Raw genomic sequence first — 57,671 nt, 5'->3', positions numbered from 1 at the left:
AAGCATTTGTATTAATGCGCCTAAAAGGCTGACTCAAGCCGGTGTTGGTGATTTATTATCCAATTACTCTGCATTACTTGATATGCAGTACAGTGAAGCTCAGCAACCTTTTGATGGGTTTTCATTTTTACTTGCTAAGTCAGCAGCGAACGAAGTGTTAGCGATGAATGATGCTTCGTTAGAGAATGTTACCTTTATTGGACACCTTGCCGAAGGGCTGATTTTATCTGGATTAGCAATGGGCTTTTCTGGCGACTCAAGACCTTGTTCAGGGGCAGAACACCTCATCAGCCACGCTTTGGATTATTTAAAGCTGGGAACAGGACTACACGGTGAACAAGTGGCTATGGCAACGCGCTATTGCTTCTTCTTACGACAAGCATTGGACCTACCGACATTTGAACCACAAGTGCTAACTCTGATGGATAACATTGGCATTCACAGCACACCGCAGCAACTTAACATCAGCCAAACTGAGTTTTTTGAAGCGCTAAAAATTGCACCGACTATGCGTAAAGGCAGAATCACTTTCTTAGAAACACTCGATTCAATACCCGTTGAGACGTTAAAACAAGCCTATCAAGACGCCTTTAATTAAACAGCAGTTGCCGTTAATCTGATTAGTAAAAACGATTTAGCTTTGTATTGGCGTGCAAAAAAGTCGACTCTATATACTTTGATGAAATAGAGGAAATCCCAATGGTTCACTGGGCAAAGTATGCTTATGTTCTTATGTTCTTATGTTAAATGTTGAATGTTTCAACCAGCCCACGCAGATATTAGCTATTCAGCTAATAAATAATCCACAATTCGACGGCTGCATTGCCCATCAACGATCCCCGCTAACTCTTCAGTATATTTTTGTCGTTGCGCAGCAAAAGAATCAGGCTCTGCCAATTGATGCTCAATGACAGCTTTGAGCGCTTTGGGCTTCTCGGCATGAGCTGCCACATCAGCATAGCGATATAGATCTGTATCCATTCGCTTTTTAAAGCGAAACTTAAAGATACCGCGATAGCTCCAGCGTAAATGATAAAAATCACACCACACAACCGGTTTATCTAAAGCTGCAAACTCGAACAAAGCAGAAGACGCATCACTCACTAACACATCCGCCGTCGCCATAAATGGCAGTAAATTGATATGTTCAGTTGGCGCAAGGTATACATTGTCAAATGTTGACCAGTATTCCAGTAGTTGCTTTTGCTTACGATAACTTGGCTTGGTTAACGAAAAGTAGTGCGGCTTTAAAATGATATTGTAATCACTAAAATCATTTGGCCATTGCTTATCCATGCTTTCAATACTGCTAGGATAAAATGTTGGGGCATAAAGAATGGTTTTTTTATCCGCAGATAACCCAAGCGCGGGTAAATCAAGACCTTGCTCAGTACCCTGAACGATAGGGTCGAGTTTAGCGTACCCCGTATCAACAAACTCTTTCTGTGGGTACATCTGTTGCAATCGATTCAGACGATACTGGCCTTCCACAAAGCGCACTTCAATATCAGACTTTGAAACGGTGTAATAAATCGCTTTCGGGCCAATACCGTGTTCCATCAATGCGGTACGGCTAACACCAACTAGCTTTTTAGCTTCATGAAATGCGTTGCCAAAGATCACCCACTTGGCTTTGAGTTCAAGATAAATAGATAAGGCTTGAGTTTCATCATCAACCCAAGTTACTTCTAAACAGTTTTGTTCAACAATGAAATCGAGTGCAGCTTGCTGTGCGCTATTGCGATAAATGACAAAATGGACTTTTTCACCACGAGACTGCAACTCAACCATGACGGGTAAGTATTGAGGTAAATAGTATGGGTGCAAGACATCAAAACAAATCACAGTTGCTTAGCCTCTAATTGTTGATGGACCATTGAGTAACAGTTTGTAATCGCGAGATGATAACATACCTTTAAAGCCAAGAAATCCCAAGCAAAGTGATCATCAAGGCATTTATTCGATTTGGTTAATTTAAATAGTACCCATTAACATGTATTATTCAATGCAAAATATCCAGCGCAAAGCCCAATAATATGTCAATAATCTCTCACTCGCAGCTGCAACAATGCAAACGCATGCTATTTGTTTCACCTGTCGCTTTAGGTGACTTCTTATACCTAAAAACATTCTTAGCTGCGGTAAAAGCGAGATATCCACATATTGAATTGGATCTGTGGCTAGATGATAACCGTTGTAATCAAGATAGCTGGCGGTTATCACGCAGCAAAATTTTACAACAATGGATGCAAGCTGAAGATACTTTTACACAGACCTTTGGTTGTACTGATTCAACACAAGCAATGTCCAAGCAAGTTGACCAAGCAAAGACGCGCCAATACGACATGGTTGTTTGTCATTCGGTCAGTAAAAGCAAACAGTTTTCAAAAATGGCAAGACAGATATGCCCTAATGGCTTAGTCGTCTCAAGTATTCCGAAGTCAGCATCTGCTGGTATCTTCAATGCACTTTTGTTTCGTCACTCTAATCATACTTATGTATTGAATGAGGCTGACTTAGATAAAAATCATCATATTACTGATAGGTACAACCTCATTTTCAATCGAATTTTTGGTATTGAGCTCAATAAAGACCAGCTCATGCCAAATATGGTGATACCCAATGAGATAACACCTATCACAGCACAATGGTTAGATAGTGCTTTTACCGATTCAAAAGAAGGGAAGTTGATATTTTTAAACCATTTATCAACCAATACCAAAAAAGATTGGCATATTGACCAGCTGTTTGAATTGATCAGTAACATTGCTGAGCAGCAACCAAATAACCGCTTTATCATCAATGTCACCAAAGAGAACTACCAAACTGTGCTAGAGCAGACCAACCAATTTGCACAAGCGAGCTCAATCCGTGTAGCCGTATTTACAGTCAATGAACATTTCTTTGAACTCCCCTCATTGATAGCCAAAGCTGATTTTGTCATTACTGTAGATACTGCGATTTTACATTTTGCTTTTGCCGCACATCGTCCACTACTTGCGATGATGCGAACCAAGAAACCTTACTGGGCACCACCAAGCACACCACAATCGAAGGTGTTATATGCTACTGAAGGCAAAGGTTATGTCTCTGACATTTCAGTTGATTTGGTATACCAGCAGTATCTAGAAATGAATAATTAATTATTTGTATAACTTCCCTCAAAAGGGAGTTATAACTAATTTGAGCATGAATTAAGATGAAAAGAATTTTATACATCAGAACAGATAAAATTGGTGATTTTGTCACTAAATGGCCCGCTATTGCGATGTTAAAATTAGCACTTCCAGATGCGAGTATTGAAGTCTTTGTGAGCCCTGTAGTCGCTTCATTGGCAAGAGCTTGTCCATACATAGACTACGTTATTGAAGATAAAGGCACTGAATTAGAAATCTCACAATTTATCCAACAAAGAAATTACGATGCGATTATCGTTTCAAGCTCTCATTACCGTACATACAAATTATCTAAGCAATCAAGAGCTAACTACGTTATTGCCCCAGCGGTTGATTGGGTTCAATACTTGTTTAAAAATCGCGTCAACCTTTCTGCAGATAAGAACTTACCAGGCTTCAAAAGAGCATGTTTATTGGTGGAACATTTTTTAGCTGACAACCATATTTCAATTCCTGAGCTACCTCAACCAATTTGGGATATTAGCAATGAGCGTGCACGTTGGCGTCTATTTTATGGCGCTGAGTCATCAGAACAAAAACTTGTCTTCGTGCACGTAGCTTCTGGCGGCTCTTCACATACACTATCTTCATCCCAGTTTGCAGAGCTAATTACAAGCATTAATAAAAATACAAATAATAATGTACGTTTTATGCTTACATTCGGTCGTGGGGAAGAGGTCATTGCGGAAGAGGTACAAGCTATGGTTACCGACAACAATGTGAAAGTTAGTCTTGCTCCCTCTATTTCAGATCTAGCAGATTTTTCCAAATCGATAGTGGCAGCTGACTTGTTTATAGCAGGTTCTACTGGATCACTACATATTGCTGGTCTGCACAATATTCCAACGGTAGGGTTTTACCATGGAAGACGTTCAGGTTCAGAAGTAAAGTGGCAAACAATGTCTGATGCCGATAAACGGCTACATTTTACTCCTCCAGTAGGAAAGTTAACGGGAAAGAATATGTCGCTCATCGACATTCCCCAAGCTGGAGCTAAAATCGCTAAGCTATTAACATCAAAACAAACAGCTTAGAAAATCTTAACTTGGTTAGACCCATATAGATACTCAATTTATAAGTGAAACATAAAAATTAAACCACAAAAGGTTATAAGATGAAAAAAGCCATCTTCACTCTAGCCATTGGTGATAACCCAATGTATAAAGCGGCATTAAAAACATTTCAACAATATGCTGATAAGGTTGGAGCAGACCTAATTATTTCAGAAGAGCTTCACTACAAAATCAACATTGAAAACCCTAAATACTCTGCCAGTCCTGCTTGGCCTGAAAAGCTTTATACTGCTGAGTTATTAAAGCTTTACGATAGAGTGCTTTACCTTGATGCTGACATACTTGTAACACCTTGGGCAAAAGATATATTTGAAGAATATCAAGATTTAGAAACCGTCTATATGTTTGATGAAGGCCGACACCTAGATAGAACATTGGCAATTAGTCAAATAAATGAAGCACTTGGGCCTATAACAAACTGGAATGAAATCAACGGCAAACAAAGCTATTATAATTTCGGTATGTTCTTAGTATCAAAAAATTGCAAACTATTTGAAAAAGCATCTCTAGAAGGAATGCAACTGGTATGCAATAACGTTAAGTTTTATGACCAAACTTATATTAATTACACTATTCAGAAACATGACATTCCTAATGTCTGTGTAGATAAAGAATTCAACCGCATGGAATTTTTAGGCTTCGAAGGTTACAAAGAAGCGAGCTTTATTCATTATGCAGGTCGAGGTTATCGTATTAAATGTCCAAGTCGTGAAATTCGTTACATCCACGATTATATTGAAATGTATGGGCAAAGTTTTTCAGCGCAGCAGCAAAAACAATTAAAGCTTGATGCATGGAATTTATTTATCAAAAACTTAAAACGTAAGAGCAATGTCCCTGAATTTTTGCTTCATCTGTTAGGAAAACCAACAATCGGTCGAAAGTGGTTGTAGCTCAACTTCCTCGTCTAGAATGGTTGCTTACTACCATTCTAGACGAGCCTCTTCACCCTCTAAATATCAATCAACGACTCAACTTCTGTGATTAAACGATCTAGAGCACAATACTGTTTTATGCTTTGAAGATTCTTCTTCAAAAGTTCACATTCCCTAGATTCAACCAACTCCAAAATTTGTTTAACAATACTATCGCTATCAGTTTGGCAACTTTTTATAAGCTTCTGCTTGAAACAAATATCTATGCGAGTAGGCTGATCTTTTGAAACGGGTGTTGCAATAATAGGTTTTTTCAAGGCAATAGCTTGTAACATGGTATCACCTCCACTAATGACAGCAAACTGGCTTGCATCAAGTAGATTAATAAAACCACTATTCGGTAAATTATTAAGTACCATTACCTTATCATTTTCGGGTAATGGTTTAGGGTAATTAACACCAAACACCACTACACAAGGGAGGTTAATCAACTCGGTACACTTCTGTGCTGCTTGATAATACGTGTCTGCTGCTAATTTCCCATCAACATAATGCCCACCAGAGCCAGCATTAAATAGAATATACTTCTGTGATGCTAACCCAAGCTCAGCTAACAGCATTTTCTGTGCTTGAGTTTGCGGTTGACTGAAAATCGGGCCTAAATTCACCGGCTTTGGCAAATGCAACATATTCAGTTTGAACTTATCAAAAGCGGAAATATCCCCAATCACAAAATCAGGTTGTACTACACCATGAAAATCCGTGTGTCGGGCCCGATTCAATTTCATACCGCGGCTGCGTTTACGTTTATGTTGACTTAAGAATATGACCTTAGCACCGGTCTTTTTAGCGTGGGCAAGTTGAGATGCGCGGCCAGAAGCATCAAACACCATGATATGGGGCTTAAAATCAGTCACAAACTGATTGACGGCTTTAGTACACTTAGTGGGCGTTTCATCTAATAAATGGGTTTGATAAGCGCAAGTTTGCGCAAATGGTGCAGCCTTATTGAGCAAAAAACGAATATCGGCATCTGGCCAACAGGCTTGAATAGCATCGGCAATAATTGCAGAACGCATGCACTCACCTATACCCTCAGCAGAAGATACCGGTGCAAATAGCACTCTCATTGGGGCCGAGGCCATATTCACTAACTCCTTTTAGTTTGCGCTTGTACTCAAGTTTTTACCTGCAACGATACTCACAACTTCATCAAATTGCTGTATGACAACATCGGTCTGAATATATGACATTAAATGGGCACCTTTGGCACGCTTCCCCCAGGGCACTTCACCCTGCACTTGTTCAGCAATAGCCTGATGATACACGCTTACTACATACTGCTGACTACAATAAGGCCCAGTTCGACCTGGGTTTGAGTGAGCATAAAGACCGATGACTGGAGTACTTTGTGTCACGGCCATGTGAGCAGGTCCAGTATCAGGAGCCAATACAATTGTCGCCTGTTTTAAAACGCTAAGCAATTGGGTTAAAGAGGTTTTTCCTACCCAATTTTCTATTTTCGCTTCACAGAACTGTTGAATATTGGCCGCAAGCTGTATCTCAGCATCACTTGGGCCACCACATAACAGCACTCTAAACCCTTGATTACAGGCATGCTGGGCGACGTCTGCGTAGCGCTCTGGTAGCCAGTTACGTTCTTGTTTGCTCGCAGCTGGGCAAATGACGAACACCTTTTCACCCGCCGATAATATACTAGAAACAAATTCTGCATCAGCCTCCGGCACTGGGATTGTCCATCTCGGCGTTATATCTTTTACGCCCAATGCTGTAGCAAAGCCCATGAACCCATCTAAAACGTGAGGCTCGTGCTGTGGCTGTATTTGCCTATTGGTCACCAACCACTGGCCTTCTTTCGCTCTAGCTTTATCAAATCCTATACGTTCTTTGGCTTTAATCATTAATGAAGCAATTGTCGCCCTTAAGGCAACTTGCATATGCAGTAAGACATCAAACTGCTGTTTACCAAGGTTACGTTTCAAATCTACATAACTTTGCCAACCACGAGACTTATCGAAAATGACGAAGTTCACGCCTGCGATATGCTGCACCAATTGATACTCAACCTTACCTATTACCCAAGTAATGGCTAATTGTGGATATTGCCGCTGTATGGCTTGCACCATCGCTACGGCATGGCATACGTCACCAATCGCAGATAAGCGTAATAGGCATAACGATTTGATGTTGCTAAATTCTGTTGCCATGAGCTTCCAAGTAATGAAGTGACAGCGCTAAGGCTGATGATAAACGCAAGATGCAAATCTTAAGGTATAATACCATTTCGATCCATCAATCACTGCAGCTTGCTGGCTAATTAGATGCAAATTAAACAATCACATAAATACGCGTTTGCTTGGTGTACAGACTCAGCAGAGCACTTGCAAGCTGCTGACTTTTCCGCAGCACCTTGGCAACAAAATAATGCTATTACTGGCCAGTCTAAAGGGCGCTACACCACTTGGTTTGTTCAACCCGAACAAGTTGAACAACAATGGGTGCTTCGCCATTATTGGCGAGGTGGTTTGGCCGAAAAACTGTCCAAAGACGCTTATTTATACACGGGTTTACACAATACCCGTGCCATTGCAGAGTTAGGGCTACTAGAGCAATTATACAATGAAGGTTTTGCTGTACCTAAGCCGATTGCCGCACAAATACAGCGTTTTGGTATTTGGTATCGAGCAGATATCATTATTGAGCGAATTGCGGGCGCTCAAGATTTAGTTGCCATATTAAGCGCACACCCAATGAATGATGCATTATGGTTTTCTCTTGGAGTAACCATTGCAAAGTTCCACCAGCGTGGGGTTTACCATGCCGATCTCAATGCCAAAAATATCCTGTTAACAGGTGAGCAATTTTATTTGATTGATTTTGACCGAGGTGAACTTCGCAAAGCCAATAGCCATTGGCAACAAGCTAATATTTCAAGGCTTAAACGCTCTTTTGATAAAGAAAAAACCAAACTGCCAAAGCTGGCTTTTACAGAGAATAATTGGCAGCAATTACTCAAGGGATATCAACAACAACTCGCTGCGGCTTAAACTGGTCACGGCTTAAAGCCATCAGCTATGAATAGTTTTAAGTAACTGATTGAGTGCCGACAAGTGTTTTTTCAACGCACCTTTATTGGCATCAACAACACTCATTGCCGAACCAGCCGCTTTTTGTCGCTCGGCTGGGTTAGCAATATTGTTTAAAAGGCAGTGTGCTAGCGACATTGAATCGTCAATCACTTGCAGTCCTCCAGCCTGTTCAAGTAAGTGGGTGATTTCAGCAAAATCCCAATGGTGCGGTCCAACAAATACAGGAAGCCCCATCGCCGCGGGCTCTAATGGGTTATGACCGCCATTTTCAATCAATGTCCCACCTACAAAAGCTTGCTCTGCCGCACCATAAATCATCAGCAGCTCTCCCATGGTATCCCCTAACACCACTTGCGTTTCAAGGGTCACATCTTGGTTCAAACTGCGCCTAGCTAATGTCAAATCTTGTTGTAAAATTCGCTGAGCGGCCGCATCAAACTGCTCGGGGTGACGAGGGACAACAACCAATAGCGCATCAGGATATTGTGCTAGTACTTGCTGATGTGCCTCCAGCATAATATCAAATTCCCCTGGATGAACGCTGCCAGCCACCCAAATAGGTGCATCTGGCCGCTGCCATTGCAAACGAAGCTGCTTAGCTCGTTCGCTAAGTTCTGGCGCAATTTTTAAATCAAATTTCAAACTACCGCTAACGAGAAGTTTGTCTTGAGCCACGCCTAATGCCGCAAAGCGCTCAAATTCTTGTTGTGTTTGCACAATGATAAGATCGATACTCTGCAGCATCGGAATGCTGAGTTTGGGTTTAGCCTGATATTTAGCGGCCGATTTAGCCGACAAACGTGCATTAGCCAACACAATGCTGACCTGAGATTGTTTTGCAAAATGAATAAGGTTAGGCCACAACTCAGTTTCCATAATCACTAATGTGCTGGGGTTTACCTTACGAATAAACCTTTTTGCCGCATATGAAAAGTCAAAGGGCAAGTAGCAATGTTGAACACTGTCACCAAACGCATTGATAACCTGCTCTGAGCCTGTTGGACTGGTCGTGGTCACGGTAAAGGATAAATGTGGATATTGCTGCATAAGCTGTTTAATCAGCTCTACCGCCGCAAGCGTTTCGCCCATCGATACACAATGAAACATCACATCGGTCGATTTTAGATTCATCAAACCAAAGCGCTCACCCCAACGTTTACGATATTCAGCACTCTTAACACTGCGCAAGCACAGGTACAAAATCACCAATGGAAACAATAGATAGAGTAAAAGTGAATAGATTGGACGGGTCATGGGTAGGCAGCTTACATTGTTTTGCGTGACAGTTAATGACAATGCTACCATAATCAAACTTGATATTGATATGTCGCTAAATTCAGCAGGACTTAGCAATCATTGCTTAGATTATTTTGGAAATTACATGAAAACCCGCGATAAAATTGTTAATGCCAGTTTAGAGTTATTCAATGAGCATGGTGAACGCAGTATCACTACCAATCACATAGCCTCACATTTGGGCATTAGCCCGGGTAATCTTTACTACCATTTTCGCAACAAAGAAGACATCATCAACTCAATTTTTTCCTTATATGAAGAACATTTAGAGTCAGGTTCTAAGCCATATACCGATGTCGCGATTGATATTGAACTCCTGCTGAGCTATTTCGACGCCATGTTTAATTTGATGTGGCAATTCCGTTTCATGTACGCCAATTTAGCCGATATTTTGAGTCGTGATGACAGCTTAAAAAAGCGCTATTTGGTCGCTCAAAAAAATGTACTTATTCGCTCAAGCACCGTACTTAAACAACTCAAAGATGACGGCTTTTTAGCTGTAGATGATGAAAACATTGTAGAGCTCGCTGATACCATGAAAATGATCGTCAGTTTCTGGATAAGCTACCAACTCACTCAATCAAGCGACTCAACCATTACCAAAGCCACTTTATATAAAGGTTTGTTGCGTGTGCTAATGATGTTTAAAGCGTATGCTACTGAAGAGTCAGCAGCAACATTTAACCGTATGGAATTGCACTATAAACAAATGGCACAACAAGAGTCTGTCGCTTAAACGAACTGCGCTTTACCATACATCTCACCATGCAATGCCGTATTATCTGACTACAATTATGGGTCTGATAAGCGGCATTTTTATGGATAAATGATAACTAGCTCATTGGCGGAGATCATGACAATATTTCGATTTTGGATTAGCTTTACTAATCCAAAATGCCAGCTAGGCCTAATCCATTTTATCCAACATCTATGCTTAAAAAAAACACTGTGGACTCTGGAAAATACAGGGTAGAATGCCCAACAGCTCCCGATCTGAATCGGCAAAGAGCCTAGCAAATTTTTGCTAACCTAACTCAGATCCACATAATAACCATTATTAGGAGAAATCAGGTGGCCACTACCTCATTTTACGACCGCATTAATCAGCAGATCGCCGAAGTTAAAGCCGATGGCTTATACAAAAGCGAACGTATCATCGCTTCAGCTCAACAAACTGCCATTGATGTAAACAATGACAAAGTGATTAACTTCTGTGCCAACAATTACCTTGGATTGGCCAATCACCCTGAACTAATTAAAGCTGCCCAAGCAGGTCTAGACAGCCATGGTTTTGGTATGGCATCAGTAAGATTTATTTGTGGTACGCAAGATATACATAAGCAGCTTGAAGCGAGCTTAAGCGAATTCCTAGGGATGGAAGATACTATCCTTTACTCGTCTTGTTTTGATGCAAATGCCGGTTTATTTGAAACTCTGCTTGATGCCAATGATGCCATTGTCTCTGACGCGTTAAACCACGCATCGATCATTGACGGTGTTCGCCTGTGTAAAGCGAAACGTTTTCGTTATGCAAATAACGATATGGCTGATCTAGAGCAACAATTGATTGCTGCGACCCAAGCGGGTGCGCGTAATATCTTAATCGCCACAGATGGTGTGTTTTCAATGGATGGCGTCATTGCCAACTTAAAAGGCGTGTGTGATTTAGCCGATAAATATAACGCATTGGTTATGGTTGATGATTCACATGCTGTGGGTTTTGTTGGTCAACAAGGCCGAGGCACTCACGAGTACTGTGACGTTATGGACCGTGTCGATATTATTACCGGCACCTTAGGTAAAGCACTTGGCGGCGCGTCGGGTGGTTTTACTTCAGCGAAAAAAGAAGTTGTTGAGTGGTTACGCCAACGCTCTCGTCCATACTTATTCTCAAACTCTTTAGCTCCTTCCATTGTTAGCGCATCAATTCATGTGCTTGAAATGCTGAAAAATGGCCAAGCGTTACGTGAAGCCGTCTGGGAAAATAGTCGTTACTTCCGCGAAAAAATGTCAGCTGAAGGGTTTACCTTAGGTGGTGCAGATCATGCCATCATCCCAGTGATGATTGGTGATGCTAAGCTCGCCAGCGATTTTGCTAACCGTCTATTACAAGAAAACATTTATGTTATTGGTTTCTCTTTCCCAGTTGTACCAAAAGGCCAAGCACGTATTCGTACTCAAATGTCAGCCGCCCATACCCGTGAACAACTGGACCATGCTATTGATGCCTTTACCCGTATTGGTAAAGACATGGGCATTATTTAATAGGTAACCACCATGAAAGCACTCAGTAAATTAAAGCCTGAAGAAGGCATTTGGATGGTTGATGCGCCTAAACCTGAAATAGGCCATAACGATCTATTAATTAAAATCAAAAAGACCGCTATTTGCGGCACTGATGTCCACATTTATAACTGGGATGAATGGTCACAAAACACCATTCCTGTGCCTATGGTTGTTGGCCACGAATATGTTGGCGAAGTGGTTGAAATTGGTCAAGAAGTCCGTGGGTTCAGCATTGGCGATAGAGTCTCTGGCGAAGGTCACATCACTTGTGGTCACTGCCGTAACTGTCGTGGTGGTCGAACTCACCTTTGCCGCAACACCATCGGCGTTGGTGTAAACCGTGAAGGTGCTTTTGCTGAATATCTTGTTATTCCTGCTTTTAATGCTTTCAAGATCCCAGAAGGTATTTCTGACGACCTTGCTTCAATTTTCGACCCATTTGGTAACGCGGTTCACACTGCATTGTCATTTGACTTAGTCGGCGAAGACGTACTCATTACCGGTGCTGGCCCGATTGGTATTATGGCTGCTGCGGTAGCAAAACACGTTGGGGCACGCCACGTTGTGATCACCGACGTAAACGAATACCGCCTTGACCTCGCACGCCAAATGGGTGTCACTCGCGCCGTCAACGTCGCTAATGAAAACCTCAATGATGTGATGGCCGAATTGGGCATGACAGAAGGCTTCGATGTTGGCTTGGAGATGTCAGGGGTGCAAGCCGCGTTTAGCACCATGTTAGAAACCATGAATCACGGCGGTCGTATTGCATTGCTCGGTATTCCACCATCAGATATGGGTATCGACTGGAATCAAGTGATCTTCAAAGGGTTAGTGATCAAAGGTATTTATGGCCGTGAGATGTTTGAAACTTGGTACAAAATGGCCTCATTGATCCAATCAGGCTTAGACCTTTCGCCAATCATCACCCATCACTACAAGGTTGATGACTTCCAGCAAGGCTTTGATGTCATGCGCAGTGGTCAATCAGGTAAAGTTATCCTCGACTGGGAATAACCTAAACGCCAATTTCGTTTAAAGGGGTTGCTGTTAAGCAGCCCCTTATTCCATAATCAGATTATATTTCTCTACAAGGATGCAGAATGACCGCATTCAAGCACTTATCTATCAACCAACTGATCCACATGACAGAGGATGAACCACAACCACAGATTGTGGACATTCGTGATGCAGCTAGCTTTCAAGCGGGTCATATATTGGGTTCGGTTAATTTGACCAATGAAAATCTTGCTCACTTTATTGCAGATGCTGACATGGATGCGCCATTAGTCGTGGTGTGCTATCACGGAGTGAGTAGTCAAGGCGCAGCTAGCTATTTGATTGAGCAAGGCTTTGATGATGTTTACAGTTTAGATGGTGGCTATACAGCTTGGAGCACTGCTCACGCATGATTGAAATTGGCATACTTCCTGACCCGAGAATCGCGCAAGCTTTTATTGATTACCTCAAAGGTAAGGGAGTCACGTGCCAACAGCAATCCGAGTTGCATGGGGTAAAGCTTTTTATCACTCAGCCAGCAGATGAACAGTTTGTTAGGGAAGAGTTCCAACACTTTATTCAAAATCCGTATGCCGAAAAATATCGTCAGGCTTCATGGGATAATGGCTCAAGCCAAATCAAATTTGATTACGGCTCTGGTGGATTAGGACTATTACAACAATTTATAACCGGGGCAGGACCACTCACCTTAGTGATATTTTTTGTGTGCACTATAGTATATGCCGCTATGAACTTGGGCTTTCATGACACAGTATTTAACTATTTGTCTTTCTTTAGTGCATCCCCCGGCAGCCAATTAAGTCACATTTGGCGCTTGTTTACCCCTAGCTTGATGCATTTTTCCATTTTACATGTCACCTTCAATCTACTTTGGTGGTGGTACTTAGGCGGTAAAATAGAAAATCAAATCGGTACTAAACCATTATTAATGCTGTTATTGGTTGGTGGCACCTTACCCAGTGTAGTGCAATTTATGATGACCGGGCCTTATTTTGGTGGTCTTTCAGGGGTTGTATACGCCGTTGTTGGTTACACTTGGCTTATGGGCCGTAGACAGCCCCAATCGGGTATTATGCTGCCTGATTCTTATATGGCGTTCATGATGATATGGCTAGTACTTGGTTTTACCGATCTGCTTGGTATGCCTATCGCTAATGGGGCACACATGGGGGGACTGGTAGTTGGCTTAACTCAAGCATTATTTGATAGCCGCCACGCCCACAAGCAAAACTAAAACTAAAACTAAAACTAAAACTAAAACTAAAACCACCTACATTACAGCGTTTTCCTCTTCGCAATAGCAACCTTGAATTTTAGGGGAAAACAATTGAGAGTTTTTAGATAGGTATTAATTTTTATGGAACGAGTTCTTGTTGTTAGGGTCGATAAACTAGGCGACTTTTGTCATTCACTTCCGGCAATTTCATTGTTGAAGCGCTCTATGCCAGACGCACAAATCGATGTGATTGTTTCCCCTATAATTGAACCGCTAGCCAAACAATTTGATTTTATTGATAACCTACTGATTTATCGTAAAGATGATCCCGATTTAGTCGAGACTATCAAAGCTAAAAAGTACCAAGCAGTAATAGTCATGCATACTCATAAGCATATGGCTCAAGTTGTAAAACAAGCTAACATTCCTTACCGCCTTGGCCAACGCCGTAAGTGGTTCCAATATTTATACACCCATAGAGCTCCACTTAATCGTAGTGCTTGCTTAAAGCCTGAGTGGCGTTATTGCACCGACCATATTGAGTATTTTTTATGCCAGCACCACATTCCTCCAGCTGACATCAAGCAAAGACTATGGGATATCAGCCAACAAAAAGCAGATTGGCAAAAATTCTACGGTAAAGCTGACGGCGAGCTACTCATATTTATTCATCCAGGTAGTGGCGGTTCAGAAGGTTCGTTATCTCCAGAGCAATTTGCAGATATTGCAGATAACCTTGCGATAAATAGCCAACGCAAGATTAAGTTTGTGGTAACTTTTGGGCCAGCTGAAGAAGCTTTAGCACAGCACGTTACAACATTGATCACAGACAAAAATCATAACGCTGTGGTGGCTAAACCAATTAAAGATATTGCAGAATTCTCTTGCTCTTTAGTCGCTGCAGATATGATGATCGCCGGCTCTACAGGTCCATTGCACGTTGCCAGTCTGCACAACACAATCACCGTCGGTTTTTACCCTCACGAATCTCGTGATGATAAGATCCGCTGGCAAACATTAAGTGATGATTACAATCGCTTATCGTTCTCCCCTCCAATGGGTAGTGCTAATCTGGCTTTGATTGACACACAGCTTGCTGGCAGAAAAGCCGCAGAGAAAATTAACGCATTACCTCATAGTTAGTACATCACTAACTTTTGAACTCATCATTTGTAACTAAAACGGCGCTCAAAAAATTTAGCGCCGTTTTGTTGCCTACCATTGAAGCTCACAAGTGGGCTACACCATCAACAGTATTTGCTTTACTAACTTTTCAATCCCTGAATTAGCCTCTGCAATGCTTGTAGCCAACATATACGCTGGTGTCGTTACCACTTTATTAGTTTGATCAACCACAATTTGATCTACTGTTGCTTCCTGATGATGACCACCCATTTCATTAAATGCCATCGCGGTATCAATATCATTGCCAATTGTACCCAAGGCGGATTTACCATAAATAATTGGCATCATCACAGGTGCAATACACATCATGCCAACAGGCTTGTTAGCAATGGCAAACTCACGAATAAAAGCTTCAACACTGGGTTGAATATTGCAATCTTTACCATTGATAGCAAAGTTACATAAATTCTTAGCCGCGCCAAACCCGCCAGGTACAATTAGTGCGTCAAATGTATTAATATCCATTTTGCTCATGTCCTGCACTTCGCCACGCGCGATACGGGCTGATTCAACCAACACATTTCGAGACTCATTTTCCTGCACTTCACCAGTAAGGTGGTTAACAACATGCAACTGGTCAACGTTCGGTGCAAAACATTGATAGCTTGCCCCTGCTTTTGACAGCGCTAATAAAGTTAATACAGACTCGTGAATTTCACTGCCATCAAAAACACCACTACCACTCAGTAAAACTGCAATATTTTTCATATGTAATTGTCCCTGATTTAGATCTCACAAAAATTAATTAACAAATTTGACACAAAACAGTTGATCTGATTAAAAAACATGCTAACTTAATGCCTCGGTACTATTTAACTGTATAAATATCGGTCAATAATCACCGTTCTGAGTAGTTACTTATCGTATTACTTTTAAAAAGTCCACAAATTTAGAAAGATTTGCCAGAATACAATTTAGCTCACATAATTTTATAATAACCTATAAAATCAGACACTTACACATTTTGACTTCTTTTGTTGTGAAAACGAATTCAAAACAAACATAATTTAACTAACAGACTTATCCACAGGCTGTTGGTTTTTGCTGCTGTCTCTTATTCAGTGACCATACAATGGTTGCCTTTCCCCCAAAATCCCAATAAAACCGCTAACAAACTGATAATTCAGCCCACGCTAAAGTAACATTTTATTAACCGCAAAAAGTCATTTCCCTTACTGCTAAATCTTCAATCTTGCTTGAGGATGGTTGTGGATAATGTCATCCTATATCAACTTAGAGTACTCACTATGAACAGCTAATATGTCAACTATTCCAAATAACCCTCTTGTGCTTGTCGATGGCTCATCTTACCTTTACCGTGCTTACTATGCTCCACCACATTTAACCAATTCAAAAGGTGAAGCTACTGGCGCTGTTTATGGTGTAGTGAACATGCTGCGCAGCCTGCTATCTCGCTATCAACCAAGTCATATTGCGGTGGTCTTTGACGCCAAAGGCAAAACATTCCGTAATGATATGTACAGTGAGTACAAAGCCCAGCGCCCACCTATGCCGGATGATCTCCGTAGCCAAATTGCACCTTTATATCGCATCATTAATGCGCTTGGTTTACCGTTGATCTCAATAGAAGGTGTTGAAGCCGATGATGTGATTGGTACCCTTGCCCACCAAGCGAGCTTGGAAGGCAGAGCAACCTTGATCAGTACGGGCGATAAAGATATGGCTCAGCTTGTCGATGAAAATGTCACACTGATCAATACCATGACAGATACCATCATGGGGCCTGAACAAGTTAAAACTAAATTTGGCATTGGGCCTGAGCTGATTATCGACTATTTAGCCCTAATGGGAGACAAAGTCGATAATATTCCTGGGTTACCTGGTGTCGGTGAAAAAACCGCGTTAGCCATGTTAACGCATACAGGTAGTGTTGAGCAGATCCTGGCTAATCCAGATAGTGTTGTCGATGGTGGTTTTAGAGGCGCGAAATCCATGCCGAAGAAAATTGTCGATAATGCAGACATGCTAAAGCTGTCCTATGAGTTAGCTACGATTAAAAGAGACGTTGAATTAGAATCACCATGGCAATCTCTTAATATAAAAGAGCAAGATAAAGATGAGCTTATCAAATGTTACGGTGAAATGGAGTTTAAACGTTGGTTGGCAGAAGTATTGGATGGAAAGCAGACCGCTAACGCCGATACATCAGACAATGAACAAGCAACCAAACAAGATATCAAAGCTGAATATGACACAATTCTAACTGAAGCACAGCTGGATGAATGGATTGAAAAGCTGCAAAAAGCTGAATTAATAGCCCTTGATACCGAAACCACAAGCTTGAACTACATGGAAGCTGAATTGGTCGGTTTATCATTTGCCATTGAGCCAGGAAAAGCTGCTTATGTTCCTGTTATGCATGACTACTTAGATGCCCCAGCACAATTAGATAAGCAATTCGTGCTTGATAAATTGCGCCCCATTTTAGAATCCGAAACACCAGCAAAAGTCGGGCAGAACCTTAAATACGATATCAGTATCCTTGCCAATCAGGGTGTCACACTTAATGGCGTCAAGTTTGACACTATGCTGGAGTCTTACGTATTTAACTCTGTTGCATCACGCCACGATATGGATGGGTTAGCGCTCAAATACCTAGGCCATAAAAATATAAGCTTTGAAGAGATTGCTGGAAAAGGTGCAAAACAACTCACCTTCAATCAAATCACCTTAGATGTGGCAGCACCTTATGCAGCAGAAGATGCAGATATCACCCTACGATTACACCAACACCTATGGCCAAGATTAGAAAAACAACCTGAACTAGCCAAAGTGTTTACTGAGCTTGAGTTACCTTTAATTCAAATATTGTCCAATATCGAACGCACTGGTGTTTATATTGACACTATGTTGCTAAGTCAGCAAAGCCAAGAGCTAGCACAAAAGTTAGATACGCTTGAACAAAAAGCTTATGAAATTGCAGGTGAGAAATTCAACCTTGCCTCGCCTAAGCAGTTGCAAGTGCTGTTTTTCGAGAAACTGGGCTATCCAATAATTAAGAAAACCCCCAAAGGTGCACCTTCAACATCAGAAGAAGTGTTGGTCGAGTTAGCACTAGACTACCCATTGCCTAAAATAATCCTAGAGCACAGAAGTTTAGCCAAATTAAAAAGCACCTATACCGATAAACTGCCATTAATGGTTAACCCAAATACTGGACGAGTACACACCAGTTACCATCAGGCTAACGCCGCAACTGGCCGCTTATCTTCAAGTGATCCAAACCTACAAAATATCCCAATTAGAACTGAAGAAGGTCGTCGTATTCGTCAAGCCTTCGTCGCCCCTGAAGGGAAGAAGATTCTGGCTGCGGATTACTCTCAAATTGAATTACGTATTATGGCTCACCTTTCTCAAGATAAGGGGCTACTCACTGCATTTGCAGAAGGCAAAGATATTCACCGCGCCACAGCATCTGAGGTCTTTGGCGTACACTTTGAAGAAGTGACTAGTGAGCAACGTCGCCGCGCGAAAGCAGTCAATTTTGGTCTCATCTATGGTATGTCAGCATTTGGCTTAGCTAAGCAGTTAGACATCCCACGTGCAGAAGCACAGTCTTACATTGATACCTATTTTGCTCGCTATCCTGGCGTACTAAAGTATATGGAAGAAACCCGTGCTGATGCAGCAGAACAAGGTTATGTTTCCACCCTACAAGGTAGACGCCTATATTTACCAGATATCAAAGATAGAAACGCCATGCGTAGACAGGCCGCTGAACGTGCAGCCATTAATGCACCAATGCAAGGCACCGCTGCAGACATTATTAAGCAAGCCATGATCGACATTTCACAATGGATTGCCAACGATACCCAAGGCGAAATAACCTTATTGATGCAAGTACACGATGAACTGGTATTTGAAGTTGAGCAAAGCCAAGCAGAAATATTGCAAGCTAAAGTATGCGAGATTATGGGTCAAGCTGCTGAACTTGCAGTACCTTTATTGGCTGAAGCTGGGATTGGTGATAATTGGCAGCAGGCTCACTAGCCCTAAACCATTAACCGCCTAACAAAACAGTGCATATCAAAAAGCACGCCATTACAGGCGTGCTTTTTACTTTCACACTTTTTTAGCTTAATAAACCAACAATAATGTGGCATAAATCACAATATTCACTCCATTTTGAAAATACTGTTTTCTATTTACAAACAAATGAGGTAATATTTTTCTCGTAGGGTACAGAGGTTAAGATGTTCAATCTTTCAAACCTTTTTTTTCACTAGAAATAGTGCGCCAAATATAGGCAACCTCAGCAATGTAAATTGTTGAGGTTTTTTTATACCCAAAATATTTTTAGAGTAAATACTTTAAATAATAGTTAAAACCAAGTATTCTAGTGATGTTGAGGGTCATTAATGATTGATGACACTTGAGTCTTGTTGAATTTTAGCCTCTCCCCAAAAGAGCTAATTTATTTCACCGACAATATTTTATATTGTCGGTTTTTTTTGGCCTAAAAAAAGCCAACCTGTTGGTCAGCCTTATCTTGCAATGGAAAAATGGCAATCTTATTCAGCGTCTTGCTCATCAGACTGTCCGTCTAATAACCATTGAGGATGGCACCACTGATTCAAAATTTTCAACACTTGCGGCTTACCTGTTCCCTTTAATGCTGAAAAAGGCTCTACCTTCACCCAGTCACCAAAGTCGGCAAGTTCTTTACGAATCTTATTTACTGTCTTCATTTTAGCGCTTTGAGCTAATTTATCTGACTTAGTTAATAACGCTAAAACTGGAATTTCACTCGTAACGGCCCACTCTATCATCTGCAAATCTAAGTCTTTGAGTGGATGACGAATATCCATTAATACAACCACACCACTTAAGCAGGCACGTTTTTGCAAATATTCGCCTAGCGCCTGTTGCCACTTTATTTTCATCGCAAGTGGTACTTTTGCAAAACCATAACCCGGTAAGTCAACTAACCGACGATCGTCGTCTAGCGCAAAAACATTGATTAATTGAGTGCGACCAGGCGTTTTACTCGTCCGAGCAAGACTTTTCTGTTCAGTTAACGCATTCAATGCACTCGATTTACCTGCATTTGATCGTCCAGCGAAGGCTATTTCTACGCCAACATCGCCAGGAAGATATTCATCTAGATGTGCGATATCTGGCGCACTAATTAAAAACTTGGCTTGGCGGAAGTCAATTCGAGATTCTGACACTGTTTGCTCCAGATAAGTTAAAAAAATAGCCACATTTGTATTAATGATTAACAAATGCTGTCTTTTCCACGTTTTCGTGTAAAATATTAGCCTGATCACATTATAACCCCAAGCCAGAGTAATGTGTGTGCTGCAAAATGGCATTTTGGCCACCTAAAACGGCATTGATAAGTGTAAATGAGCTTGGGACAACTATTTTACCACGCTTGCGGGTTTTCCTAGTAAGCTCAGGACAATAAATTAACAAGAAGTTGGAACGCCATGAAAAAGTTAGCTCTTGCGCTGTCTGTTGTAGCCACAATGTCATCACCAGTTATGGCAGAAGGTAATATTGAAGCAGGCAAAACCAAATCAATGATGTGTGCAGCCTGTCACGGTGCTGATGGTAACAGCATGATCGACATGTACCCTAAGCTTGCAGGTCAACATAGCAACTACCTAGAGAAACAGCTTAAAGATTTCCGCGCTGCAGCTAAAACCGGTGGCAGCGAAGGCCGTATGGATCCAGTTATGGGCGGAATGTCTATGACATTAAGTGATCAAGACATTGCTGACATTTCAGCTTTTTACGCATCTCAGCAAAAAGCCCCTATTGCAGTTAGCGATGTACCAGAACTTGGTGAGTCACTGTACAAGGGTGGTGATGTCGCCCGTGGTATAACAGCATGTATCGCTTGTCACGGACCTGACGGTAACGGAATGGAGGCTGCAGGCTTCCCTGAGGTTGGTGGCCAACATGCTAATTATATTAAAATCCAACTTAACAAATTTCGCGATACAAATCGTAACAACGACTTAAATGGAATGATGCAAGATGTTAGTAAAAAGCTAACTGATGCGGATATCGAAGCATTATCTAAATATATTTCAAGCATTAACTAACTTATCTTAGTTAACATTTGAGATAAGGAAGTGGGCATTTACGCCCACTTTTTTTTACTTAAAGTTTACGTTTACGTTAACTTTCAAATATTCTTTCTTGACATCAATCATGATTTTGCGGTTAAATAGCCCCGTACCGAGATGAACCCAACTGTTTAAGCAATAAAAATAACGTATTTAAACAGATTTCGGACATTTAACATTTAAGATACAAGAATAAAGTCAATCAATAACAATAATATACTAAGGCCACTCTTCAAATAATAATAAAGAGCAGCGATTTCAGTTTGAAATACAGGTCAATTAATTTTGTAAGGTATAGACCCAATTTGGTCGTCCAGCTTATATAGCACTTCCTTACGCACAGAGGTAAAAGTAACAGGGAAACAATTTGAAGGATTCAAATTGTAGCAAAGGAAGCTAACTGCTTTGGATGCACTCGCTGGAAGCTTGTTATCACTGGAAGGTACTTACTACACGGATGGTTTAGTTAAGTCATAGAAGACGTTATAGAGATTGATGAGTCAATTGAGACCATCTACGGAAACTGTGGTCAGGACGGCAACAGATAGAAATAAAGTGTCAGTGATGACCAATAACGATTAGACTGCATGGAAAGCTGTAAAAAAAAGAAGGATCCGACCGGGATAGTCGCATAGCAAGTAAGGAAACTTGGAATCAGAATAAGGTGTGTCTTGCACCGATCGTGAGGTGGCTGTTTACAGCCACCTTTTTTTATGGATTTTTTTCGAAATAGCGTCACAAGTTGCAATGCCTAGATGTAATAAGCAGTGTTTATTTATATACTCAGGTTATTGATATTATTAACGGACTCAGATGTAGTTGACGCTTCCTTGCCCATTATGTAACCACACTGCCCCGTTTTTTATACAAGATAAAAAGCGAGCCTTCTATTGCTGCAATCATTGCCAGCTCGTTTTTGCAGCCCCCAGCGGTCATGTCATGCAAAATGTTGAAAAGCAGCGTTATGGCCGTGCACAGAAAGCTTCAAAGCAAAGACAGTTATCACAATTCGTTCTACCACTCCTTGAGCAAGTTAGCCAACAGCAGCAACATCAAGCGCTAATTGGGCTCAACTTTGGCCGCTTGTTATCACCAAGTAGTTTGCAAAACATTGCTCAGTCAGGCCATACACTAAAACAATATGACCCCTTTTTTGCCGCAGATAACCAACTCTTAAGTTCGCAATATGACTTTGTGTGCTGCTATCGTGTATTTGAACATTTTCGCTCTCCCAATAAAGAGTGGCGTTTGTTATCAAATTTAGTTAAACCCGAAGGTTGGCTAGCAATCAATACGCCTTTATTGGCCGATCTAGCCCAGTTTTCGAAGTGGCATTATAAAAATAACCCGACTCATGTGAGCTTCTACCAACAGGCAACTTTCGAGTTTTTAGCCTCAATCTCTGATTTTGAGCTAATATTTGCCTCAAAAGATCTCATTTTGATGCAAAAAGCATCAGAATCTGATATAAAGCGCTCCCTTATTTGATCTTGTCGGCCATGCCGGTAAGAAAGTGTTATTCCAACTAAACGAGAACACCATGGCTCGCAGTAAAAAAACTCGCAAGGGCGGAGAAAACGGCCCAAAGCATGCTCCTAGAGTAAAAAAGGCCGACCGCAATCAGGTTGAAGGCAAGAAAAAAGGCAATGGTCGTCAATCAGGCAGTCGCCACAATGAGGCCTTGTTAAAAACTCAAAGCCCTAAATCTGGTGGCGCAGAACGCAATGATCCACGCCATGGCAGCAAAAAGCCTGTCGCTTTAACGTTGCCTAGCAATATTGCGGAACCTTTAAAGCCAAAGGCGAAACAGCCAAAGCTAACTGATGAGCAAAAATTACTGAAACTGGAAGAAGATCCAAGACTAAATAAGCTATTGGATATGCTTGAGCTAGGCAGCACACTCAATGACAACGATCAGAAATGGCTTGATCAACAGCTAGATAAGATTGAAGTGTTAATGCAAAAGCTGGGACTAACTGAAGGTTCAGCTCAATCAGAGAGCGAACAACAATCACCTGTCTCAGATGATGAGTTATTTAACCGCTTTGAAAGTGGCGCTGACTTGCTCAACATGTATAAAAACAAAGATTAGCCTTCATTTAGCTAGTCTGTTTATTAAGAATGGCATGCTATCGCATGCCATTTTTGTATAACTATGCCGCTTTCAAGCTATTTAGCGTAAAATAGTCTCACGAAATAACACATCAGTTTTATGAGGAAGTACCGTGTCTCCTGCAGTCATTGCCATTGCCGTCATCATCGTTATTGTGCTCGCCACCTATGCCGCTCACTTACTGATTAAGTTAAAAAAGCAAAACTTAACTCAGCAACTCGCTGCCGTTGAGCGTGAACGCCTAGCACAAGAGAAACGTGAAGCTGTTTTAACTGATATCCGCTATATTGCCAATGCGATGCTAGAAGAGCGTTGTGAACTATCTGAAGGCGTGATGCGCATCGGCAAATTGTTTGCTGCTTTATCATTAACTGAACAAGTCCAGCCGCAATACCCAAATCTATTTGAGCATTACGAGTTGATTGCTGACCATCCAATTAAGGAAGCACGCAAAGCCCTAGCTAAACAACAGAGAATGAAACTCGACCTTCAAAGAATGAAGTCAGAGACAAAGCTAGAACAAGGGATTATGGACGAAATAAAGCTTATTTCTGAGTTTAGCTGGCCAGTCACACATTAAGCTTTTATCAGGCTTCACTACAGGCGGCATTGATAAAACGACTAACCAGATGAATGGTCGTGTGTAATCACCCATTCATCGTCAATACGCTCAAACAACAACGTAAATACCCCACTGGGCGTATCCTTGTCTCGCGTGAGTGTCCAACGCCCGACCACCAGCGCAGCATAATTGCTAAGAAACTTAATATCCTTAATATTAAAGCTCAATTGCCCCATAGCTGTAGAGTTGGGGTAACTGCGTTTATATCTTTGGTTAATGTCATTCCAGCCATATCGCAATTGCCCACCACTCACAAACCTGAGCTTATCTGAATGGTAATAGCCCTGCATATAGCCATCAATATCACCTTGATTCCAAGCCTGTTCTTGCGCTGTTAATACTTTAATAATCTCATCAGAAGGCACAGCATTAGCTTGTAACCCGAAAAAACATAACATTAGTCCAAGTAGATATCGCATAACTTGCCTCTCTATAGCAGTATTGCTAGATTAACCTATGATGCTAAAGCAAATTTGTTGCTTTACCACATCCAATAACAATAACTAAAAAAATGAGTAAATGCAGTTACATACTGTATCTACATCATGGAAATATCGATGCTATCACTTTTTTTTAAAAGCCTGATGAAGTTATTAGGTTGGCGCTTTGAAGGTCAAATTAACCCAGATACCGCTTTCATTATGGCAGTGGGGCCTCACACCAGTAACTGGGACTTTGTGATGGGGATCATTGGTCGCGGAGCGCTAGACACAAAGATCCACTTTTTGGGTAAACATCAATTATTTATTCCTCCTTGGGGTTGGCTATTTAAAGCCATGGGCGGTTCGCCAGTTGATAGACGTAAGCACAATAACTTAGTTGATGCTGCAGTGCAGTTATATCAGCAGCATCCAAACTATAAGCTTGCGCTTGCCCCAGAAGGCACACGCAGCGCGGTAAAACGCTGGAAAACGGGCTTTTACCACATAGCTAAGAAAGCCGATGTTGATATCATTCCTGTTGGTCTCGACTTTGGTAAAAAGTGCATTGTCTTAGGTGAGCCAGTGAGGCCCAGTGACGACATGCAAGCTGATATGGACCAACTACTTCAGTTCTTCAGGCAAATAAAAGGTCGTCACCCCAAGGTGATTCCTGACTATCGAGTGAACGAGTGATAGGCAACTTTAATAACTCAGTGACCACACCTAACATCGGTTACATTGACCTTTATTAAAGCCATTAAACTGAATGTGGATGCTTTAAAAAGGCCTGAATAATTTCAGGCCTTATGAGGTTAACACTCATAACCGCTCTATGTGCGAGTACTCACCGGCTGGGTCAATGCCGATAGGTCATTACCAGTCGGCTTTTGATAAGCCCTTAAACCAAATTCAGGCAATATGGCAAAGATATGATCAAAGATATCAGCTTGAATCGCTTCGTAGTTCGCCCAAACGATATCATTGGTAAAAATGTACAACTCAAGAGGCACACCTTCACCACTAGGGGCTAACTGACGTACCATCAATGTCATGTCTTTATGTAATTTAGGATGCTGATCTAAATAAGCCTGTAAATAAGCTCTAAACGTGCCTAAGTTAGTCAAATGACGACCATTTACCAGGTTGTCATTATCTGAAGTATTGGCATTTTCAGCATTTATTTCGGATACAATCTGCGATAAATAACCTTTCAAGTGGTTAACTTTTTGAAGATGAGACAGCTCTTGCTCAGTTAAAAAGTGCACACTCGAAATATCAATATTAATCGCTCGCTTAATTCGTCGCCCACCAGATTCCGACATACCTTGCCAGTTTTTAAAGGCATCTGAGACCAATGCATAAGCGGGGATCATGGTGATGGTTTTATCCCAGTTTTGCACTTTCACAGTGTTTAAGGTGACATCAATCACCGCACCATCTGCACCATACTTGTCCATTTGAATCCAGTCACCTTTACTCACCATACGGTTAGCGGCTAGCTGAATACCCGCAACAAAGCCTAGAATGGTGTCTCTGAACACCAACATCACCAAACCGGTTGCTACACCTAAACCACTTAGGAAGTACACTGGAGACTGGTCCGATAAAATCGACACCACCACAATTAAGCCAACAATAAACATAAACAGCTTAATTAATTGCACAAAGCTTTTGACTGGAATGCGGCGATTAACTTTATTGACATCAGATATTTCATCAACCGCATTTAACGCAGAATACGCCGCGCGGATAGTAATTATCACCAACAATACACTGAATGTTCGATCGGCAATCGTGCTCAATAATGGGTGCTCAGTCAGGACGACTGGCACCAACAGATCTAGCAAGAGTACTGGCACAAACTTAGCGAGTCTCTCGAACACACCAAAACTAACAAATACATCATCCCACTGCACCATCGAGCGCTTAATAATATGATTAACACCTTTAACTAAAAACTTCTGTGTCAGGTAATAACTCAATCCAGCCAGTAATAAACATACGCACAAAATAATGGCTGTGGTTGACAAATCAGTAGGTTGAGCGTTGACGCCTAACTCTGAAAGCCACTGTGATAATTCTATTCTTGTATCTGTATTCACTGTCAGTTCCTAATCAGTGGGAATAAAGTTGCTTCAAATGATTTAGTCATCAATCTCAGCAATATCTCAACAAACATTTGTATGTAGAGCAAACAATTACGTAACAAGCGCGGGTTAATTCGACGTTTTTGCCATCTTTAATTGACCGTCATGTTGAATCTAACAACAATACGGCCAAGTTTGAACCGGAGTCAACGATGAAATACGCAGCTTTGCTTGTGGCAACCTTCACTATTGGTAGCTTGTTTAGCGCAGATAGTCAGGCAAACACCCGCTTAAATAGTGGCACCCAGAATTATGCGCCTTCACTGGGCTTAATGATTGATTATGTTAATACTGACAGTGGAATGTATGGCTTAACCTTGGCGCCAAAACACTATGACCCAGACTTTGCTGACTGGGGCTACTATATTGGTTATGCCCGTGGCGATAAAACCGATTTAGAATTTAGTGAGCCTGCTGAAGGACATATTCAAGAATATATGTGGCGCTTTGGTGTGAGTTACAGCCTGAGCCAAGATTTTAGCGTATACACAGGGGCAACTGTGTACATCTATGAAACCAACACAACCGATGGCATCATGCCATTAATCGTCGGCGGTGAACCTGAGTGGGAACAAGACAAAGATAAAAATTGGGGTGCTGAGTTTGGCATGCGCTACCAGTTAACGAAAGACTTTATCATCAGCGCAGGTTATGACACCCGTACCGAAGCGGCCATTATTAGCTTTGGCTTCAGCAGTTAATCAAAGTGCAGCCTGTTAAAAGTAGGCGCATTCAATAAAAAAGGACCTTGCGGTCCTTTTTTCGTTGTTACAGCCCTTAATCAACCACTATTTATACCAATTGGGATAAATAAGTGATCAGAGATTACGTAGGAAAAATCGCTTAGTACAAGGCAGAAATTGCAGTGAGCTAATTATGCTAACTTCAAAATTTCTAACAAGGTTATAAGCCATTTTTACCAATAAGAGTTAACCAGTAAGAATGATCACATACTTGTGCTAATTGGTACTATAAGCTTGGCAACATGCCTGCTGGCAAATACTGATTAAAACTCGCTGTGTGCAGTAAATCAGTGGCATTTTCAATATCAGGCGCAAAGTAACGGTCCTTGTCATAGAAATCGACAACTTCACGTAACTCCGCTTTGGCTTTAGCCACTGCATCACTCGGTTGTAAAGGCGCTCTAAAGTCTAGTCCTTGTGCAGCAGCCAGAATTTCAACCGCAAGTACACCTCGGGTGTTTTCACTCATATCTCGTAACCGGCGAGCAGCAAAGGTTGCCATCGACACGTGATCTTCCTGATTTGCTGAGGTAGGTAAACTATCTACTGAGGCCGGATGTGCATAGGTTTTATTCTCCGATGCCAATGCAGCAGCAGTTACTTGCGCAATCATAAAGCCAGAGTTAACACCGCCATTATCAACCAAAAATGGAGGCAGTTTTGACAAGCTAGAATCAATTAACAATGCGATTCTTCGCTCGGCAATCGAGCCTAACTCAGCAATCGCTATTGCTAAGTTATCAGCAGCCATCGCGACAGGCTCAGCATGGAAGTTACCACCAGAGATAATATCGCCCGTGTCTTGGAACACTAACGGATTATCAGTTACTCCGTTCGCTTCAACGGCTAACACTTCAGCCGCTTGACGAATTTGAGTTAAACACGCCCCTAACACTTGAGGTTGGCAACGCAATGAATACGGATCTTGTACTTTTTCGCAGTCCACATGGCTTAAGCTAATTTGCGATTCATCAGCTAACAGGTGGCGGAAAATTGCAGCAGAATCCATTTGACCTTGTTGGCCACGTGCAGCATGAATACGTGCATCAAATGGGCTACGGCTACCCATTGCCGCTTCAACACTCATTGCACCAACTACGGAGCTAGAAGCAAACAAATCTTCAGCATTAAACAAGCCTTCTAATGCTAATGCTGTTGAGGCTTGTGTGCCGTTAAGCAAGGCTAAACCTTCTTTTGCAGCTAGCTGAATAGGTTGTAAACCAGCGATTTCTAACCCTTCTTTGGCACTGATGAATTGCCCTTTATAACTCATCTCCCCCTCACCCAATAAAGGCAAGCACATATGAGATAACGGTGCTAAGTCACCAGATGCACCCACAGAACCTTTCTCAGGCACACATGGGTAAACTCCTGCATTGACAAGGGCAATGAGAAATTCAATAACTTGTAAACGAATACCAGAGAAACCTCGGCTTAACGAGTTAATCTTTAACACCATCATTAGACGTACGGTTTCATCTTGCATGTACTGGCCAGTACCAGCAGCATGAGATAACACGATAGAGCGTTGCAACAGCTGTAAATCATCAGGTGCAATCTTGGTATTAGCTAACAAACCAAAGCCAGTGTTAATACCATATACTGTACGACCTTCAGTGATCACATCTTGTACTAATGCTGCACTGGTATTGATATCAGCTATTGCTTCGCTAGCCAGTGATAATGCCACACCACTGCGGCTCACTTGACGAAGCTTCTCTAACGTTAGCGTGCCTGGTACAAGAGTTAAATTTAACTTAGTCATTATTTATCCCCTTGCATTGGTAAGTCTAAGCCTTGCTCTTTGGCACATTGTTTTGCAATGTCGTAACCTGCATCTGCATGACGCATTACACCTGTAGCTGGGTCATTCCATAGTACGCGCTCAACACGCTTCGCTGCGGCATCAGTACCATCACATACAATTACCACACCCGAGTGTTGACTAAAGCCCATGCCGACACCACCACCATGGTGTAATGACACCCATGTTGCACCACTAGCAGTGTTAAGTAACGCGTTGAGTAGCGGCCAATCTGATACTGCATCAGAGCCATCCATCATAGACTCGGTTTCACGGTTTGGACTGGCAACTGAGCCTGAATCTAAATGATCACGGCCAATGACCACTGGCGCTGACAACTCCCCATTTTTAACCATTTCATTGAATGCAGCGGCTAAACGCGCACGATCTTTTAAGCCCACCCAACAAATTCGTGCAGGTAAACCTTGGAACGCAATGCGTTCACGCGCCATATCTAACCAGTTATGTAAGTGCTTATCATCTGGGATCAGCTCTTTCACTTTTGCGTCGGTTTTATAAATATCTTCAGGGTCGCCAGATAATGCAGCCCAGCGGAATGGACCAATACCTTCACAGAACAATGGGCGAATATAAGCTGGAACAAAACCTGGGAAATCAAACGCGTTTTCAACACCCACTTCAAATGCCATTTGGCGAATGTTATTGCCGTAATCCAGTGTTGCCGCACCCATGTCTTGCAGCGCTAGCATCGCTTTAACCTGTACAGCCATCGACTCTTTTGCCGCTTTCACAACACCAGCTTCATCTTTTGTGCGCATATCAGCAGCTTGCTCAAGCGTCCAACCTTGCGGTAGGTAACCGTTTAAAGGGTCATGAGCCGATGTTTGGTCTGTTACCACATCTGGCTTAATGCCACGTTCAACCAGTTCAGTAAATACATCTGCGGCATTAGCGAGAAGACCCACAGATACTGGTTTGCCAGCCTTGTTCGCTTCATCCATCATTGCCAATGCTTCATCCAACGTTTTCGCCTTTTTATCCACATAACGGGTACGCAGACGGAAATCGATACGGGTTTCATCCACTTCACAAGCTAAAACAGAGAAGCCAGCCATGGTGCCAGCAAGCGGTTGCGCGCCACCCATGCCACCTAGGCCACCAGTAAGAATCCATTTGCCAGCAGCAACACCATCAAAGTGTTGTTTCGCAACGGCAACAAAGGTTTCATAAGTACCCTGCACAATACCTTGAGTACCGATATAAATCCAAGAGCCCGCTGTCATTTGACCGTACATGGCCAGGCCTTGCTTATCTAGCTCATTGAAGTGTTCCCAGTTAGCCCAGTGCGGAACTAAATTGGAGTTTGCGATAAGCACACGAGGCGCATCCGCATGTGTACGAAATACACCAACAGGCTTACCAGATTGCACTAACAGTGTTTCGTCATCTTCTAAGCGCTGTAACACCTCGATGATTTTGTCATAGCTTTGCCAATCTCTAGCAGCACGGCCAATGCCGCCATATACCACGAGATCTTCAGGGCGCTCTGCTACATCGGGGTGCAAGTTATTCATCAACATACGCATTGGCGCTTCTGTTAACCAACTCTTACAACTGAGCTTGCTACCGTGCGGTGCAAGGATCTTTCTGCTAGGGTCATGTCTGGTTGTCATAATGCTTTACTACCTTTGTGTTTATCGTTATTTGGCAAAAAATTGCGCTTTAGGGTTTAAAGGTTAAATGGCCACCTAATCTAAACTTACTGCCGGGGTGGACTAACCTTGCAAAACTGACCACACCTTTGCGTGACCAGGTTCGTCTTAAAATTTGTAAGCAGGGCTCATTGGCCGAGATTGCCAACCACTGCTGTAATTGTGGGTGCGCTAAAATAGCTTCGATGGTATGACTGGCTTCAGTCAGTGGTGCCACTTGTGACAAATACTCATGTGGGGTTTGCTCAGTAAAATCTTGTACTAAATAATCTGGGATCAACGCGGGATTTACAAAGCGTTCTTCAACCTGAAGTGGACGTGACTGCTCACAATGGATCAGCACTGAATAATAAACAGGATCACCTTCTGTTAAACCTAATGCAATCGCAATGGGCGCCGCTGCCTTAATTTCAGTAAGTGCGACTTGCTGAACACTGTAACCATGGCCACGCTGTTTGATTTCATCCGCAATATTGCGGATGTTGAGCAACGATGATTGTGATTTTATGCCTGCAACGAATGTCCCCAACCCTTGAGTGCGAGTTAGCACACCTGCTTCAACTAATTCCGTGAGCGCGCGCCTAGCGGTCATTCTGCTGCAGTGAAAACTCTCTGCTAACTGGTTTTCTGAAGGCACTTTGGCATTTTCTTGCCATTGCCCTTCTTCAATTTGAGTCAAAATATGCTGTTTAATTTCAGCAAACTTTGCCAGCGCCATATCCGTATCTCCGCAAAACAACTAGAGTATTTTTCAATCACGGTGTTCAAACCGTAACACCTTAAATTGAATAATTGTGTACAAAACCAGCATTAAGACTAACTTGTATATACAACCATTGGCAATAGTTTTTTACTTCCAGCGAAATAGCCCATATTTTATTGAATGTAGCGTTGGACACTGCGGTTTCCAACCAATGATGCAGTATCAGTAACGGAGAAATAAAAGAACAAGCATAGATTAGCTTCATAAATACAGTAACTTACGAGGCAAAAATACCTGTCACATTTGTATATACAAGCAAGTTCAATGATGCACATGCTTTGTCTCAAACAACTATTATTGAATCTACTTAAAATGATCGTTACAGTGGCGTTCAAAATAATAACAATACCCTAGGAAGTCTTATGCAGTGGGATCAGGTTTGGATAGACGTTAATGTCGCGACAATGAATGATGATATTGGTTGTGCATACGGTGCAATTGAAGATGCGGCAATAGCAATTAAAGACAACAGCATTGCATGGATTGGCCCTAAAGCTGACTTGCCTGAGTTTGATGCATTGGCAACACCGGTTCACCGAGGCCGCGGCAAGTGGATTACACCTGGGTTAATTGATGCCCATACTCATTTAGTGTTTGCGGGTAATCGCGCCAATGAATTTGAAATGCGCTTACAAGGCGCGAGTTATGAAGACATTGCCCTTGCTGGCGGCGGCATTATTTCAACCGTAAAAGCCTGTCGAGAAGCTGAGGAAGCAGAATTATTTGATAGCGCACGAAAACGCCTAAATGCATTAGCAAAAGAAGGGGTTACCACAGTAGAAATTAAATCTGGCTATGGCCTAGATTGTGAAACCGAGCTTAAGATGTTGCGTGTTGCACGAGAGCTGGGTAAACATCATCACGTTGACGTACAAACAACTTTCCTTGGTGCCCATGCTATCCCACCTGAATTTAAGCATGATGCAGATGCTTACGTGGATATCGTCATCAATGACATGCTACCTAAAGTGATAGAGCAGAATTTAGCTGATGCGGTTGATGTGTTCTGTGAAGGTATTGCTTTTAACCTTGAACAAACAGAAAAAGTACTGACTGCCGCAAAACAAGCTGGATTAAAGATAAAGCTGCATGCTGAGCAACTATCTAATATTGGTGGCAGTGAGATGGCTGCAAGTCTTGGTGCTAAGTCAGTTGACCATATTGAATTCCTTGATGAGCAAGGCGTCAAGGCAATCAGCAATAGTGGTACCTGTGCAGTGTTACTACCCGGTGCATTTTACTTTTTACGTGAAACCCAATTACCACCGATTGATTTACTGCGCCAATATCAAGTGCCTATGGTGGTGGCCAGTGATTTTAACCCTGGCTCTTCACCGCTTTGCTCCACCCAGTTGATGCTGAATATGGCCTGCACATTGTTTAGGTTAACGCCTGAAGAAGCACTTAAAGGCGTTACCTGCAACGCAGCTAAAGCACTAGGCATTGAAGATACTGTCGGACAAATCAAAGTGGGCATGCAAGCGGATTTCTGTTTGTGGGATATCATTACACCTGCCCAATTGGCATACAGCTATGGGGTCAACCCATGCTTGAGTGTTGTTAAGGCAGGAAAGATAATTAATCAGTAAAGATTAACGAATATAAAGGGTGCTTAGCATTGGCTAACCACCCTTTTGTTCTGAATAAACCAAGTGCAACTAGTTCACTTTATGTCGTTTACCTTGTTTGTTTTTCATAGGGTCTGCGTCGTAGCCCAGTGCTTGCCAATCCATCCGAGTTCCTTTGTTATGACAGTCATTACATTGCAACGCTTCTGATTTTGGCGAGACCATGTGATTGATGCGCCACCACATTTCTGTCTCTACAAATCCATGTTGACCGCTATACTTAATCCCTTTTTTCACCATATCTTCATTAGCTTGCATCCCTAAACGAGCGGCTAAATCCCAGTCATATTTATCCCAATAGCCATCTTTACCAAATACCTTTGGGGTAATTAATAAATTCAGCTTACTGTCGTAAATCTGCTTGCCTGTATGCACCTTAAACGGATAAATCTTAGCCTTAGGATCATCAATATTCCCCAATGGATAATTCAATTTAACCACAGAGTTAGGGTCAATTTTATCTCCCACCATATAGGCGTCAGCACTACCATTAAACCAAGCATATTGAGGCTTCACCATTTTCTGCCACTTGAAACTCCCCTTTTTATTCATAAAGGTTTTCTTGCCATATTCGTCTTTGGTTTCAGCTAACCCTTGACCAGCAGTAGACCAATCCCAATGCATTTTGGTGGGTTCGTTGCGTGCAAAGAATGGAATATGACAGGTTTGACAGGCCAGTGATGCTGAGTGGCTATTGAGTTTTGCTTTCTCATGAGGGGCGTTGTCATGGCAGTTTTCACAACCAATATGATCGACACCGCCTGGTGAGACCCCCATTGCATTACCTGAGATTTGATGGTCCTCGGTGACATGACAGGTTTGACACTGGAAATCGTTGCCATCAACATCCATGTGCACGTCAGTGGTTTTCTCTGGGTACGACATAGATGAGTCTAAATCTCCATGCTTAACCGCATCACCACCGCCACCATAAAAATGGCAAGAACCACAATTATCCCTGACAGGTTGGCCAACCTGTTGTGCAACTCGCTCTAGGTTCACTTTCGCCATAGGCTCACCAGCACCTTTGGGATCTTTCACATAAGTGCCAGTGGTGTCATGACAAATTAAGCAATCCACCTTGGTCATATCTTTGAAATCAAAGCTATTGTCTTTCCAACCATAACCAGCATGACAGCTTGTACATCTAGGCTCGTTACCGCTTACTGCCACACAGAAGTTATTGACACTGTTTTTCTTTCCGCGCATCACAGTGCGGCCGGGTAACTGCTGCTCTAACTCCCATGTCCAGTGCGATGACTTCATAAAAGCCGACGCATGCTCTTCATGACAAACTAAGCACTGTTCAGTCACTTCTGAGCCACTCGCGAAAGGCCCTTCAATCACCGTTTTATGATCAAACTCTGCAGCGCTAAGTGTACTGATAAACATCAGCATTAATAACATGTTAACTCGTTTCATGGTTTACTCCTTCCCCATTTTTTTCGAGATTTTTTGTTCGAAATCAGAAGTTCACTGTCAACGATGCATTCACATCATATGCAGTATCGACTACAGGCAGCATTGAGAATGCGCTTCCTGCCATGACGTCATCAATTTTTTGTGGGGCTCCAACGGGCGTGCCGCTGCCGGTGTACTCATAGTCGTAATACAAACCAGCCACTTTAATGAACATTCTTGGGTTAATGTCGAAGATGTAATACGCCTCACCCACATGCCCACGAGTCGCTAGCTTGCTGCCAATAGGATCGTCTTGTGCTTGAGTAAAGGGTGTCCAATATTCAGAGCCATAGTTATATTCCAAGCCAAACTTGCCGTAGGGTGCTGGCATTTGGAAACCAATATAGATGCCGTAACCATCTTTAGATGAAGCATCAGTTGCTGTTTTAGGTACCATGATAATTTCAGTACCAGTACTATTTAACTCTGCTTCAAACACTGCGTCAGATAACATGCCACCAAACATACCCGCATTACCGTTTGACTCAGCGCGGGTCCAACCTAATGAAACAAATGCTTTAAAGTCTTCGTCACTTTCATAGCTGTAACCCAATCCACCAAGATACATGTCACCGATCACGCCACTAGGTTGTACCCGAGTAACAAAGTTAAAGTTGTCGAACTTTTGCATATCTTGGTACATAGTTGGTGCAAAAATACCCGCTAACTGGGTCGGGAAAGCCATTGTGCCTTTGAAGCCATCATTGACATCTTTAGCGCCAAATAGAGTGAGTTGTAAGAAGTGGTTACCGTCATTAATGGCATCAATGTTAAAGCCGCCTAGGTGGGTATCTTTAGTGACAATGTCGCCAAACATTTCGCCATTGCCCCACTGGGATTCAAAGCCTTGACCGTAACAAAAACGCACGACTTGACCATCGATACCAGTAATTTCACCGAGTTTATATCCCAGCGTAGCACCATCAAAGTTGAAATTAACTAGGTGACCCGAAGGAGTGCCACCCCGCTTTTCATTCTCACGATAGTGACTTGGTGGGCCATAAGTTGATGGTCTACGTCCAATTGAAAGGTAGGTTTGGCTGCCGCCAATGTTACGCCAGTCGAAGTATGCACGCTCCACCCGTAACCAATCGCCACTGGTATTGCCACTACTGGTGCCATCCATGGTAAATGACCGCCAAGAATCAAATACTTGTGTACCGGTTGAGTCTCCCCAGTTTTTATACATAGACAATCGACCTGAAAAACTGACGTTATCCCAAACCTTGGCTTTTAAGTCCAAACGTAAACGCGTGGTATACAGCAAGTCATTATCAATATCTTGCATGGTTTTTGGAGCTAAAACATAAGGCATAATGCCCTGTAGCTGCCCACTTTGGAACGCTTGTGCTAAAGCGGGATTGGCTGCCATCATTTTACCCAGTGGAGAGCTGGCATCAGTGGGGTCACCAAATGCACCCGACATGGCTTTTGCACCAAAGTCAGAGAAATTGGTATTGATGGCAGGGTTCCAAGTCACATTTTGATAATGCAACGAGTGCACTTTGGTTCTGAAATCACCGGTGAAGGTAATTCTATCTAACGCCGTGTGTCTCTCGGTACTATCGACACGGTCATTGAGATCTTCAATTTCTTCAGTTAACTCTTCAAGTTGTTGTTTCAACTCCGCCAACTTTACTTTATCGCTATCTGCCGCAACGGCCATGCCATTAAACATCAACGCATTGGCAACTAATATGGAAATAAGGGTACGCATAATAACCTTCCTTATTGGTTGCTACTGCCTTTGATATCAGCAGTAGTCCAAATTTTGGTTGCAGAAATCCCTGAGCTCAGAGCCCATTTTTCTGCATTTATATAATTTATCTGATGGTGGTGCTGACTAGTTCAGCATCAAGATCAGCCTTGCTGGTTAACCACAGGTTGCTGGCTGTTCGGAATCTGCAGCGTGGTCATAGAGAAACTGTTGGATGTCTTTAAGGTCTTTTTCTGACAGCGCTTCAAACACTTCTGGTTTAGCTTTGTGTTTATTCTTATCGAAAAATCTATCCCATTGACGCATTGTTTTTGCCATTGGTGTGAGTTCAGGACCCTCACTATTAACACTGTGACAAACCTTGCATTGCTTCTTGTAGAGGTGTTTACCCTTTTTGGGATTACCCCCATCTGCAGCAAAAGCATCCAGAGTCATCAGTAACATCGCCGATATCGCGATAGTGACTAACATTTGTTTGTTCATCATGACTTACCTCTTCGATGAGTAACTATTATTAACAGACAGCTTTGTTTCTGCCTTGTTACAAATATTACCCAAAAGAGGTAGTTGTTAACTTGACATCGATCACCTTTATGAGAAAAATCTAATTAAAAAAAAAATAATGGAGAAAAAACTAATGGTTAAATTAATTTAGTTGTGCCGAGTTATACCCAGTAAAGAATCCACCTTCTGAAGAAGGTGGCTTTCCTTCAGCCCCCTAAAAGGGGGCGTTTCAGTTATTTTTAGCCTCAGTAGCATCTATGAGTAATGATATTTAAAGCCGTTGAAAACATGGATGTTTTCGTCGAGCCCACAGGGATGTGCTTGCTGCGTGCTTTAAATATCATTGCATAGCTGAATCAACCTCAAGCTGGCATGCCATACAAACAAAGATACAGGCAAACCCTAATTGATGATAACCACCTACTGAAGTAGGTGGTTTAGGGCTGAAAATAAAAAACCGCCATGTAGGCGGTTTAATCAAGGTATCGACAAGATTATTGCAACTCATTCACAGGTAACCAATTCACCTTTACCCCAGCTTGCAGGAACATATCTTGGCTAATTTTAATTTTATCCCCCCAGCGTGAAAGAAAGTCTTCACTTTGCTCAGGACAAAATACGCCGGTAATGCCAGTTTGAATAATCTTAGCGGCACAATTTGGACATGGAAAATGCGTCACCCAAATATCACAGCCGTCGAGATCTCGCTTAGCAAATAAAATCGCATTTTCTTCAGCATGCAGTGTTTTAAGCAGTTTCATCTCACGATCATCAGTTTCTGCACTATCAGAGATACCGTGCGGGTACCCATTAAAGCCCACAGATACGATACGATTATGCTTGGTGATCACAGCCCCAACTTGCGTTGAAGGGTCTTTACTCCAAGAGCCCACCAGCTCTGCCATTTGAAAAAATCGTTTTGCCCATTTTGAAATCATCATCACCACCCAAATTATTGCGATTAAACCAAGATAAGCTACTGATACATCATACCTTATTGACCAAAAATTACTGAAATAAAATCCTATAATGAAGTTTGTTCAGCTTGTTGCAACCATTTACCCCAACGATTTAACCAAAAAGGATGGCTGGTCAGCGACATAGCCGTTTGTATCGACGTCTTAGCTAGTGACCTCTTTTCCATTTTGAGATAAGTCTCTCCCAGTGCAGCATGGGCGTGTGGATCTTTTGGATAAGTGTTCACCGCTAACGTTAACGTTTCAATAGCTTGCTGAGGCTGTTCTTGAAATTGCGTCTCGGCGAGCGATGACAAAGACGCCACTGCAGAAACCTCAAAACCATAGATGTTCTCAGAAAGGTGTTGATAATGAGCCAGTACGGCTTTAGCGCCTTGTTTTCCCACCTCAGAGTCAGCAGTTATTTTTTGATGTACAGGATCAAATATCATTTCAATACCGTGTGCTGTACTGAGCACAGGTTGAGTCATGTAATAACTGCCATCAAAGCGCTGTACTTTATAATTCAAGGCTTGCGGTGCATGTTGCTGTAATAAAGACTCTAACTGTGCAAATGAGGCTAATTGCCTTTGTTCATAGCCACTATCACTGGTCGAGACAAGCAGAAAACGAGGCAGTGTCATTTTAGGTAACTGTTTAGGTAAATCGTTAAGTACAAATGCAAAGTCCTTGCTCAACACTGGACTTGAGGCAATATATGCATTAAATAGCTGCGGACGATTGACCAATGCATAAATGACTAACCCGGCATTGCCGGTAAAGCCATTGAAAACACGAAAGCCATTAGTTCGATATGCTTTATCAATCGTTGGTAAAAGGTCTTGTTCGAAAAAGTCGAGTAGCTGTTGCTCACCTTGCTGTTCAATTGCTGCAGCTTTGAGTTTGCCCAGCGATTCATGACCATCTGGCGCTGTCACAATAATTGTTTCTAACCACGGCCAATCACCGTTATGACTCATCCAATCATGCATTCCGGCTAACATTTTGTGGCTACGCGGATGTAAGTCAAAAAGCACCACGTAACGCTTGTCTTTCTTGGCGTGATAACTCGGTGGCAAGGTGACATTAAACGTTGCTGGCTCTGATAACAGCTGACTTGTTACCACCAGCGTTTGCGGCTTAGCATCAACATGTGCACTCTGAAAAATTAGGTAACTCAGCATTAGCATTGCCGTAGCGGCATTGAAAAGTAGTCGGCTTAAACTTTGCATCTTCTTCCTTTGAATAGCTAGATTATACCAATTAGGATAAACAAGTGTTCAGAGATTACGTAGGAAAAATCGCTTAGAACAAGGCAGAAATTGCAGCGAGTTAGTTGTTCTAACTTCAAAATTTCTAATGTAGTTATAAGCCACTTTTACCAACAAGAGTTAACCAGTAAGAATGATCACATGCTTGTGCTAATTGGTATGATATAAGAAGTGTCTAACCTAGCAGGCTATTGATAAGAGGACAAATATTATCCAATTACTTTATCGTTAATAGAAATTGAGCCATTGCAGTTAATTGTTGAAGCAATTTAACTAGCCAACAGGTTCAAGAAAGCATAGGATCAACCCAAGCAAATTTGTTTATTTGGAGCTTTTTAACGCTATGAGTATTAGAGCAATCATCGTTGATACCGCAGGTACCACTACCGATTTAGATTTTATTCAAGATGTGCTTTTCCCCTACTCCAAAAAGGTCATGGCTGAGTTTCTAACCGCCAATAAAGACAATGTATTAGTTGATTACTGTATTAGCGACGTTAATGACATTGCATTAGAACCGGACGCTAGCCTAGAACGAACTATCGAAATTTTAGGCAATTGGATTGACGAAGACCGTAAGGTCACGCCTTTGAAAACCTTACAAGGTTTGATTTGGAAGCAAGGCTATGATCAAGGCGAATTCAAAGGTCACATTTATCCTGACTTTATTGAAAAACTACCCGCTATTACTGATAGCAATGTGCGCGTTTATAGTTTTTCTTCAGGTTCTGTTGATGCGCAAAAGCTGCTATTCACCCATAGTGATGCTGGCGATTTAACACCACGATTTAATGGTCACTTTGACACTCGCACAGGTAATAAGCTCGATAAACAAGCTTATAGCAATATTTGTAATACGATCAGTTTGTCGCCAAAGCAAATTTTGTTTATTTCTGATGTCATTGAAGAGTTAAAAGCGGCTGAACAAGCTGGTTTAAACACCTGCCAAATGGTACGCGATACTAATCAGCGCACCGCTCACTTTGATACCATCTCAAGCTTTGATGAACTCAAACTAAGCTAACTCAAACAACAGCTAATTCTAAGTTCAGCTCATTCTAAGTTAAAATTGCAAAAGCGACCCCATGGTCGCTTTTGTTTTATCTCACACCGCTATCTATGCCACTAACGATTCATCATCGTTATCGATTAATCATTTTTTACGCTGGGAAAAGCTGGAGACACACATTTCTTCACTTGATACTCATAGCCGTATTTCGCTTTGCGGTTTGGGGTAATTTCTAATATCTCATAATCATTTAACACCACCACTTTAGACTCAGGTGCTTTTTGGCAACGAGAGAATGTGTCAGCCTCAAAAGCAAAGGCAAAGATGGCAATGGCTTGTCGTACAGACCTTAAATACTCATCCCTAATTGCTTGATATTGTAAATCATCTTGAGAGACATCCGTATTGATTGATACCGGTCTAAATATCTCAATATCCCCTGCTACTTCGCCATCATCTTGATTCGTGATTGTTTCTGAGGGGTTATCGGCTTTTTCCGAGCCCTCGGTTAATGAAGCATTTGCAGCCACTGCGTCTTTTGTATTTTCTTTTGACGCTGCAGTTGCATTACGTTTTATTTCTTCATCTATCACTGATGCAATTTGCTGTAACTGCATCACTTTCGCCGAGTCAGATTGTTCTATTTCTGCAATTTTTTTGGCCACTGATGCATACTCATCCTCATCAATGGTTTCATCTCGTGCTTCAGTTTGAGCCTTAGAAGCTACGTTTGCAGTTAATTCATTATCACTAACACTCATAAACATAAATAAGTGATACATCACCACCCAAGCTAGCACCATGCGTACCAGAAAAGTCAGGCGATGGTAGTCTTCATGATTAGTTAAACGTTTAAATTTAATCCCAAGCAGCTTTAATAGCCATGCTGCCAATGCGTAGAATGGATAAACTATCTGCATCATCAACAAACAAAGGCCCGAAGTAATGACCATCCACGCGGGGATATACAACAAGATGGCAAAGTTATGGGTGTAATTAAAATGACTCGCAGACACGCCTAATACCTCATTCACCACTCCACTGGAGTAAGCCAAGGCAAAATTAGCAATAATGGCATAAAACAATAATAGGAATGCTTTGCCGGCTAGGCTGTTCCACATCCGCTCGAAAATGGGCCAGAACTCAATTGCCATTGCGACGACACTGATGACACCGACCCAAGTCAGTGATTGAGTCAGCAATAGAATAATAAGTGCAAGTGCATACAACTTTTGAGAAACCGACAGTTTTTGTCTGACATTGCTCAAAGGTTGAAGTAGAACATCAATAAGTGATTGAAATAGGGATGCATTTAGCGGCACTTTAAATGATGATAATCGCTTGATCACAACTCAGCCTTGGTAAATGATTAACTTACATAACTGTAACATATCCTGTTTTACTGCTTGTTGTAAAAGAAATTGCCTGTTAGATTAATTGCACTAAAACGACCGTTTAAATACCACAGTGGTATTGCCGACAACAAGGAAAAGTTATGCAGGATTTTATTGCCGATTACCCAATCAACGTGCGTATACCCGTAGCTTGGGGAGAAATGGACGCCCTACAGCATGTCAACAATGCGACATATTTTCGTTACTTTGAAACTGCTCGATTAGATTTCTTTACCCAAATTAACCTGATGAGTAACCTGCAAAAAACAGGCATTGGGCCAGTTTTGAGTGAAACGAATGCGCGATTTAAGCGTCCTGTGACTTATCCAGACACACTAGTGCTGGGTGTTAAGATCAGCGATATTGGTGAAGATAGATTTACCATGCACTACACGGCATTCAGTGAAAAACAACAAGCAGTGACTACTCTAGGTTGGGCCAAAGTGGTGATGTTCAACTTTAAAACGGGTCAAAAAGCTAACCTCACACCAGAGATCATCAGTGCGTTAACACCGCATAGCCTATAATGGCACGGCAAAGGGCTTATCACGTTCAGCCCTGCCATCATTGATTCATCTATCGATTTGATGTGAATGGCACAAGGTGACTCGTTTTTGTGCCATTCTTTTTCGCTAGTTTGAATCTCTCTTTTTGGCGTTCAAGATATAAATTCTTAGCTTAAATTTATTCGCCCGTGATGTTTGCCAACTGCTGCTTAACGTCATCTGACAAAGGCTCGCTTTTCTCAGATTGATAGTTGTAGTGCACCATAGTAGTTTGTGCTTCAGCTGTTTTTTTGCCTTGCTGCCAGCAGCTTTGGGTGATTTCAAAGCTACTATTACCAATTCGGCTAATGTGAGTTTTGATGGTCACAGGTGTGCCATAAAAAGTGGGGGCGCTAAACGCAATGGAAAAGCCAGCAATAATCATATTCCACTTAGTTAGATCTTGACCAGGATTCACGATTTCAAATATGGGTTCACGCCCAGCTTCAAACCAAACTGGGATCACCGTATTGTTGATGTGCCCAAGCGCATCGGTTTCACAAAATCGTGGGGTAATATCCATTGAAAATTGCGTTGTAGCCACAATATGATTCCTTGTTTTTCTGTGTAATAAGTTCACTGGAAAGCCAATCCACCAGCACAAGCAGGCGTGAAAGACGCTTAAAACCTTAGGCAGTGTACACAAAGAACTTCTCAGTGGAATATGCCTACAAGATAAATCTACAACAAACTCTGTTCATGCTTATTGCCATATCACTGCTGTAGTTGATGACTCATGGCTTTCATGGTGTAGCACAAACCACCAGCAGAGTGATATTTTTCAACAGACACAAAAAAGGGCGTCAACGACACCCTTTATGTTCTATCTACCGCTATTACAATATTATGCTTTAGCGTACATGTTATTAATTTCTTGAGTGTATCTTTGGTAGATGTTCTTTCTACGTAACTTCATTGTCGGAGTAATTAAACCTGACTCAGTAGAAAATGCTTCTGGCAGCAAAGTAAACTTCTTAATCTTTTCAAAACCCGCCAGTTCATGTTGTAGCTCTTTTAAGCGTTGCTCAAAATGCTCAACCACTTGGCTGTGACGCAGTAAATCAATTTGATTTTCTACTTTAATACCTTTTTCGTGAGCCCAAGCTTCTAATGATTCAAATGCTGGCACAATCAACGCAGACACATAATTACGGGCATCAGCCACAATCGCAACCTGATCGATGAATGGACAACAGCCGACCTTACCTTCTACACGTTGCGGCGCGATATATTTGCCATTAGAGGTTTTCATTAACTCTTTAATGCGGTCGGTAATATATAAGTTACCTTCAGCATCTAACATACCGGCATCACCGGTTTTCAACCAACCATCTTCAAAAGTTGCGGCGGTTTCTTCTGGGCGATTGTAATAACCGCGCATCACAGTTTCACCCCGAACTAAGATTTCGTTGTCTTTGCCAATCTTAATTTGCATGCCTTGTAACGGCTTACCGTTAGAACCTGGCACACGATTATCAAGAGTATTACAAGTGATTGTTGCACAGGTTTCTGTCATGCCATAACCCGATAAAATTGGGATACCGATACTGTGGAAGAAGCCACCTACATTCACATCTAATGCCGCACCACCCACTGGCATAAACTTCAAGCGGCCACCCAATACTTGCTGTAGCTTGCTAAATACTAGCTTGTTGGCCAATTTCCACTGAGCAGACAATAGTGCACTTGGCTTTTTACGCCCTTGGTTAACTTCAAATTGACGCCCGCCAACACCGATTGCCCAATTAAACAGTTTTTGGCGAACCGCTGGCGCAGTTTGTACTTTTTCATGTACCGCACTATAAACTTTCTCTAAAAAGCGCGGCACAACACATAGGGTATGAGGACGAACAGCTGCAATTGCTTCTTTGGCTTTGTTAGTGTCTTGCAAGTACACATTAGTGCCACCGCGGCTAAGCACATAAAAGCTCCAACCACGTTCAAATACATGGCTAAGCGGTAGGAATGCGAGTGAGACATCGCCTGGCTTGAAAGCGATTTCATCATCATGTTGCTCGATCATCGAAGCAATGTTGCGATAATCAATCATCACGCCTTTAGGATCACCGGTAGTGCCTGAGGTATAAATCAGAGTCAGCAAGTCATCTAAGCTGGTTTGGTTCATACGGTTTTCAAGCTCAGTGCTCACTAAGGCACTGTAATCACCATTTAAAATGTCATCTAGATGGTAATGAGCTTTGTCTTCTAGTTTGACTTGATTATCAAATACAACGATGTGCTGCACACTTGGGCAGAGCTTTTGTACTTCACACGCCATGTCATACTGAGACTGATCGCCTGCAAAAATGACTTTTGCTTGAGCATCATTAACGATATAAGCACCCTGTTGGATTGTGCTAGTTGGGTATACTGGCACCACCACTCCGCGTGCCTTTAATATCGCGATGTCTGCACAGCTCCACTGAGGGCAGTTTTGCGAAAGGATAACCGCTTTATCTTGCACTTGTAGGCCAAATTCAATCAAGGCTTTGGCAATATTGTCTGACACTGAGTCAAACTGTTTCCAACTCACTTGCGACCATGGAGCCGCCATTTCAAAGCCTTCTAAGGCAATGTTATCGGCAAGCGCCTGACATTGTTGTTTGATCAATCGCACTACGTGAAAATTTTCTAAAGACATCGGTCAAAACCCTTTTAGCTTACAAGTGTACCGTTTCGTGCATTCTACCCGATGCCAGTAAAAACACTAAGGGGTTTTGCATATTTGCTGTGATACCGATCACCCAAAGAGGCGATTGGTAACATTTAGCGATCAATTACGCCGTTCTGCCACAGTCTGTGTTTACCAAACATTAACAACCCAGCTCCAACCAAGATAAGAAGCAGGTCAGCAAGTAACCAAAGTAGCAAATCTTCGCCTTTTTGCTGTGCTGCAAAGCTCAAGGATACCGCTATTGAATGAAAGCCAATGCCAAACATGGATAGAGAAATTTGAACACTTGTTCGAGAAGCTGAGCCTAATCCCAAAATAAAGGCACAACCCCAACAGGTACTTAGCACTAAATGTAAGCTAAACACTAGACTCATATTAGGGTCTAATAAGCTTAAAAGCGCACAGCTGAACACCATAATCAGCATAAATGCGCCAATCAATCGTATTTGGCTTATAAAAAAGGCCTGTTTTAATCCGTCTAAGCCATCAGCAATCGGCATTAAATACAGGCTTTCTGTCGATCTGGCCCGCTGAATTCGGCTCCAATGCACGATACCACAACAAATAATGGACAGCTGTGATATGAAAAATTGCCCAGGTAAGTGCCATTCAAAAGCCCAAGATAAGCCACCTAGTCCGAGTGCGATAACGGGCATTATCATGAGCACAATAATCAACAACGGCCCAATAAAGTAGCTCACCGGAAACAGCCATAGCTCTAGGCGTTTCACAAAATGATTAGGCTGAAGGTTTGGCAGCCAGAACCACCCCATTTCCATGCCGTTAAGGTAAGTTACCCTTGCAGTATCTGACCAGTTTGATTGGCGTAATGTTTTTACAAGCCAGCCAAATAAGATGAACACCAACACAAACCAAACTTCGGTGGGTAATATCACCGCCAAGTCTTGGATAAAGGGGGCACACAGAAACAATAAAAATGAACTATGGAATAACTGACTTCGGTAAAAACATAGAATATTAAACAAAAGACCTAGACTGGTAGAAATCCAGATAGCGGCAAAGAACAACGGATCCAAATCAAGTGTCAATATCATTGCTGACAACGCTAATATGACAGTGGAAATGATACTCAATGCCTGCCATTGCACATTAGCTTGATAGTGTGGCACCAATTGCGCCCACTCAGAGCCGTTAACTCTGTTGAACTGCCAGGCAATGGCTACCAAAATAGACACAATTCCCATCGCCATTAAGAAAAGTGCGACCTCATGCTTATCATTTAATAATGTTAAACAGCAAATAATTAAACTAACCAAGCCTGTAAATAGAAAACTGGCACTACCTAGATCAAAGCACCATAAACGCATCATGCCACGATAAGGGTTTGATTTGAAAAATCCACCAGATGGGTGAGAGCTTGTTGTATTGTGTGCAGGCGTCAGGCTCATTGATGCAACTCCATAAAGAGTTGCTCAAGGTTAAGTGCTTGTACTTGTTGCACGCCAGCAACTTTGGCTAAATCCAGTGATGATTCAACGACGAATCTTTTTACGCTTGCTTGCTCCGACGCTTGATCTGGTTCAGATAGCACTTTGACAGAATCAGGCAATTTTGCACCGTCATCCATTGTCACTAGCTTAACTTCTTCTCGTAACGCATCAATTTCCTTGAATAGCACAAGTTTACCTTGCTTAATCAAGGCAACGTGACTGGCAACACGTTCTAAGTCAGAAGTAATATGCGAAGAAAACAGCACTGCAGAGCCAGATTCAAGTGCTAGCTCAAACAAATCCGCCATAAACTTGCGTCTCGCAACCGGATCAAGGCTGGCTACAGGTTCATCCAATATGAGTAATTCAGGTCGATAAGCCATTGCCATGATTAAGGCTAACGCTTGTCTTTGGCCTACCGACAATTTCTGTACAGACTGCTGTGGGTCGAGCTCAAAACGCACTAACCAATCTTGCTCTAAATTGATGTCCCAATCAGGATAAAAGCTGCGATGTAAATCCAAAGCAGCGGCGACACTAAAACCCTCATAACCAAATGGTTGTTGCGGCACATAACCAATGCGAGATTTTGCGGCTGTCGATAAGTGTTGGGGATTGTCTCCAAGGGTCAATACTTTGCCATCATCCACAGATAATATGCCTAATGCACAGCGCATCAATGTCGACTTACCCGCACCATTTTGACCAAGCAGTCCCACAACCATCCCCGGATAAAGGTGCATAGATAACGCATTTAATGCAGTCTTGCGGTTCGATTGCTTATTAGTGAAGTGTTTTGATACTTGGTTAAATGACAGTATCGCTGACATTTCAGTTTCCATTGACGACATCCTATGTTGAAAAATGGGTTTGCTAAATAATTAATACACAGCACGGTGCAATAAACGCTATGGTTTAAGCCAATATTGCTCCAACATGGTTTGTAACTCTTGTTGAGACACACCCAACTGCTTAGCTTGATCTACCAACGCCGTCACTTGTGGCGTTAATAAGCTCATACTATTGGATGATTCTGGTACATCTCGTTGCGCAATTCGCGCAGGTTGACCACGACGGCGAACGATCCAGCCTTGCTCTGTCAACTGCTGCATGGCTCGTGAGACGGTCATTGGATTAACGGCCAGATGTTCTGCAATCTGCCTAACAGAGGGTAATGTAGTGTCAGGTAATACTTGCCCACCCACAATCAAACGCACAATTTGATCATGTAACTGTCGGTAAATTGGTTCACCACTACTGGGGTTGACATTTATTAGTTCTAACATTAGCCTTACTGTATTAATACATTGATACACCCATACACTTAGTGTAAGTTACCATAATCATCCTGAAATGCAAAAAGGAAATGATCTATGTTCTACAGGACGTTCATTACAACACAGGCGCTGCCACACAAGTCGAAAAATCTTTTCCGACGTGTGCTTATTATGACTGCAAGCGCTAGCTTAGCTGTATTTTCTTTATTCAGTCATACAGTATCGGCCAATGACAATGCACTGATGACTCATACCGCTGAGTTAACAGAAGCTTGTTACCTAGAAGGTTTATCTGAGCAGTTGCAATGCGGTTCTTTATCCGTACCTGAGAACCCGCAGCAACCCGATGGCAAACAGATTGATGTGCATTTTGCTATTCTGCCAGCGATTAAAAACGCTTTCCCGCAAGAAGCACTATTAGCCATTGCTGGCGGTCCAGGCCAATCGGCCATAGACAATGCTGCTGGCTTTGACCGTATGCTAACTAAAGTCAGGCAACAGCGCGATATCTTACTCATTGACCAACGTGGTACAGGAAAATCAAATATCTTGTCATGTGATGATGGCTCGATGGCCTCATTGTCATTTAATGATGAGGACACCAATGTTGGCCAAATGACACAAGAATGTCTCGATACAATTGCTGAAGAAAACCCGTCAGATATTCACCAATATAATAGTGTGACCGCTTTAGCCGACTTTGAAGCTGTACGTCAGCACTTAGGTTATAGCAAACTGCATTTATACGGGATCTCTTACGGTAGTCGTATGGCGCAGCTTTACGTCAGACATTACCCTGAAGCATTAGCCACAGTCACCCTTGATGGCATTGTGCCGATGCAACAAAGTGTACTTGCCATTGGCGGTGCCATAGAGCGTGCATTTAATATTTTATTTAATGAATGTGCTGGTACACCTGCTTGTAACGAGGCTTATCCAAATTTACAAACTCACTACCAAAAAGTTGACCAAGCACTCGCACTCAACCCAGTTTCACAAAGCGTGCGTGACCCGCTAACCAATGCGCCTGAAACCTTGCTACTGACCCGCAGTAAGTACAACGGTGCAATTCGCATGGGGTTATATACACCGAATATTCGTGCTTTGTTACCCCATGCCATCTATGAAGCAGCCCAAGGTAACTATCAAGCTATTTTGGGGATTTACGCGCTAACAACCACAAGCACCGAACTTGCATTAGGTATGCATGCTTCCGTGGTGTGCAGTGAAGACATTCACCGCGTAACGGCTCAAATGCGCAAAGATGCGAAAGAGTCATACCTCAGTGGCACCATGTTAGAAGGGTTAGAAAAAACCTGTGATGTATGGCAAATGCCACGTATGGATGACAGTTTCAGCCAAGCGATTAGTAGTGACTTACCTATGCTGCTGCTTTCTGGCGAAGTCGACCCAGCTACACCACCAAACTGGGGAGCCATGGCAATGGAAGGGCTCACCAATGCTAAACATTTTATTGCACCCTATGCGACTCACGGTGTCGCATATCAAAGCTGTGGTAACGATTTAATTGCCGAATTAGTTGCAACGGGGTCAGTTGAAAACATCGATGGTGAATGCTTGAACAAAGATGTGCGTCGTAGCTTTTACCTCAATGCCAATAGTGTTGAATCTATTAACACCATGCCTGCAACGACCAGTGAAGATAAGGAATAATCATGATCAAGGTAGATAATCTAACCAAAAAAATCGGTGATGTGCAGGCGCTAAACGACTTAAGCTTCCGCGCAGAAGATGGCCATATTACCGGTTTACTTGGCCCAAATGGTGCAGGCAAAACCACCTGCTTACGCACATTATTTGGCTTATTAAAACCAGACTCAGGTGAGTCGTATGTCGATGATATCAATGTGGCAGAGGACCATTTTGCAGCCAAGAAACAATTGGGCTTATTTCCAGACCCGTTTGGCCTTTATGAACGCCTCACTCCAAGAGAGTACATCAGTTACTTTGCAGAGCTGAGCGGCATGTCTAAAAAAGAAGCCAAACAAGCCACACAAAATGTCATTGGCCAGCTCAACTTAGATGATATAGCGGATCGCCGCTGCAAAGGATTCTCTCAAGGTCAAAGAATGAAAACGGCATTGGCACAAGCCATCGTACATCGACCAACCAACATTATTTTAGACGAACCAACACGTGGTTTAGATGTAATGAGTACCCGCCTATTACGTGACATTTTGCTTGAGTTGAAAAACCAAGGTCATTGCGTGTTGTTCTCAAGCCATGTGATGCAAGAAGTTGCAGCTTTATGTGACCGCGTGATTGTCATGGCACAAGGCAAAGTCGTCGCGATAGGCAGCCCTGATGAGTTATGCCAGCAGACGGGTAAAGACTCATTAGAAGACGCATTTATCGCATTAATAGGAACTGACGAAGGGATTGCAGCATAATGAAAATGATACTTGCTATGGTGCGCAAAGAGCTCATTGATGCCGCGCGCGACAAACGTTCTGTAATGGCTGGTTTATATTATGCCATTGGTACGCCACTACTTATGTGTGGCTTATTCATGGTGTTAATTGGCCAGCTTTCTAGCCCTGAGGATTTAAAAATCACCATTGAGAAGCCGCATAATGCGCCTGATCTTATTCGATTTTTAGATAATAACGGCATCAGCCATGGAGAGGGTAAAGGTGTTAAAGACATCACGCTACAGATCAGTGATGACTACGCCAGCGATATGGCTAAAGCCACGCCAGCGACTGTACTATTAATTGCTGATCAGTCTAATGAAAAACTGCAAAAGTCTATTCGTCGCCTAGAGCGCAACTTACAAGCTTACAGCAGTGAAATGGGCAGCCTGCGATTAATTGCCAGAGGTGTCAACCCACAAGTGGTAGCACCTTTAAAAGTCGTGGTACAAGACCAAGCCACACCGGACTCTAAAGGCGGCATGATTTTAGGTATCGCTATTTTCACCATGATTTACTCTGTGTTTATTTCAGGAATGAACCTAGCAATCGATACCAGCGCCGGTGAGCGTGAACGTAACTCATTAGCCCTGTTGCTGAGCCATCCCATTACCACGCGCCAGTTAGTGATGGGGAAAATTATTGCAGTTACCAGCTTTGCATTACTGGGGTTACTGTTAATCTTAATTATCTCCAAGTTAACCTATGCATTTGTGCCTTGGCATGAACTGGGATTTAGCGTCAACATCACCTTTGAGTTTATGCAATTAATGCTGCTCATTGGAATACCTGTTGCCCTGATGGCAGCCACGCTGCAGTTATTTGTGTCATTTATGGCTAAGTCTTTTAAGGAAGCACAGTCCTACTTAACCATGGTGCTATTCGTGCCCCTTGCGCTATCGATGGCTGCCAGTTACAACATTGCCCCTGATGCATTGCAATGGCTACCAGTTTCAGGACAGCAGCAAGCGTTGATGGACTTCATCAAGGGACATGACATCCCAATGCTACAGTTGGCAGTTTCATCTATTGGCACCTTAGTGATTTCAATAGCCTTAGCACTTGGGTTAGAAAAAATGCTCAAAAGTGAAAAGGTCGTCTTTGGCTTGTAAGCCAATATTTAACTGGGCAGGTAACTTGCTTGCCCATTAGGAGGAGTTATGGAAAGCGATTTAGCAATAATTACTCTGGTAGTGTTGATTGTCACCGGCACCACCGCCAGCGAAATGTTCAAATACTACATGAAGGCTAAGCAAGCCAATGGCGGCGACAATATCAGTGATTTAAAAGCACAAAATAAAGCCCTAGTTGAGCGGGTACAAGTGCTGGAAAAGCTCGTCACCGATGAAGGCTTTGAAGTGAAGCAGCAAATCAACAAGCTGTAGGTTTGATTGGTGTTAACTGAATCATCAATGACTGCCGAACACCAACACTCCAGTATCGTATAAACAATACTTCATTAGAAATGTGTCTCATAAAAAATGCCACCTCAATGAGTGGCATTTTTATTGACCTAAACGGATTTATTTCGCTTTAGGGCGAAAAGGCTTAATGACTGATTCATCACACTCTAAAAATGGACCTTCCATTAAGTCGATACAATATGGAATAGCAGGGAAAACTGCATCTAAACATTCACGGATCGACTTTGGTTTACCAGGTAAATTCACAATCAATGAATCACCACGCAGCCCCGCTGTTTGACGAGATAAAATGGCTGTTGGCACAAACTTTAATGACTCAGCACGCATCAACTCACCAAAACCTGGCATCATGCGGTCACACACAGCTTCAGTGGCTTCAGGTGTCACATCACGCTTAGCTGGACCTGTACCACCGGTTGTCACAATCAAACAACAGTCTTGGTTGTCTGCCATATCAATCAGCGTTGCTTCAATTTTGTCAGTCTCATCAGGGATAACCTGATAAACAGGTTCCCACTCTGACGTTAGGTATTCGTTAAGTACATCAATAATGGCTTTGCCAGATAAGTCTTCATAAACACCTGCACTCGCTCTATCACTGACGGTCACAATACCGATTTTAGCTTTGCTCATTTGTTTGTCCTGTTCATTTATATCGAGATCCAACATTCATGCCCAATAAAGTAGCATAAACTGAATTTTGTGTAAGAGATTAATATCTCGAAGCTGATACTTTACTCGGCGATACGACTTGCAAACCAAAAACGAGGTTGCCAATAGACATTGTCCATTCGAGACATCATCACCCCGCGTTTAGTCGACACATGCATAAATTGGCCATTTCCCATATAAATACCCACATGTCGGCCTCGCCAAGAGGTTTTAAAAAACACTAAATCACCCACGAGCAATTGGCTTTTATCGATTTTGTTACCTAAATCAGTTTGCCCTTCAACAGTCCGTGGAATGTAACTGCCGAGAATAGATTGATGTGCAAGATAGACAAAACCAGAGCAGTCCATCCCTCGCTTATCCAATCCACCTAACCGATATGGCGTGCCTTGCCAGTGTTGATAAAACGCATTGAGATTAGCCTTATTCCATTGCTGACTCGCAGCATGGTAAGGCTTTTCAGGCGTTACGGATGAGCAAGCAGAAAGAATCGATGCCAATACAAAGACAATAAGTAAATTGACCGCTTGTGAAACTTGTGGCTTTGTCATGAAAGTTCGCTACTTTGCTTATCGCGTCATTAATTGCACTGACTGCACTAAGGTACGTTTGGCTGCCAATTTATCGCCATCTAATTTTAAACGAAGCACAGCGCCCTGCCATTGACTCCAGAACACATTCGCTAAAAACCGAGTGTCGCGTTCTTTACCAATAAAGCCTTGTTGCTGACCTTGTAAAAATAACTGTGACAATTGCTCAATCCAATCTTGATAGATCAGATTGAGTGCCGCTGATAATTCAGGAAAATTGTCATTAGCTTCAATCATCATATTGGTTAAGACGCAGCCTTTAACAGGTGTCACTTGAACCATGTCATCCAATAACTGATGATACGCCGTCAACATTGCAGATAAGTTGTGCTTAAAATCTGCAGCGGGGTCGAAGTCAATGCAAGTAAGTTTGTTTGTAACATATGCTTTAGCAACACACACCGCGAAGGCTTCTTTGCTTTTAAAGTAATGGTAAAAAGAACCTTTAGGGATATTAACCGCATCCAATATTGCTTTGATACCTACGGCACTATAGCCATACTGTGCGAATAATGTTTCGCCTGCGGCGCAGATAGTTTCACGACTTGTTTTAGCTTGAGGCATAACCACTCTTCCTTGGGAATACCTCAATATTATAGATGACAAATAGACCAATCGGCTAGTACACAGATGAAGCTTCAATATCTGTGCTTTATCTATACATAAAATTAGGCAGCGTAACGCTGCCCATCGGTCAATAGCTTATCTCTAATTGATTGCCATCGATATAAAATAACCCAACACAGTCGCGGTAATAACACCAATGAAACCCGGCATTAAAAAGCTATGGTTGAGAATATACTTGCCAATTCTTGTGGTCCCAGAACGGTCAAAACTGATAGCCGCTAAATCGCTTGGATAAAATGGGAAGAAAAAATACGCATAACAAGCAGGAAGAACACCGATTAATACCGGAGCAGGAATACCCAGCGAGTATCCTAATGGCAGCATAATCGTCAGCACCGCAGCCTGGCTCTTTAAGAAAACTGACACGACAAACATCGCTATAGCGAATGTCCACGGGTACACACTCACAATGTCGCTGACAGACTCAACAAGATAGGACTTATGATATCCAATAATGGTATCACTCATCCAAGCGATACCAAAAATGATCACAACTGCAGTCATACCAGCACTAAACACATTGCTGCTGGCTATTTTCTTCGGTGACACATTGGTGGCTAGCAGAATAATACCGCCCACAGATAACATCATAAATTGTATCGCCACCGACATCGATACACCATCAGGCAGTAGTGAATCACTAAATAATGCAACGCCAATGACGGATAAAATACCCAATAAGAAGACAACTAATCCTTTCTTTGCTGTCTGCTCAACGCCAACATCTTGTGACTCCATTTCTGTATCAATTAATGATGCTTTATATTCTGGGTCTTGTAATCGCTGTTGGAACTCTGGATCTTTGTCTAAATCTTTACCGCGTTTTAAACTCCACAAACAAGCGACTAACACACCTGTTAATGTCGCAGGAATCGTCACTAACAGCACATCAATGAGACTGATTGAAAGGTTATTATCAACCGCAGTGGCAATCACTACTGCAGCTGCCGCAGCAATTGGACTCGCTGTAATCCCCATCTGTGATGCGACGGTTGCAATAGCTAGTGGTCGCTCTGGACGTATACCTTTCTTGTAAGCGACATCATAAATAACGGGCAATAACGGATAAACTGAGTGACCGGTACCGACCAGTACGGTTAAAGAGTAGGTGCACAAAGGACCTAGGAATACGATATGCTCTGGATGTTTACGCAACAAGCGCTCGGCATACTTAACTAATAACTTTAGGCCACCTGTCGCTTCTAGTGTTGCAGAAGCAGCAACAACAGCTAGGATAATTAGCATCACACTGACAGGAGGCGTTCCTGGTGTAATACCAAATACAAACGCTAGCACCGAAACACCAAGACCACCTAATAAGCCAAAGGCTATGCCACCATGGCGGATCCCGATGAATATCACGCTAAGTAATAAAAGCATGTGTAAATAAAACATTGCCTGCACCTTGTCGAAAAAACAAAATGCAGATATATCACAACCGTATTTAGGAATAGTGACCCACTTCATGCAATTCTATTAAAACTACATAACTAATTAATTTTGTGATCGAAAGCGATTGAAATACTGTCATCGTTCTTAAAATAGGACAGCAGAAGTTTATTCACTAGGCGAGCTAATTAAGATAGACCTTAAATAGGAAACTGTTATGTTATAAGCAAATACACAAAAAGGACATCACATGGAATTAGTCGATGGCGTGTTACAACTCAACTCATTCTTCACTGTTACCATTGGCATTATTGTGCTGTTTATTGGGCGACGATTAAATCAAGTCATCGGTTTTCTAAAGGAATTTAGCATTCCTGAGCCTGTCTCTGGTGGTATTTTATTCTCAATCTTGTTTACGCTTATCTATCTCGTGACGAGTGTAGAAGTTCAATTCGATTTAAAAGCGCGAGATATGCTGCTGGTTTACTTTTTTACAACCATTGGTATCAACGCCAGCCTAGGAGATTTACTCAAGGGCGGTAAACCACTGATTATTCTCTTAGTCGTCACCATTGGCTATATGATCATGCAAAACCTAACAGGTGTTGGCGTCGCAACCTTCCTAGGCCAGGAACCCGTTGTAGGCTTATTGGGAGGCAGTGTTTCACTGATAGGTGGTCACGGTACGGCAATTGCTTGGGCACCAAAGATCCAAGAGCAATTTGCGTTAGCCAGTGCGATGGAGATAGGCATTGCCTGTGCCACCTTTGGCCTGATTCTAGCCAGCATCATGGGTGGCCCGATTGCAAAATTTCTGATTAACCGTCACCAACTTAAACCATCTCCAGAATCTCAACTAGAAGCTGAGAAAGGCAAGCAAACTGATACAGCAATAAAAATGACCTCATTTGACTTTTTAGATGCGGTGTTAGCAATTCATGTTTGTATTATTCTTGGCTTACTGTTAAATAAAGGAGTTAGTTCACTTGGTTTAGACTTACCTGTATTTGTCACCTGTTTATTTGCCGGTATTGTTGTAACTAACTTAGTCCCAAAAACCTATCCAAGAGTAACAGGTACGGCATGGCCAACACGGACTGCTGCCATTGATTTAATTGCTGATATTGCATTGGGTACCTTCCTGGCTATGTCATTAATGAGCATGCAACTGTGGACACTTGTTGATCTAGCTGGTCCTATTTTTGCAATCTTGGGTGCACAATTTATTGTGGCGATACTGGTGAACATATTTATCGTGTTCCCTGCGATGGGGAAAAACTATGATGCGGCGGTAATTTGCTCAGGCTTTGGCGGTATTTCACTTGGCTCAACGCCTACTGCAATGGCCAACATGTCAGCGGTTTCTCAAAGATATGGCTATTCTGCACAGGCGTTCATCATTGTGCCTTTGGTATGTGCATTCTTTATTGATTTAGCCAATGCCATCATCATCCCGTATTTCCTTGGAAAGATGTAACCTTGATAAGTAGTGCTGAGCGGAGATCAATAACTGCTCAGCGCTGAACGTATTGGGGTTAGACTGCCTGCTTTTGACACCAAGCAAGCATCGACTAAGCTTTAAATAATAACAATTACAAATAAAGCATGGTATGCATAGTCCAAGCAAAATAGATAAGAATCTGAAATGCTCATCACTCTCCACAAAGGTGAAGTCAACCTTAGCTTGCTTAATATTGGCCATACTAGCAGTCAAGCCTATTCAAGCAGCACCCATCGACAGAACTATCACAATTACCACGCAACACTGGCCACCATATCAAACCATGGCTGAATTTGATCATTCTGGCTATGCCATTGAAGCTTTAGAGTGTGTAATGGATAAAATGAAGCAGCCTTATAAGGTAATATTTTTACCATGGGGAAGAGCACAATATAATGTTGAGAATGAACAATACGATGGTTTCTTTTCAGCTTCACAAAATGAAGCACGTGATAGTTATGCAGTTTTATCGAACACTTTCATCGAACAGAAATGGAATTTTTATTACCTCAAAGATAATCCCATTCCAATCGATAAAGAAGCTATTAAACAAAACGCAAAATTTGGCAGCCGCCGGCATGCTAACACTACACATTGGTTGAACAACAATGGTTACACAGTTATCCATGAAGCTGAATCATTGAAAGAGATCATCAACTTGCTCAAGCTTGGTAGAATCACTGCCATCATGGACAATCAACTATTATTTAATGAAGCACTTAAATTGAGCGGTATAGATCCACAGCGGATTGGCTATATAGAAAATATCAGCAAGCCATTAGGCGTCTATTTTGGGAAAAAATTTGTAAATGATAACCCTGAATTCTTAGCTCAATTCAATCAACATACACAAGCTTGTAAATTCTCAACAGATTAGCATTTAACTATAACCAATTTTGAAATTAGCTAGGATAAACAAATCCAAAACGAAAAAATCCCTAACACGAAGTGCTAGGGATTTATCGCATCTCTCTCGAGATAAATTAGGCGCCTGGAAATGGCCAGCTTCGAATAAATTCTCTGCGTTCAATACCACCATAAAGCTTCGCTTTATAAGCGGCGATGTTTCACCCTACTATCACATGGTAAGGTTGCATGCTGCGCATGCGCTGTTTACTTCCCATGTTCGAGTAATCTTCCAAAAGCTGAACAGACAAAAAAGCCCGTTGCGTTAGCAACGGGCTTTCTCATAAATTAGGCGCCTGGAAATGACCTACTCTCACATGGGGAAACCCCACACTACCATCGGCGATACTGCGTTTCACTACTGAGTTCGGAATGGATTCAGGTGGGACCACAGCTCTATGGTTTCCAGACAAATTTGTTATAAGACCGATATTCATCAATCTTATTTAATTCGGAAAGCTAATATTCTTTACTCATTTCTGAGCTAATTGAGTTCACACCATTTAAGTGCTCTATCTAAAATCTAAGGTTTAAACCATCTAGCAAAACCCATCTGGGTTGTATGGTTAAGCCTCACGAGTCATTAGTACATGTTAGCTCAACGCCTCACAACGCTTACAC

53 protein-coding genes and 1 rRNA gene (1 of these 54 running past the window's edge) are annotated in these 57,671 nt (G+C 42.2%); 27 read left to right on the top strand and 27 right to left on the bottom strand.

Features of this window, described 5'->3' with window-relative positions:
* On the top strand, window positions 1-598 hold the 3' portion of the coding sequence (locus tag ACHUGF_RS02420; RefSeq protein WP_394129187.1) for an iron-containing alcohol dehydrogenase. It extends 461 nt beyond the left edge of the window; 598 of the gene's 1,059 nt are visible here — the last part of the coding sequence; its start codon lies beyond the left edge, outside the window; the stop codon is at window positions 596-598.
* A gap of 185 nt (window positions 599-783) precedes the next feature.
* Here the strand turns inward: ACHUGF_RS02420 and ACHUGF_RS02415 are convergent, their stop codons facing one another.
* Window positions 784-1,845, bottom strand: coding sequence for a CDP-glycerol glycerophosphotransferase family protein (locus ACHUGF_RS02415; protein ID WP_394129186.1), 1,062 nt, complete (start codon window positions 1,843-1,845; stop codon window positions 784-786).
* A 191-nt stretch (window positions 1,846-2,036) separates the two neighbouring features.
* On the opposite strand from ACHUGF_RS02415, the gene ACHUGF_RS02410 reads away from it, so the two are divergent.
* The 3 genes from ACHUGF_RS02410 (at window position 2,037) to ACHUGF_RS02400 (ending at window position 5,142) form a co-directional block, all read left to right on the top strand.
* A complete protein-coding gene (locus tag ACHUGF_RS02410) occupies window positions 2,037-3,143 on the top strand; it encodes a glycosyltransferase family 9 protein (RefSeq protein WP_394129185.1) in 1,107 nt (368 codons plus the stop codon).
* 56 nt (window positions 3,144-3,199) lie between these two features.
* Window positions 3,200-4,210, top strand: coding sequence for a glycosyltransferase family 9 protein (locus tag ACHUGF_RS02405; protein WP_394129184.1), 1,011 nt, complete (start codon window positions 3,200-3,202; stop codon window positions 4,208-4,210).
* A gap of 80 nt (window positions 4,211-4,290) precedes the next feature.
* Window positions 4,291-5,142 (top strand): glycosyltransferase, encoded by an 852-nt coding sequence (locus tag ACHUGF_RS02400; protein ID WP_394129183.1) that lies wholly within the window; start codon window positions 4,291-4,293, stop codon window positions 5,140-5,142.
* Between the two features lie 59 nt (window positions 5,143-5,201).
* Here the strand turns inward: ACHUGF_RS02400 and ACHUGF_RS02395 are convergent, their stop codons facing one another.
* On the bottom strand, window positions 5,202-6,269 hold the full coding sequence (locus tag ACHUGF_RS02395) for a hypothetical protein (protein ID WP_394129182.1): 1,068 nt from the start codon (window positions 6,267-6,269) through the stop codon (window positions 5,202-5,204).
* A gap of 15 nt (window positions 6,270-6,284) precedes the next feature.
* Window positions 6,285-7,352, bottom strand: coding sequence for a glycosyltransferase family 9 protein (locus ACHUGF_RS02390; protein WP_394129181.1), 1,068 nt, complete (start codon window positions 7,350-7,352; stop codon window positions 6,285-6,287).
* A gap of 114 nt (window positions 7,353-7,466) precedes the next feature.
* Here ACHUGF_RS02390 and ACHUGF_RS02385 point away from each other — a divergent pair, with 114 nt between their 5' ends.
* Window positions 7,467-8,192, top strand: a complete 726-nt coding sequence (locus ACHUGF_RS02385) for a 3-deoxy-D-manno-octulosonic acid kinase (RefSeq protein ID WP_394129180.1) — start codon at window positions 7,467-7,469, stop codon at window positions 8,190-8,192.
* 21 nt (window positions 8,193-8,213) lie between these two features.
* Here the strand turns inward: ACHUGF_RS02385 and waaA are convergent, their stop codons facing one another.
* On the bottom strand, window positions 8,214-9,488 hold the full coding sequence (gene waaA / locus ACHUGF_RS02380) for a lipid IV(A) 3-deoxy-D-manno-octulosonic acid transferase (protein ID WP_394129179.1): 1,275 nt from the start codon (window positions 9,486-9,488) through the stop codon (window positions 8,214-8,216).
* A gap of 127 nt (window positions 9,489-9,615) precedes the next feature.
* Here waaA and ACHUGF_RS02375 point away from each other — a divergent pair, with 127 nt between their 5' ends.
* The 6 genes from ACHUGF_RS02375 (at window position 9,616) to ACHUGF_RS02350 (ending at window position 15,195) form a co-directional block, all read left to right on the top strand.
* The gene (locus tag ACHUGF_RS02375) at window positions 9,616-10,266 is read left to right on the top strand and encodes a TetR/AcrR family transcriptional regulator (protein WP_394129178.1); all 651 of its coding nucleotides are present in this window, start codon (window positions 9,616-9,618) and stop codon (window positions 10,264-10,266) included.
* 335 nt (window positions 10,267-10,601) lie between these two features.
* Window positions 10,602-11,795 (top strand): glycine C-acetyltransferase, encoded by a 1,194-nt coding sequence (locus ACHUGF_RS02370; protein WP_394129177.1) that lies wholly within the window; start codon window positions 10,602-10,604, stop codon window positions 11,793-11,795.
* Window positions 11,796-11,807: 12 nt separating this feature from the next.
* Window positions 11,808-12,833 carry an L-threonine 3-dehydrogenase gene (gene tdh, locus ACHUGF_RS02365; protein WP_394129176.1) on the top strand — a complete coding sequence of 342 codons (1,026 nt, stop codon included), beginning with the start codon at window positions 11,808-11,810 and terminating at the stop codon, window positions 12,831-12,833.
* Between the two features lie 86 nt (window positions 12,834-12,919).
* On the top strand, window positions 12,920-13,228 hold the full coding sequence (gene glpE, locus ACHUGF_RS02360; RefSeq protein WP_394129175.1) for a thiosulfate sulfurtransferase GlpE: 309 nt from the start codon (window positions 12,920-12,922) through the stop codon (window positions 13,226-13,228).
* Entirely contained in the window at window positions 13,225-14,070 is an 846-nt protein-coding gene (gene glpG, locus ACHUGF_RS02355) for a rhomboid family intramembrane serine protease GlpG (protein ID WP_394129174.1), read from the top strand. The genes glpE and glpG overlap by 4 nt, the downstream gene beginning before the upstream one ends.
* A 123-nt stretch (window positions 14,071-14,193) precedes the next feature.
* The gene (locus ACHUGF_RS02350; RefSeq protein WP_394129173.1) at window positions 14,194-15,195 is read left to right on the top strand and encodes a glycosyltransferase family 9 protein; all 1,002 of its coding nucleotides are present in this window, start codon (window positions 14,194-14,196) and stop codon (window positions 15,193-15,195) included.
* A gap of 96 nt (window positions 15,196-15,291) precedes the next feature.
* On the opposite strand, the gene elbB is transcribed toward ACHUGF_RS02350, so the two are convergent.
* Window positions 15,292-15,945, bottom strand: coding sequence for an isoprenoid biosynthesis glyoxalase ElbB (gene elbB, locus ACHUGF_RS02345; protein WP_394129172.1), 654 nt, complete (start codon window positions 15,943-15,945; stop codon window positions 15,292-15,294).
* Window positions 15,946-16,497: 552 nt separating this feature from the next.
* Here elbB and polA point away from each other — a divergent pair.
* The gene (gene polA / locus ACHUGF_RS02340) at window positions 16,498-19,248 is read left to right on the top strand and encodes a DNA polymerase I (RefSeq protein ID WP_394129171.1); all 2,751 of its coding nucleotides are present in this window, start codon (window positions 16,498-16,500) and stop codon (window positions 19,246-19,248) included.
* 521 nt (window positions 19,249-19,769) lie between these two features.
* Here the strand turns inward: polA and yihA are convergent.
* Window positions 19,770-20,429 (bottom strand): ribosome biogenesis GTP-binding protein YihA/YsxC, encoded by a 660-nt coding sequence (gene yihA / locus ACHUGF_RS02335; RefSeq protein ID WP_394129170.1) that lies wholly within the window; start codon window positions 20,427-20,429, stop codon window positions 19,770-19,772.
* Window positions 20,430-20,690: 261 nt separating this feature from the next.
* On the opposite strand from yihA, the gene ACHUGF_RS02330 reads away from it, so the two are divergent.
* The 4 genes from ACHUGF_RS02330 (at window position 20,691) to ACHUGF_RS02315 (ending at window position 24,028) form a co-directional block, all read left to right on the top strand.
* Entirely contained in the window at window positions 20,691-21,311 is a 621-nt protein-coding gene (locus ACHUGF_RS02330; RefSeq protein ID WP_394129169.1) for a c-type cytochrome, read from the top strand.
* Window positions 21,312-22,274: 963 nt separating this feature from the next.
* Complete coding sequence (locus ACHUGF_RS02325; protein ID WP_394129168.1) at window positions 22,275-22,823, top strand: methyltransferase domain-containing protein; 549 nt, start codon at window positions 22,275-22,277, stop codon at window positions 22,821-22,823.
* A 52-nt stretch (window positions 22,824-22,875) separates the two neighbouring features.
* Window positions 22,876-23,427 carry a Der GTPase-activating protein YihI gene (gene yihI, locus ACHUGF_RS02320; RefSeq protein ID WP_394129167.1) on the top strand — a complete coding sequence of 184 codons (552 nt, stop codon included), beginning with the start codon at window positions 22,876-22,878 and terminating at the stop codon, window positions 23,425-23,427.
* Between the two features lie 133 nt (window positions 23,428-23,560).
* A complete protein-coding gene (locus ACHUGF_RS02315; RefSeq protein ID WP_394129166.1) occupies window positions 23,561-24,028 on the top strand; it encodes a DUF2489 domain-containing protein in 468 nt (155 codons plus the stop codon).
* Window positions 24,029-24,069: 41 nt separating this feature from the next.
* Here ACHUGF_RS02315 and ACHUGF_RS02310 read toward each other — a convergent pair whose 3' ends face one another.
* The gene (locus ACHUGF_RS02310; protein ID WP_394129165.1) at window positions 24,070-24,489 is read right to left on the bottom strand and encodes a YybH family protein; all 420 of its coding nucleotides are present in this window, start codon (window positions 24,487-24,489) and stop codon (window positions 24,070-24,072) included.
* A gap of 138 nt (window positions 24,490-24,627) precedes the next feature.
* Here ACHUGF_RS02310 and ACHUGF_RS02305 point away from each other — a divergent pair, with 138 nt between their 5' ends.
* Complete coding sequence (locus ACHUGF_RS02305; protein WP_394129164.1) at window positions 24,628-25,185, top strand: lysophospholipid acyltransferase family protein; 558 nt, start codon at window positions 24,628-24,630, stop codon at window positions 25,183-25,185.
* A 137-nt stretch (window positions 25,186-25,322) separates the two neighbouring features.
* On the opposite strand, the gene ACHUGF_RS02300 is transcribed toward ACHUGF_RS02305, so the two are convergent.
* Window positions 25,323-26,594 (bottom strand): mechanosensitive ion channel family protein, encoded by a 1,272-nt coding sequence (locus ACHUGF_RS02300; protein WP_394129163.1) that lies wholly within the window; start codon window positions 26,592-26,594, stop codon window positions 25,323-25,325.
* A 197-nt stretch (window positions 26,595-26,791) separates the two neighbouring features.
* Between ACHUGF_RS02300 and ACHUGF_RS02295 the strand changes: the two genes are divergently transcribed.
* Complete coding sequence (locus ACHUGF_RS02295) at window positions 26,792-27,340, top strand: TonB-dependent receptor (RefSeq protein WP_394129162.1); 549 nt, start codon at window positions 26,792-26,794, stop codon at window positions 27,338-27,340.
* A 268-nt stretch (window positions 27,341-27,608) separates the two neighbouring features.
* On the opposite strand, the gene hutH is transcribed toward ACHUGF_RS02295, so the two are convergent.
* The 3 genes from hutH to hutC are packed head-to-tail and all read right to left on the bottom strand — an operon-like array spanning window position 27,609 to window position 31,577.
* Entirely contained in the window at window positions 27,609-29,147 is a 1,539-nt protein-coding gene (gene hutH, locus ACHUGF_RS02290; RefSeq protein WP_394129161.1) for a histidine ammonia-lyase, read from the bottom strand.
* On the bottom strand, window positions 29,147-30,820 hold the full coding sequence (gene hutU / locus ACHUGF_RS02285; RefSeq protein ID WP_394129160.1) for a urocanate hydratase: 1,674 nt from the start codon (window positions 30,818-30,820) through the stop codon (window positions 29,147-29,149). Before hutU ends, hutH begins: the two co-directional genes overlap by 1 nt.
* A 49-nt stretch (window positions 30,821-30,869) precedes the next feature.
* Window positions 30,870-31,577, bottom strand: coding sequence for a histidine utilization repressor (gene hutC / locus ACHUGF_RS02280; protein WP_394129159.1), 708 nt, complete (start codon window positions 31,575-31,577; stop codon window positions 30,870-30,872).
* 407 nt (window positions 31,578-31,984) lie between these two features.
* Between hutC and hutI the strand changes: the two genes are divergently transcribed.
* Window positions 31,985-33,211: an imidazolonepropionase gene (hutI, locus tag ACHUGF_RS02275; RefSeq protein WP_394129158.1), complete on the top strand. Its 1,227-nt coding sequence runs from the start codon at window positions 31,985-31,987 to the stop codon at window positions 33,209-33,211.
* A 69-nt stretch (window positions 33,212-33,280) separates the two neighbouring features.
* Here the strand turns inward: hutI and ACHUGF_RS02270 are convergent, their stop codons facing one another.
* From ACHUGF_RS02270 to ACHUGF_RS02250, 5 genes are all read right to left on the bottom strand, one after another.
* Complete coding sequence (locus tag ACHUGF_RS02270) at window positions 33,281-34,672, bottom strand: tetrathionate reductase family octaheme c-type cytochrome (protein ID WP_394129157.1); 1,392 nt, start codon at window positions 34,670-34,672, stop codon at window positions 33,281-33,283.
* Window positions 34,673-34,715: 43 nt separating this feature from the next.
* Complete coding sequence (locus ACHUGF_RS02265; protein WP_394129156.1) at window positions 34,716-36,428, bottom strand: DUF3373 family protein; 1,713 nt, start codon at window positions 36,426-36,428, stop codon at window positions 34,716-34,718.
* A gap of 156 nt (window positions 36,429-36,584) precedes the next feature.
* Window positions 36,585-36,911, bottom strand: coding sequence for a c-type cytochrome (locus ACHUGF_RS02260; RefSeq protein WP_394129534.1), 327 nt, complete (start codon window positions 36,909-36,911; stop codon window positions 36,585-36,587).
* A 515-nt stretch (window positions 36,912-37,426) separates the two neighbouring features.
* Window positions 37,427-37,870 carry a dCMP deaminase family protein gene (locus tag ACHUGF_RS02255; RefSeq protein WP_394129533.1) on the bottom strand — a complete coding sequence of 148 codons (444 nt, stop codon included), beginning with the start codon at window positions 37,868-37,870 and terminating at the stop codon, window positions 37,427-37,429.
* Between the two features lie 86 nt (window positions 37,871-37,956).
* Window positions 37,957-39,120: an alpha/beta hydrolase-fold protein gene (locus ACHUGF_RS02250; protein ID WP_394129155.1), complete on the bottom strand. Its 1,164-nt coding sequence runs from the start codon at window positions 39,118-39,120 to the stop codon at window positions 37,957-37,959.
* Window positions 39,121-39,502: 382 nt separating this feature from the next.
* Here ACHUGF_RS02250 and mtnC point away from each other — a divergent pair, with 382 nt between their 5' ends.
* Window positions 39,503-40,183, top strand: a complete 681-nt coding sequence (gene mtnC / locus ACHUGF_RS02245) for an acireductone synthase (RefSeq protein WP_394129154.1) — start codon at window positions 39,503-39,505, stop codon at window positions 40,181-40,183.
* Between the two features lie 125 nt (window positions 40,184-40,308).
* Here the strand turns inward: mtnC and ACHUGF_RS02240 are convergent, their stop codons facing one another.
* Window positions 40,309-41,517 (bottom strand): hypothetical protein, encoded by a 1,209-nt coding sequence (locus ACHUGF_RS02240; protein WP_394129153.1) that lies wholly within the window; start codon window positions 41,515-41,517, stop codon window positions 40,309-40,311.
* A gap of 146 nt (window positions 41,518-41,663) precedes the next feature.
* Here ACHUGF_RS02240 and ACHUGF_RS02235 point away from each other — a divergent pair, with 146 nt between their 5' ends.
* On the top strand, window positions 41,664-42,089 hold the full coding sequence (locus ACHUGF_RS02235; protein ID WP_394129152.1) for an acyl-CoA thioesterase: 426 nt from the start codon (window positions 41,664-41,666) through the stop codon (window positions 42,087-42,089).
* Window positions 42,090-42,246: 157 nt separating this feature from the next.
* Here ACHUGF_RS02235 and ACHUGF_RS02230 read toward each other — a convergent pair whose 3' ends face one another.
* The 5 genes from ACHUGF_RS02230 to ACHUGF_RS02210 form a co-directional block, all read right to left on the bottom strand.
* Window positions 42,247-42,651 (bottom strand): acyl-CoA thioesterase, encoded by a 405-nt coding sequence (locus ACHUGF_RS02230; RefSeq protein ID WP_394129151.1) that lies wholly within the window; start codon window positions 42,649-42,651, stop codon window positions 42,247-42,249.
* A 300-nt stretch (window positions 42,652-42,951) separates the two neighbouring features.
* Window positions 42,952-44,748, bottom strand: a complete 1,797-nt coding sequence (locus tag ACHUGF_RS02225) for an AMP-dependent synthetase/ligase (protein WP_394129150.1) — start codon at window positions 44,746-44,748, stop codon at window positions 42,952-42,954.
* Between the two features lie 125 nt (window positions 44,749-44,873).
* Window positions 44,874-46,190 (bottom strand): ABC transporter permease, encoded by a 1,317-nt coding sequence (locus tag ACHUGF_RS02220; RefSeq protein ID WP_394129149.1) that lies wholly within the window; start codon window positions 46,188-46,190, stop codon window positions 44,874-44,876.
* Window positions 46,187-47,074: an ABC transporter ATP-binding protein gene (locus ACHUGF_RS02215; protein WP_394129148.1), complete on the bottom strand. Its 888-nt coding sequence runs from the start codon at window positions 47,072-47,074 to the stop codon at window positions 46,187-46,189. Before ACHUGF_RS02215 ends, ACHUGF_RS02220 begins: the two co-directional genes overlap by 4 nt.
* Before the next feature lie 66 nt (window positions 47,075-47,140).
* Window positions 47,141-47,518, bottom strand: a complete 378-nt coding sequence (locus ACHUGF_RS02210) for a GntR family transcriptional regulator (RefSeq protein WP_394129147.1) — start codon at window positions 47,516-47,518, stop codon at window positions 47,141-47,143.
* Between the two features lie 162 nt (window positions 47,519-47,680).
* On the opposite strand from ACHUGF_RS02210, the gene ACHUGF_RS02205 reads away from it, so the two are divergent.
* The 4 genes from ACHUGF_RS02205 to ACHUGF_RS02190 are packed head-to-tail and all read left to right on the top strand — an operon-like array spanning window position 47,681 to window position 51,326.
* Window positions 47,681-49,183, top strand: a complete 1,503-nt coding sequence (locus tag ACHUGF_RS02205; RefSeq protein ID WP_394129146.1) for an alpha/beta hydrolase — start codon at window positions 47,681-47,683, stop codon at window positions 49,181-49,183.
* A gap of 2 nt (window positions 49,184-49,185) precedes the next feature.
* Complete coding sequence (locus ACHUGF_RS02200) at window positions 49,186-49,920, top strand: ABC transporter ATP-binding protein (RefSeq protein ID WP_394129145.1); 735 nt, start codon at window positions 49,186-49,188, stop codon at window positions 49,918-49,920.
* Window positions 49,920-51,053 carry an ABC transporter permease gene (locus ACHUGF_RS02195; RefSeq protein ID WP_394129144.1) on the top strand — a complete coding sequence of 378 codons (1,134 nt, stop codon included), beginning with the start codon at window positions 49,920-49,922 and terminating at the stop codon, window positions 51,051-51,053. Before ACHUGF_RS02200 ends, ACHUGF_RS02195 begins: the two co-directional genes overlap by 1 nt.
* A gap of 48 nt (window positions 51,054-51,101) precedes the next feature.
* Window positions 51,102-51,326 carry a hypothetical protein gene (locus ACHUGF_RS02190; protein ID WP_394129143.1) on the top strand — a complete coding sequence of 75 codons (225 nt, stop codon included), beginning with the start codon at window positions 51,102-51,104 and terminating at the stop codon, window positions 51,324-51,326.
* Window positions 51,327-51,464: 138 nt separating this feature from the next.
* Here the strand turns inward: ACHUGF_RS02190 and mog are convergent, their stop codons facing one another.
* From mog to ACHUGF_RS02170, 4 genes are all read right to left on the bottom strand, one after another.
* Entirely contained in the window at window positions 51,465-51,998 is a 534-nt protein-coding gene (gene mog, locus ACHUGF_RS02185; protein ID WP_394129142.1) for a molybdopterin adenylyltransferase, read from the bottom strand.
* 101 nt (window positions 51,999-52,099) lie between these two features.
* Window positions 52,100-52,588, bottom strand: coding sequence for a C40 family peptidase (locus ACHUGF_RS02180; RefSeq protein ID WP_394129141.1), 489 nt, complete (start codon window positions 52,586-52,588; stop codon window positions 52,100-52,102).
* An 18-nt stretch (window positions 52,589-52,606) separates the two neighbouring features.
* Complete coding sequence (locus ACHUGF_RS02175) at window positions 52,607-53,191, bottom strand: TetR/AcrR family transcriptional regulator (protein WP_394129140.1); 585 nt, start codon at window positions 53,189-53,191, stop codon at window positions 52,607-52,609.
* A 144-nt stretch (window positions 53,192-53,335) separates the two neighbouring features.
* Window positions 53,336-54,649 carry an anaerobic C4-dicarboxylate transporter gene (locus ACHUGF_RS02170; protein WP_394129139.1) on the bottom strand — a complete coding sequence of 438 codons (1,314 nt, stop codon included), beginning with the start codon at window positions 54,647-54,649 and terminating at the stop codon, window positions 53,336-53,338.
* Between the two features lie 244 nt (window positions 54,650-54,893).
* Between ACHUGF_RS02170 and gltS the strand changes: the two genes are divergently transcribed.
* Window positions 54,894-56,120: a sodium/glutamate symporter gene (gene gltS / locus ACHUGF_RS02165; protein WP_394129138.1), complete on the top strand. Its 1,227-nt coding sequence runs from the start codon at window positions 54,894-54,896 to the stop codon at window positions 56,118-56,120.
* Window positions 56,121-56,253: 133 nt separating this feature from the next.
* A complete protein-coding gene (locus ACHUGF_RS02160) occupies window positions 56,254-57,021 on the top strand; it encodes a substrate-binding periplasmic protein (protein ID WP_394129137.1) in 768 nt (255 codons plus the stop codon).
* A 323-nt stretch (window positions 57,022-57,344) separates the two neighbouring features.
* Here ACHUGF_RS02160 and rrf read toward each other — a convergent pair.
* Window positions 57,345-57,460 (bottom strand): 5S ribosomal RNA (gene rrf / locus ACHUGF_RS02155).
* Window positions 57,461-57,671: the final 211 nt, after the last annotated feature.

It is taken from the genome of Shewanella maritima (genome assembly GCF_043643735.1).
GTDB lineage: Bacteria > Pseudomonadota > Gammaproteobacteria > Enterobacterales > Shewanellaceae > Shewanella > Shewanella maritima_A.
The sequence above is the reverse complement of the archived record's forward strand: the minus strand, read 5'-3'. Positions and strand labels throughout refer to the sequence as shown.

Excerpts from the sequence above, each read along its gene's own strand:
- ACHUGF_RS02410 (WP_394129185.1), top strand. The coding sequence starts at position 2,037 with ATGTCAATAATCTCTCACTCGCAGCTGCAACAATGCAAACGCATGCTA.
- ACHUGF_RS02405 (WP_394129184.1), top strand. The coding sequence starts at position 3,200 with ATGAAAAGAATTTTATACATCAGAACAGATAAAATTGGTGATTTTGTC.
- ACHUGF_RS02400 (WP_394129183.1), top strand. The coding sequence starts at position 4,291 with ATGAAAAAAGCCATCTTCACTCTAGCCATTGGTGATAACCCAATGTAT.
- ACHUGF_RS02395 (WP_394129182.1), bottom strand. The coding sequence starts at position 6,269 with ATGGCCTCGGCCCCAATGAGAGTGCTATTTGCACCGGTATCTTCTGCT.
- ACHUGF_RS02390 (WP_394129181.1), bottom strand. The coding sequence starts at position 7,352 with ATGGCAACAGAATTTAGCAACATCAAATCGTTATGCCTATTACGCTTA.
- ACHUGF_RS02385 (WP_394129180.1), top strand. The coding sequence starts at position 7,467 with ATGCAAATTAAACAATCACATAAATACGCGTTTGCTTGGTGTACAGAC.
- waaA (WP_394129179.1), bottom strand. The coding sequence starts at position 9,488 with ATGACCCGTCCAATCTATTCACTTTTACTCTATCTATTGTTTCCATTG.
- ACHUGF_RS02375 (WP_394129178.1), top strand. The coding sequence starts at position 9,616 with ATGAAAACCCGCGATAAAATTGTTAATGCCAGTTTAGAGTTATTCAAT.
- tdh (WP_394129176.1), top strand. The coding sequence starts at position 11,808 with ATGAAAGCACTCAGTAAATTAAAGCCTGAAGAAGGCATTTGGATGGTT.
- glpE (WP_394129175.1), top strand. The coding sequence starts at position 12,920 with ATGACCGCATTCAAGCACTTATCTATCAACCAACTGATCCACATGACA.
- glpG (WP_394129174.1), top strand. The coding sequence starts at position 13,225 with ATGATTGAAATTGGCATACTTCCTGACCCGAGAATCGCGCAAGCTTTT.
- ACHUGF_RS02350 (WP_394129173.1), top strand. The coding sequence starts at position 14,194 with ATGGAACGAGTTCTTGTTGTTAGGGTCGATAAACTAGGCGACTTTTGT.
- elbB (WP_394129172.1), bottom strand. The coding sequence starts at position 15,945 with ATGAAAAATATTGCAGTTTTACTGAGTGGTAGTGGTGTTTTTGATGGC.
- polA (WP_394129171.1), top strand. The coding sequence starts at position 16,498 with ATGTCAACTATTCCAAATAACCCTCTTGTGCTTGTCGATGGCTCATCT.
- ACHUGF_RS02330 (WP_394129169.1), top strand. The coding sequence starts at position 20,691 with ATGAAAAAGTTAGCTCTTGCGCTGTCTGTTGTAGCCACAATGTCATCA.
- ACHUGF_RS02325 (WP_394129168.1), top strand. The coding sequence starts at position 22,275 with ATGCAAAATGTTGAAAAGCAGCGTTATGGCCGTGCACAGAAAGCTTCA.
- yihI (WP_394129167.1), top strand. The coding sequence starts at position 22,876 with ATGGCTCGCAGTAAAAAAACTCGCAAGGGCGGAGAAAACGGCCCAAAG.
- ACHUGF_RS02310 (WP_394129165.1), bottom strand. The coding sequence starts at position 24,489 with ATGCGATATCTACTTGGACTAATGTTATGTTTTTTCGGGTTACAAGCT.
- ACHUGF_RS02305 (WP_394129164.1), top strand. The coding sequence starts at position 24,628 with ATGCTATCACTTTTTTTTAAAAGCCTGATGAAGTTATTAGGTTGGCGC.
- ACHUGF_RS02295 (WP_394129162.1), top strand. The coding sequence starts at position 26,792 with ATGAAATACGCAGCTTTGCTTGTGGCAACCTTCACTATTGGTAGCTTG.
- hutH (WP_394129161.1), bottom strand. The coding sequence starts at position 29,147 with ATGACTAAGTTAAATTTAACTCTTGTACCAGGCACGCTAACGTTAGAG.
- hutU (WP_394129160.1), bottom strand. The coding sequence starts at position 30,820 with ATGACAACCAGACATGACCCTAGCAGAAAGATCCTTGCACCGCACGGT.
- hutC (WP_394129159.1), bottom strand. The coding sequence starts at position 31,577 with ATGGCGCTGGCAAAGTTTGCTGAAATTAAACAGCATATTTTGACTCAA.
- hutI (WP_394129158.1), top strand. The coding sequence starts at position 31,985 with ATGCAGTGGGATCAGGTTTGGATAGACGTTAATGTCGCGACAATGAAT.
- ACHUGF_RS02270 (WP_394129157.1), bottom strand. The coding sequence starts at position 34,672 with ATGAAACGAGTTAACATGTTATTAATGCTGATGTTTATCAGTACACTT.
- ACHUGF_RS02265 (WP_394129156.1), bottom strand. The coding sequence starts at position 36,428 with ATGCGTACCCTTATTTCCATATTAGTTGCCAATGCGTTGATGTTTAAT.
- ACHUGF_RS02260 (WP_394129534.1), bottom strand. The coding sequence starts at position 36,911 with ATGAACAAACAAATGTTAGTCACTATCGCGATATCGGCGATGTTACTG.
- ACHUGF_RS02255 (WP_394129533.1), bottom strand. The coding sequence starts at position 37,870 with ATGATTTCAAAATGGGCAAAACGATTTTTTCAAATGGCAGAGCTGGTG.
- ACHUGF_RS02250 (WP_394129155.1), bottom strand. The coding sequence starts at position 39,120 with ATGCAAAGTTTAAGCCGACTACTTTTCAATGCCGCTACGGCAATGCTA.
- mtnC (WP_394129154.1), top strand. The coding sequence starts at position 39,503 with ATGAGTATTAGAGCAATCATCGTTGATACCGCAGGTACCACTACCGAT.
- ACHUGF_RS02235 (WP_394129152.1), top strand. The coding sequence starts at position 41,664 with ATGCAGGATTTTATTGCCGATTACCCAATCAACGTGCGTATACCCGTA.
- ACHUGF_RS02225 (WP_394129150.1), bottom strand. The coding sequence starts at position 44,748 with ATGTCTTTAGAAAATTTTCACGTAGTGCGATTGATCAAACAACAATGT.
- ACHUGF_RS02220 (WP_394129149.1), bottom strand. The coding sequence starts at position 46,190 with ATGAGCCTGACGCCTGCACACAATACAACAAGCTCTCACCCATCTGGT.
- ACHUGF_RS02215 (WP_394129148.1), bottom strand. The coding sequence starts at position 47,074 with ATGGAAACTGAAATGTCAGCGATACTGTCATTTAACCAAGTATCAAAA.
- ACHUGF_RS02210 (WP_394129147.1), bottom strand. The coding sequence starts at position 47,518 with ATGTTAGAACTAATAAATGTCAACCCCAGTAGTGGTGAACCAATTTAC.
- ACHUGF_RS02205 (WP_394129146.1), top strand. The coding sequence starts at position 47,681 with ATGACTGCAAGCGCTAGCTTAGCTGTATTTTCTTTATTCAGTCATACA.
- ACHUGF_RS02200 (WP_394129145.1), top strand. The coding sequence starts at position 49,186 with ATGATCAAGGTAGATAATCTAACCAAAAAAATCGGTGATGTGCAGGCG.
- ACHUGF_RS02195 (WP_394129144.1), top strand. The coding sequence starts at position 49,920 with ATGAAAATGATACTTGCTATGGTGCGCAAAGAGCTCATTGATGCCGCG.
- ACHUGF_RS02190 (WP_394129143.1), top strand. The coding sequence starts at position 51,102 with ATGGAAAGCGATTTAGCAATAATTACTCTGGTAGTGTTGATTGTCACC.
- mog (WP_394129142.1), bottom strand. The coding sequence starts at position 51,998 with ATGAGCAAAGCTAAAATCGGTATTGTGACCGTCAGTGATAGAGCGAGT.
- ACHUGF_RS02180 (WP_394129141.1), bottom strand. The coding sequence starts at position 52,588 with ATGACAAAGCCACAAGTTTCACAAGCGGTCAATTTACTTATTGTCTTT.
- ACHUGF_RS02175 (WP_394129140.1), bottom strand. The coding sequence starts at position 53,191 with ATGCCTCAAGCTAAAACAAGTCGTGAAACTATCTGCGCCGCAGGCGAA.
- ACHUGF_RS02170 (WP_394129139.1), bottom strand. The coding sequence starts at position 54,649 with ATGTTTTATTTACACATGCTTTTATTACTTAGCGTGATATTCATCGGG.
- gltS (WP_394129138.1), top strand. The coding sequence starts at position 54,894 with ATGGAATTAGTCGATGGCGTGTTACAACTCAACTCATTCTTCACTGTT.
- ACHUGF_RS02160 (WP_394129137.1), top strand. The coding sequence starts at position 56,254 with ATGCATAGTCCAAGCAAAATAGATAAGAATCTGAAATGCTCATCACTC.